47 protein-coding genes and 1 tRNA gene are annotated in these 52,070 nt (G+C 49.2%); 16 read left to right on the top strand and 32 right to left on the bottom strand.

Annotated features, from left to right (window positions below; all coding sequences use genetic code 11):
* Positions 1 to 125: 125 nt before the first annotated feature.
* From C4S60_RS19970 to flgB, 14 genes are all read right to left on the bottom strand, one after another.
* Positions 126 to 920 carry a hypothetical protein gene (locus C4S60_RS19970; protein WP_103881398.1) on the bottom strand — a complete coding sequence of 265 codons (795 nt, stop codon included), beginning with the start codon at positions 918 to 920 and terminating at the stop codon, positions 126 to 128.
* Between the two features lie 22 nt (positions 921 to 942).
* Entirely contained in the window at positions 943 to 1,245 is a 303-nt protein-coding gene (locus C4S60_RS19965; RefSeq protein ID WP_103881399.1) for a hypothetical protein, read from the bottom strand.
* Between the two features lie 275 nt (positions 1,246 to 1,520).
* Positions 1,521 to 2,555, bottom strand: a complete 1,035-nt coding sequence (locus C4S60_RS19960; RefSeq protein ID WP_103881400.1) for a flagellin — start codon at positions 2,553 to 2,555, stop codon at positions 1,521 to 1,523.
* 32 nt (positions 2,556 to 2,587) lie between these two features.
* Positions 2,588 to 3,487 (bottom strand): flagellar hook-associated protein FlgL, encoded by a 900-nt coding sequence (gene flgL, locus C4S60_RS19955; RefSeq protein WP_103881401.1) that lies wholly within the window; start codon positions 3,485 to 3,487, stop codon positions 2,588 to 2,590.
* A 9-nt stretch (positions 3,488 to 3,496) separates the two neighbouring features.
* Complete coding sequence (gene flgK / locus C4S60_RS19950) at positions 3,497 to 4,870, bottom strand: flagellar hook-associated protein FlgK (protein WP_103881402.1); 1,374 nt, start codon at positions 4,868 to 4,870, stop codon at positions 3,497 to 3,499.
* A gap of 5 nt (positions 4,871 to 4,875) precedes the next feature.
* Complete coding sequence (locus tag C4S60_RS19945) at positions 4,876 to 5,430, bottom strand: rod-binding protein (protein ID WP_103881403.1); 555 nt, start codon at positions 5,428 to 5,430, stop codon at positions 4,876 to 4,878.
* Positions 5,431 to 5,439: 9 nt separating this feature from the next.
* Complete coding sequence (locus C4S60_RS19940; protein ID WP_167390990.1) at positions 5,440 to 6,561, bottom strand: flagellar basal body P-ring protein FlgI; 1,122 nt, start codon at positions 6,559 to 6,561, stop codon at positions 5,440 to 5,442.
* Positions 6,561 to 7,235: a flagellar basal body L-ring protein FlgH gene (gene flgH / locus C4S60_RS19935; RefSeq protein WP_103881405.1), complete on the bottom strand. Its 675-nt coding sequence runs from the start codon at positions 7,233 to 7,235 to the stop codon at positions 6,561 to 6,563. Before flgH ends, C4S60_RS19940 begins: the two co-directional genes overlap by 1 nt.
* A gap of 45 nt (positions 7,236 to 7,280) precedes the next feature.
* Positions 7,281 to 8,066, bottom strand: a complete 786-nt coding sequence (gene flgG, locus C4S60_RS19930) for a flagellar basal-body rod protein FlgG (protein WP_103881406.1) — start codon at positions 8,064 to 8,066, stop codon at positions 7,281 to 7,283.
* Positions 8,067 to 8,088: 22 nt separating this feature from the next.
* Positions 8,089 to 8,820, bottom strand: a complete 732-nt coding sequence (locus C4S60_RS19925) for a flagellar basal body rod protein FlgF (protein WP_103881407.1) — start codon at positions 8,818 to 8,820, stop codon at positions 8,089 to 8,091.
* Positions 8,821 to 8,831: 11 nt separating this feature from the next.
* Positions 8,832 to 10,028: a flagellar hook protein FlgE gene (gene flgE, locus C4S60_RS19920; protein WP_103881408.1), complete on the bottom strand. Its 1,197-nt coding sequence runs from the start codon at positions 10,026 to 10,028 to the stop codon at positions 8,832 to 8,834.
* Positions 10,029 to 10,072: 44 nt separating this feature from the next.
* Positions 10,073 to 10,750, bottom strand: coding sequence for a flagellar hook assembly protein FlgD (gene flgD / locus C4S60_RS19915; protein ID WP_103881409.1), 678 nt, complete (start codon positions 10,748 to 10,750; stop codon positions 10,073 to 10,075).
* Entirely contained in the window at positions 10,750 to 11,184 is a 435-nt protein-coding gene (flgC, locus tag C4S60_RS19910; protein ID WP_103881410.1) for a flagellar basal body rod protein FlgC, read from the bottom strand. Before flgC ends, flgD begins: the two co-directional genes overlap by 1 nt.
* A gap of 2 nt (positions 11,185 to 11,186) precedes the next feature.
* Positions 11,187 to 11,549, bottom strand: coding sequence for a flagellar basal body rod protein FlgB (gene flgB, locus C4S60_RS19905; protein ID WP_103881411.1), 363 nt, complete (start codon positions 11,547 to 11,549; stop codon positions 11,187 to 11,189).
* A gap of 75 nt (positions 11,550 to 11,624) precedes the next feature.
* Between flgB and flgA the strand changes: the two genes are divergently transcribed.
* The 7 genes from flgA (at position 11,625) to C4S60_RS19870 (ending at position 21,869) form a co-directional block, all read left to right on the top strand.
* Positions 11,625 to 12,404 (top strand): flagellar basal body P-ring formation chaperone FlgA, encoded by a 780-nt coding sequence (flgA, locus tag C4S60_RS19900; protein WP_167390991.1) that lies wholly within the window; start codon positions 11,625 to 11,627, stop codon positions 12,402 to 12,404.
* 172 nt (positions 12,405 to 12,576) lie between these two features.
* The gene (locus C4S60_RS19895; protein WP_103881413.1) at positions 12,577 to 17,724 is read left to right on the top strand and encodes a polysaccharide lyase family 8 super-sandwich domain-containing protein; all 5,148 of its coding nucleotides are present in this window, start codon (positions 12,577 to 12,579) and stop codon (positions 17,722 to 17,724) included.
* Between the two features lie 92 nt (positions 17,725 to 17,816).
* Positions 17,817 to 18,104, top strand: a complete 288-nt coding sequence (gene flgM / locus C4S60_RS19890) for a flagellar biosynthesis anti-sigma factor FlgM (protein WP_103881414.1) — start codon at positions 17,817 to 17,819, stop codon at positions 18,102 to 18,104.
* Between the two features lie 53 nt (positions 18,105 to 18,157).
* The gene (gene flgN / locus C4S60_RS19885; protein WP_103881415.1) at positions 18,158 to 18,595 is read left to right on the top strand and encodes a flagellar export chaperone FlgN; all 438 of its coding nucleotides are present in this window, start codon (positions 18,158 to 18,160) and stop codon (positions 18,593 to 18,595) included.
* A gap of 52 nt (positions 18,596 to 18,647) precedes the next feature.
* The gene (locus C4S60_RS19880; RefSeq protein WP_425275143.1) at positions 18,648 to 19,307 is read left to right on the top strand and encodes a lytic transglycosylase domain-containing protein; all 660 of its coding nucleotides are present in this window, start codon (positions 18,648 to 18,650) and stop codon (positions 19,305 to 19,307) included.
* A gap of 92 nt (positions 19,308 to 19,399) precedes the next feature.
* Entirely contained in the window at positions 19,400 to 20,284 is an 885-nt protein-coding gene (locus C4S60_RS19875) for a DMT family transporter (RefSeq protein WP_103881417.1), read from the top strand.
* Positions 20,285 to 20,597: 313 nt separating this feature from the next.
* The gene (locus C4S60_RS19870) at positions 20,598 to 21,869 is read left to right on the top strand and encodes an NRAMP family divalent metal transporter (protein ID WP_103881418.1); all 1,272 of its coding nucleotides are present in this window, start codon (positions 20,598 to 20,600) and stop codon (positions 21,867 to 21,869) included.
* Positions 21,870 to 21,921: 52 nt separating this feature from the next.
* Here C4S60_RS19870 and C4S60_RS19865 read toward each other — a convergent pair whose 3' ends face one another.
* The 3 genes from C4S60_RS19865 to ftnA form a co-directional block, all read right to left on the bottom strand.
* Positions 21,922 to 23,109, bottom strand: a complete 1,188-nt coding sequence (locus C4S60_RS19865) for a BaiN/RdsA family NAD(P)/FAD-dependent oxidoreductase (RefSeq protein WP_103881419.1) — start codon at positions 23,107 to 23,109, stop codon at positions 21,922 to 21,924.
* A gap of 154 nt (positions 23,110 to 23,263) precedes the next feature.
* On the bottom strand, positions 23,264 to 23,587 hold the full coding sequence (uspB, locus tag C4S60_RS19860; protein WP_103881420.1) for a universal stress protein UspB: 324 nt from the start codon (positions 23,585 to 23,587) through the stop codon (positions 23,264 to 23,266).
* A gap of 69 nt (positions 23,588 to 23,656) precedes the next feature.
* Positions 23,657 to 24,184 (bottom strand): non-heme ferritin, encoded by a 528-nt coding sequence (gene ftnA / locus C4S60_RS19855; RefSeq protein WP_103881421.1) that lies wholly within the window; start codon positions 24,182 to 24,184, stop codon positions 23,657 to 23,659.
* Positions 24,185 to 24,517: 333 nt separating this feature from the next.
* On the opposite strand from ftnA, the gene C4S60_RS19850 reads away from it, so the two are divergent.
* Both C4S60_RS19850 and C4S60_RS19845 read left to right on the top strand, forming a co-directional pair.
* Complete coding sequence (locus C4S60_RS19850) at positions 24,518 to 24,943, top strand: universal stress protein (protein WP_103881422.1); 426 nt, start codon at positions 24,518 to 24,520, stop codon at positions 24,941 to 24,943.
* 116 nt (positions 24,944 to 25,059) lie between these two features.
* On the top strand, positions 25,060 to 25,938 hold the full coding sequence (locus C4S60_RS19845; RefSeq protein ID WP_103881423.1) for a carboxylate/amino acid/amine transporter: 879 nt from the start codon (positions 25,060 to 25,062) through the stop codon (positions 25,936 to 25,938).
* A 23-nt stretch (positions 25,939 to 25,961) separates the two neighbouring features.
* On the opposite strand, the gene C4S60_RS19840 is transcribed toward C4S60_RS19845, so the two are convergent.
* Positions 25,962 to 26,462 carry a hypothetical protein gene (locus C4S60_RS19840; RefSeq protein WP_103881424.1) on the bottom strand — a complete coding sequence of 167 codons (501 nt, stop codon included), beginning with the start codon at positions 26,460 to 26,462 and terminating at the stop codon, positions 25,962 to 25,964.
* Positions 26,463 to 26,592: 130 nt separating this feature from the next.
* Complete coding sequence (locus tag C4S60_RS19835; RefSeq protein ID WP_103881425.1) at positions 26,593 to 27,372, bottom strand: class I SAM-dependent methyltransferase; 780 nt, start codon at positions 27,370 to 27,372, stop codon at positions 26,593 to 26,595.
* Between the two features lie 161 nt (positions 27,373 to 27,533).
* Here C4S60_RS19835 and asnC point away from each other — a divergent pair, with 161 nt between their 5' ends.
* Positions 27,534 to 27,995, top strand: coding sequence for a transcriptional regulator AsnC (gene asnC, locus C4S60_RS19830; protein ID WP_103881426.1), 462 nt, complete (start codon positions 27,534 to 27,536; stop codon positions 27,993 to 27,995).
* 66 nt (positions 27,996 to 28,061) lie between these two features.
* Here the strand turns inward: asnC and C4S60_RS19825 are convergent, their stop codons facing one another.
* A complete protein-coding gene (locus tag C4S60_RS19825; protein WP_103881427.1) occupies positions 28,062 to 30,815 on the bottom strand; it encodes a cation-translocating P-type ATPase in 2,754 nt (917 codons plus the stop codon).
* A gap of 492 nt (positions 30,816 to 31,307) precedes the next feature.
* Positions 31,308 to 33,350 carry an oligopeptidase A gene (gene prlC, locus C4S60_RS19820; protein ID WP_103881428.1) on the bottom strand — a complete coding sequence of 681 codons (2,043 nt, stop codon included), beginning with the start codon at positions 33,348 to 33,350 and terminating at the stop codon, positions 31,308 to 31,310.
* Positions 33,351 to 33,549: 199 nt separating this feature from the next.
* On the opposite strand from prlC, the gene C4S60_RS19815 reads away from it, so the two are divergent.
* From C4S60_RS19815 to C4S60_RS19800, 4 genes are all read left to right on the top strand, one after another.
* The gene (locus tag C4S60_RS19815; RefSeq protein WP_103881429.1) at positions 33,550 to 34,389 is read left to right on the top strand and encodes a 23S rRNA (adenine(2030)-N(6))-methyltransferase RlmJ; all 840 of its coding nucleotides are present in this window, start codon (positions 33,550 to 33,552) and stop codon (positions 34,387 to 34,389) included.
* Between the two features lie 235 nt (positions 34,390 to 34,624).
* Positions 34,625 to 35,980, top strand: a complete 1,356-nt coding sequence (gene gorA / locus C4S60_RS19810; RefSeq protein ID WP_103881430.1) for a glutathione-disulfide reductase — start codon at positions 34,625 to 34,627, stop codon at positions 35,978 to 35,980.
* 271 nt (positions 35,981 to 36,251) lie between these two features.
* Entirely contained in the window at positions 36,252 to 37,739 is a 1,488-nt protein-coding gene (locus C4S60_RS19805) for a glycoside hydrolase family 19 protein (protein ID WP_103881431.1), read from the top strand.
* Positions 37,740 to 37,847: 108 nt separating this feature from the next.
* Positions 37,848 to 38,864: an acyltransferase gene (locus C4S60_RS19800; protein WP_103881432.1), complete on the top strand. Its 1,017-nt coding sequence runs from the start codon at positions 37,848 to 37,850 to the stop codon at positions 38,862 to 38,864.
* Between the two features lie 6 nt (positions 38,865 to 38,870).
* Here the strand turns inward: C4S60_RS19800 and C4S60_RS19795 are convergent, their stop codons facing one another.
* The 10 genes from C4S60_RS19795 to C4S60_RS19750 form a co-directional block, all read right to left on the bottom strand.
* Complete coding sequence (locus C4S60_RS19795) at positions 38,871 to 39,779, bottom strand: SPOR domain-containing protein (RefSeq protein WP_103881433.1); 909 nt, start codon at positions 39,777 to 39,779, stop codon at positions 38,871 to 38,873.
* A gap of 110 nt (positions 39,780 to 39,889) precedes the next feature.
* On the bottom strand, positions 39,890 to 40,834 hold the full coding sequence (locus C4S60_RS19790; RefSeq protein WP_103881434.1) for an ABC transporter permease: 945 nt from the start codon (positions 40,832 to 40,834) through the stop codon (positions 39,890 to 39,892).
* Positions 40,835 to 40,836: 2 nt separating this feature from the next.
* Positions 40,837 to 41,814, bottom strand: coding sequence for an ABC transporter permease (locus C4S60_RS19785; protein ID WP_103881435.1), 978 nt, complete (start codon positions 41,812 to 41,814; stop codon positions 40,837 to 40,839).
* A gap of 135 nt (positions 41,815 to 41,949) precedes the next feature.
* On the bottom strand, positions 41,950 to 43,503 hold the full coding sequence (locus tag C4S60_RS19780; RefSeq protein ID WP_103881436.1) for an ABC transporter substrate-binding protein: 1,554 nt from the start codon (positions 43,501 to 43,503) through the stop codon (positions 41,950 to 41,952).
* A gap of 85 nt (positions 43,504 to 43,588) precedes the next feature.
* Complete coding sequence (locus tag C4S60_RS19775) at positions 43,589 to 45,307, bottom strand: dipeptide ABC transporter ATP-binding protein (RefSeq protein ID WP_103881437.1); 1,719 nt, start codon at positions 45,305 to 45,307, stop codon at positions 43,589 to 43,591.
* Between the two features lie 650 nt (positions 45,308 to 45,957).
* The gene (locus C4S60_RS19770; protein ID WP_146060879.1) at positions 45,958 to 46,479 is read right to left on the bottom strand and encodes a hypothetical protein; all 522 of its coding nucleotides are present in this window, start codon (positions 46,477 to 46,479) and stop codon (positions 45,958 to 45,960) included.
* A gap of 50 nt (positions 46,480 to 46,529) precedes the next feature.
* On the bottom strand, positions 46,530 to 47,555 hold the full coding sequence (locus C4S60_RS19765; protein WP_103881439.1) for a dimethylarginine dimethylaminohydrolase family protein: 1,026 nt from the start codon (positions 47,553 to 47,555) through the stop codon (positions 46,530 to 46,532).
* A 104-nt stretch (positions 47,556 to 47,659) separates the two neighbouring features.
* The gene (locus tag C4S60_RS19760; RefSeq protein WP_103881440.1) at positions 47,660 to 48,046 is read right to left on the bottom strand and encodes a hypothetical protein; all 387 of its coding nucleotides are present in this window, start codon (positions 48,044 to 48,046) and stop codon (positions 47,660 to 47,662) included.
* Positions 48,047 to 48,142: 96 nt separating this feature from the next.
* Positions 48,143 to 48,970 carry a LysR family transcriptional regulator gene (locus C4S60_RS19755; RefSeq protein WP_103881441.1) on the bottom strand — a complete coding sequence of 276 codons (828 nt, stop codon included), beginning with the start codon at positions 48,968 to 48,970 and terminating at the stop codon, positions 48,143 to 48,145.
* Positions 48,960 to 49,850 carry a LysR family transcriptional regulator gene (locus C4S60_RS19750; protein WP_103881442.1) on the bottom strand — a complete coding sequence of 297 codons (891 nt, stop codon included), beginning with the start codon at positions 49,848 to 49,850 and terminating at the stop codon, positions 48,960 to 48,962. Before C4S60_RS19750 ends, C4S60_RS19755 begins: the two co-directional genes overlap by 11 nt.
* 159 nt (positions 49,851 to 50,009) lie before the next feature.
* Here C4S60_RS19750 and C4S60_RS19745 point away from each other — a divergent pair, with 159 nt between their 5' ends.
* Entirely contained in the window at positions 50,010 to 50,867 is an 858-nt protein-coding gene (locus C4S60_RS19745; RefSeq protein ID WP_103881443.1) for a LysR family transcriptional regulator, read from the top strand.
* 116 nt (positions 50,868 to 50,983) lie between these two features.
* Positions 50,984 to 51,550 carry a porin family protein gene (locus tag C4S60_RS19740; RefSeq protein WP_103881444.1) on the top strand — a complete coding sequence of 189 codons (567 nt, stop codon included), beginning with the start codon at positions 50,984 to 50,986 and terminating at the stop codon, positions 51,548 to 51,550.
* A gap of 441 nt (positions 51,551 to 51,991) precedes the next feature.
* On the opposite strand, the gene C4S60_RS19730 is transcribed toward C4S60_RS19740, so the two are convergent.
* Positions 51,992 to 52,068, bottom strand: a tRNA-Pro gene (locus C4S60_RS19730).
* Positions 52,069 to 52,070: the final 2 nt, after the last annotated feature.

Genomic DNA, 52,070 nt, shown 5'->3' with positions numbered 1-52,070 from the left:
AGGTGCTAGGTGCTAGGTGCTAGGTGCTAGAAAACTACGTATCGGCCTGCGGCATCAAGCTCAATGAGCCTTTGAACTGACGAAAACGAATAAAAAAGAGCAGGCCTGGCCTGCTCATTTCAGTGCTATTTTTGCTTTAGCTTGGAGAAGAATTTAAGCGTTGCAGAACGGTCACGTTTTGCAGAAGTTGACGTTGACTGGGTCGCTACCTGAGCCCCAGTAAGAGGCTGGAAGCTTTCGAGCACATAGCTGTCGTCGTAAACCACCGTACCAAATTCCTTACAGCGGATTTCCGCATTGGCACCCACGAGACAGTCAGAAATTTGTGTACCATCTTCAAGGGTAAATGACGCCATTTTGCCGCCGTACGCATATTCACTGGTATAAACATCCGTATTACCAACCTCTTCGCTGTAGGAAGAATCAATTACCTCTGATTCAAACGCTTTAACCAACAGGCTGCCGATTTGATAGCTTGCGGCTGGCTGTGTTAGCTCTGTTTCTCTGATAGTGCTGCTGTACTCTACATTGTCAGAAGGGTAATCTTGCCACGTAGTGGTATAAGTCCCGTCACCATTATCTAGCCAGGCGCCCTCTGCAACTATAACGTATTCACCACTTTGCGGGTCCGCGTAGTACGATACGAATGATTCACTATTACCGGAAACGGTATAGACATCTTTCCAACCGTTGTCACTCACAAAAGTATAAACCCCGTCGCGAGACAGATAATAATCTGAGATCGTAACCTGATTCTGCTGGGCAAATTCCAGCCCGACAAAATTACCGCTATTATCAATCACGGTTTGACCGTTAATTTGAATTTCGCCTTCCACATTCAGAATCGCGTTGCCCGCTGCAAAAGCCGAGGAAACACCTAACACTGATGACAGTGCGACCACTACTAGTTTTTTATTCATTGTTACATCCATATATTTATTGTTATTTGATGGTGAGTTTGCCAGAGACAACCAGCTTTTCGGCGGGTAAGTCACTGTCGCTATTTGAAACTAAAGCAAAGACCCCTTGTTGACCATTATTGGTGGATACCTCGATCACCACGTCCTCAGACTCGGACACTTCGATCTGGCTGTACTCCTTGCCATCTTGGTCAACCACTAGTGTTGCACTCTGCTTAAGTTCATCAACAGTTTTAAAGACCGTTCCACTCCCTGAGTCTTCACTGTCTCCCCCACCACAACCAGCTAACAGTAAGATAGCGCTGGATAGAAGTAGATATTTCATAATGTTCCTTATATATGCATCGCCTTTAATGCAAAAACTTTCATATCAAAGACATTCATACATTTCTGATCGAAATATCATTCCCGTGATGCAACTCAATCTATTTAACACAATGTAAACACCTGATTTATATAAATATATTATTCATTCATGGTAATTATTAATATGACATACAGCGGCAGTTTTCCAAATGAACGCGCGACGCAACCGCTACACTTGGTAACAAATCTGGGAGTAACTTGAGGGGGGTAATAACTGGAAACAGCTCCGAAGAGCTATTTCAGCAAGGCAACAACCGTATGGCGGCGAACGTTCGCCTGGGCATTCAGCGCTTTGAAGGTGGTGGTGAAATCTTGAGAAAGGCGATTAAACTGGGTCAGTTGCTCACTGACTTGTTCAGCAGAAGGGACATTAGACTGACTTTGGATGCGCGTCATCTGCGTGTTCAGTTGTGACTGAAACTGTCTAGCTTCGTTCAGACTGATCTGAGCTTGCTGCAGGTGCTGATTGACCTTGGCAATAGATTGTTTGATACCGTCACGAGAGCCTAAGTCAAACTTAAGTTCGGCCGTGCCATCCGGTTCTGCCTGAATGTTAAAGGTATTAGCCTGACCGGCTGGAAAACGGTGGCCCTGCCCTGTGACATTGACCTGTTGCTTCATCGCAGCGTAGGCTGACTCGTGAACCTCAAACAAAATACTGCCGTCGTGGGATAATGAGGCTCGCATCCCCATTGGGATCAGACTGCGATCGAGCTGCTTTACTGTACGGACACCATCCGACTGGCCGTCAAATTGCAGCACTACGGAACCGCCACCAGGAAAGTCCAGACGCACCTGCTCCGCTCTTTCACTCATGCGGTGCACGTTCAGTCCGGGGATAGAAAATCGCCTCACATCCGCGCTGTCGAGTTTGAGTTGCAGTTCATTATCAACTACACGCTTACCATCAAACCGGGCCTGGTTCAGCGTTGCGTCAATGGTGGTTTTCGAGCGGGTGAGCGCATCTGACGTGGCACTGGTGACCCCGTGTGAGAGCGAATGGGTCAACTGCCGTTTCACCTGCGTCAGCTCTTTACCGACCCCTTGCAGTGCTTTGGTGGCAATTTGCACCGACGTCGCGTGCTGCTGACCCTGAGTCAGTAACACCCCCGATAATGAGTAGGCAGACGTGATGTCTGCCTGAGGTCTTAAAAGGCGTTTGGACAGCGAACTGCTGGTATCCGAAGCCTGAGACGGAGCAATAGTTGCCGCCTCCTGCCCCGTCAGCTTAATACTATGCGGTCTGACTTCAACCGTACTAACTGCCATAACACCTTTCCTTGTTGCTCAAATTGGTCGACCTAAATACGGTCAAAAAGAGATAAATCGTTGATTTTCACATAGCTGGCCTGAGTTGCCTGCAGGGCAGCCATATAATTACTTAAGCGCACCGATGCCTCGCCATAGTCCAGAGCGGAAATGTCACTGGTCACCTTATCTACAAACAGCTTATTTTCACCATGAGCGCCGTCCATGAGATCAAGGTTATTATGACGGCCACCAATCTCGGTCATCGCACCCAGTACGTTGCCCAGCGTATCATCAATGGCATCCAGGCTGGCTGCAACTTCGTTTTGAAAATTTGGACTCGGGTTCTTAAATTCAACAATAAGCGCATCAATCTGATTGAGGACGTTATTACCGCCGCCCAGATCCAGAATATCCTGAGCCGTCATATTCGACTCCATCGTCACCCCTTTGGCGACAGTCACTACACGCTTATCATTATTACCCTCAATCACGTAACTGCCGCCTGCATTAGACACCGCAGCGGTATCTGTCTTAGTGCCAGAGAACAGGTAATGACCTTCTTCATCCTGAGCATTAAACGCAGCGGCAACGGAATCCCTCAGGCTTTCTAACTCAGTCACCATGACCGCACGGTCATCATCACTAATCGTACCATTGGCACCCCACAACACCAGCTCACGCATGCTTTTCAGGCCCTCATTCACTGAGTCAAGATAGGTCTCCTGGCTTGATAACGTGGTTTTCACATTAGCAATATTGCGCTGATACTGATTGATAGCACTGCCTTCGCGATCCAGGTTAAGCAATTGAATCGAGGCCATTGGGTCATCAGACAACTTGGTTAATCGATCCCCGGTGGCCATCTGTTGCAGCACCTTGCCCAGACCGGCATTATTGAGCTGCAAACTTTGCAGCATCATCTGGCTAAATTGAGTATCACTGACTCTCATACTAACTCCTTAAAATAGCTGCAACACAGAATCGAACAGTTGGTTGGCAGTGCTAATGACTTTCATGTTGGCATTATGTGCATTGGCAAACGTCATCAGGTTAGCGGCTTCTTCATCACTGCTTACCGCGCTGACGTTGTCGCGTGCGGCGACCGATTGCTCAAACATCGACTGTTTGGCCTGATAGTCCGAATCTGCCTGTCTGGCTTTGATCGCCGTTTGACCGACCATCGCAGTAAATGCATCATTAAGAGACAACGAACCAAGCCCTGAAATAGCAACCGGTTTGTTACTGATAGCGATCAGATCTTTCAAATTATCACTGTTACCCGGGTTACCATCCGCAGAGAAAGCCAGTTCATCCGCTTTGATATCGGTGATGTTGAGACTGGCTGCTGGGTTGGCAGGGTCATAAGTAAACAGGGGCGGCCCCGGATTACCATTCAGATCCACACCAGCCGCAAGTACAGCATTGAACTCGTCCGCTAAGTTACGAGCCATATCGTCGATGGCCTGCTGATAAGGCTTAAGCACATCTACCTGATAGTCATTGAGAGCACCTAGCTTGCCTCCCACATCCCCTTTGGCAGCAAAAGTTTGATTACCAAATTCGATTTGGATGTCGGCTAAATATGGGTCGCTTGGATCGGGTACCGCTGTGATCTTACTGGCATCCGCCCCCATCACCAGTGGTTGACCCGATACAAGCGCCAACTGAATGCTGCCATCTGCCTGATCGGTGGTTTTCACTTCCATGATTTTTGACAGCTCACCGACGAGTGCATCGCGGGTATCCATCAGTTGTGCTGGATTGCCACCAGTCCCCTGCATCTCCACTATCTGCTTATTCACATCAGCAATATTGCTCATCAGGCTGTTGGCCTGAGCAATAGCGGCATTGCGTTGGTCATGCACGTCTTTGTGCTGGTTGTGCAAAGATTCAGTTAGAGTATTGAAGCGGCGAGCCAAGGCTTCTGATTCATTAATCACCTGCTGGCGTAATGGGTTCGACTCTGGTTTAGTGGTCGCATCATTGAGAGACGCAAACAGCGAATCCAAACCTGCCGACAGACTGAATCCGTCTGCCCCCAGCATGTTTTCTAACTGGCTCATGGCACTGGTGTACCCGGACGCGTAATTGGCAGCACTGGCGGTTGACCAGGTCTGCTTCACCAGATATTGATCGGTCACGCGGCGAATGCTGGTCACCTCGACCCCCATACCCGCACTGTGTTTGTCGTATTTCCCCCCCGATAACGAAGCCATCATAGCTTGCTGTCGGCTGTAACCCGGAGTATTGATGTTGGCAACGTTCTGCGCAGTGACATCCAGTGCCACCCGGTTCGCATTCAGGCCAGAGAGCGCAATATTGACGAGATTCATGATAACTAGAGCTCCGTTGTTCTAATCAGAGACTGGGAAAATGCCATGGTAGTGGCGACTTCTTTAGGGGATTGCCTATAAAAGGCGACCGACTGTGTCTGGGAATTAACTGACTCAAGGGGTTCCGCGATCGCTTGCGTACCAACTTGTGACAATGGTTCCATATCGTTGGCAGGTTGCATCACGTTTGTTATCGCCGGGTCGAACTGCACTTCAAGATTAGACGAGGTTGACTGAGCCGGGCCGAGCTGTTTAACCAACATATCCGCAATGCCTGAGCTCTGTTTCTTGGCCATTTCAATCGCTAACTGACCATCATGCATATCACGGAATACCCCATGCTGCTGAGAGGAAAACGGACTGTCTTCATCGGCCAGCACATCGCTACTGCTGCGCATTTGTCTTAGCACCATTTGCAGAAACATGGCTTCGAACTGTCCCGCCACCTCTTGCAGAGCCCCCTGTTGGTCGCTGCTGTGTTTGATATTGGTCAGAGCCGCGTTGTCGTGATAAAGCACGCTGTTCATCTGCGTAGTGTCGTTCATCGCATCTATATTCATACTCAGCTCCTAAATCACGACCAGTTCAGCATTGAGGGCACCGGCCTCATGCAGCGCTTGCAAAATAGACATCAAATCCGTCGGAGTTGCGCCCAAACTGTTGACAGCATTGACGATGGTATTGAGTTCGGTTCCTTCCGGCCAAATCACCATCTGTGCCTGATCTTCGTTGATGTTTATCTTCGATTGATCCACCACCACAGTATCACCATCAGCAAAGGCATTAGGCTGACTCACTTTCTGCGATTCGGTTATCGAAACGGTCAGGTTTCCGTGGCTCACTGCAGCCTCGGTCACTTTGACGTTCTTACCGACCACCACAGTTCCTGTGCGCGAGTTGAAGACAATACGCGCAGGTTTGCGCCCTTCAACCACACTCATCTCTTCCAGCATGGACATCATGGTCACTCGTTGCTGACTGTCTTTAGGCGCGCGCATGTCCACGCGCACTTTATTGACGGCAATCGCCACATCCGGACCAAAGGTACTGTTGATCTCCCGGGCAATGTTCTTCGCCGTGGTGAAGCTGGCCTTGCGCAGGTTCAGAGTGATCTGCGAACGCGAGTTGAAATCCGACGGGATCTCACGCTCCAGTGTCGCACCGTTCGGTACACGCCCCGCTGTTGGGGTGTTTACCGCGACCTTAGAGCCACTGCGCCCTTCCGCTGATACACCACCAACCACGACGTTGCCCTGAGCTACGGCATACACCTCGCCATCCACGCCGCGCAACGGAGTAAGCAACAGCGTGCCGCCTCTAAGACTTTTGGCGTCACCGATAGAGGACACCACAACATCCAGCATTTGCCCCGGGCCTGCCATAGGATCGACGGTAGCGGTAACACTCACAGAAGCCACATTACGCAACTTAGGATTGGCATCGTCACCAATCTGCACCCCGAATTGGCGTAGCATATTGGTGATGGACTGAGCGGTGAACTTCACCTGATTTCGGTCCCCTTGACCATCAAGGCCCACGACCAGTCCATAGCCCACTAACTGGTTACTACGAACCCCCTGAACATCGACCAAATCCATAATGGGAATTTCCACTTCCGCTTTCGCGACGGGCATCATGCCCAATGCAAAAGCCAGAAAAATCGACGTGAAAAAATAGCGTTGTTTTGTCATTAGAACGGCATCCATGGGCTGGTGAAGAATTGAGTGAGCCAGCCAGCAGAGTTACTGTCTGCCAGAGCACCACGGCCAGAGTAGGTAATACGGGCATCACCGATTCGGTGCGAGTAAACCTGGTTGTAACGATCGACATCATCGACACGGACGATGCCTGTTACACGAATAAATTCATCGCCCTGATTGAGACGAATCCATTTTTCGCCGCTGATACGCAGCACTCCGTTGGGCAGCACTTCATGTACCGTCACCGTAATGGCGCCTTCCAGTTTATTGCCCTGCGAACTGGCAGCACTGCCATCAAAGGCGCGTGAACCATTCAAACCCACGGCAGTTTCATTCAGCGTAGTACCACCAATGGTTGCGGCGCTGAAATCGACATTGGAAGACTTGCCAAACTTGGTGTCAGCTTTTTTACTCGACTGCGTTTCTTCCACCAGCAAAACAGTCAGCACATCACCGATACGGTACGCACGGCGATCCTGGAATAACGTGAGGTTATACTGGTGGCGATACAGACTGCCCCCCGTGGCCTCCGGTAACGCATAATTCAGCTCTGGTGGTGCATACTTCTGCTCATCCGGCTCAGGCGGTACAAACTCGGGACGAGCTGCACATCCGGTCAACACCAGTAACCCTATTACCATCCACCATCGAGAAAGCCATTTCATGCCACTATTTCCTTTCACGTTAACTCCCAGTACTGCTGTTGATGGTTAGATTGATTGTGCAACGAACTTGAGCATGTCATCAGCCGCTGAAACTACTTTGGCATTCATTTCGTAAGCACGTTGAGTGGTGATCATATCCACCATCTCTTCTACCACTTGTACGTTCGAGCCTTCCAGAGCCCCTTGCTTGATGCTCCCAGCCCCCTCTTCGCCGGCAATCAGTTCTTCAGCCTGACCACTGGCTTCAGTTTCTTTGAACAGGTTGCCTCCGATGGCTTCAAGACCCGCTGGGTTAACGAATTTCGCCAGGGTGATTTGCCCAAGATTCTGCGGCGCCGGCCCGTCTGCTGTGGTGGTGGTCACCGTGCCATCGACACCGACCGACAGGGTTAACGCATTGTCCGGAATCTGAATTTGCGGCTCCAATGGCAGACCCTGGCTATTCACCATCAGACCTTCGGAGTTGACATGAAACTGACCATTTCGGGTATACATGATCTGACCGTCAGAGTTTTCAATCTGGAAAAAGCCTTGCCCCATCACGGCTAAATCCAGCTCTTGCCCGGTATTTTGCGCGCTACCCTGAGTGAACACTTTCTGAGTGCCCACCACACGTACACCGCTACCCAACTGCATGCCCGTTGGCAATTGGTTGACCTGATCTACCTGAGCACCTGGCTGGCGCTGAATGCTGTAAAACAGATCTTCAAACACCACACGGTCGCGCTTGAAGCCTACCGTATTCACGTTTGCCAGGTTGTTTGAGATCGCCGTCATCTTGGTATCTTGGGCGGCCATCCCTGTTTTACTGACCCATAATGCTGAATGCATGATTACTCCTTTGCGCGCGAGATTAACTCGCGCTCATTAATTTGTTTCCAGATTGCGCAAGTGTTTCCGCTGTTTTCATCATGCGGATTTGCATCTCAAAGTTGCGGGTAAGTGACATCACACTGAGCAATTCATCAATGGCTGACACGTTACTGCCTTCAATGTGCTCAGGAGCCAGATTTACGGTGGCATCCGCAGCAAAAGGCTGGCCATCAAGGCTGTGCAGCAAACTGTCACTCTCTTTTTGCAGTTGATTTCTCTCCGGCTTTACCAGCTTCAGAGTGCCGACTTCCACTTCCGCGCCGCCTCCCGGTGGAATAACGCTGACCCGGCCACGCTCACTGATTTCTACCTTCTGGAATTCCGGTAGAACCATCGGACCGTTATCACCGATGACAGGGAAACCATTGATACTCATCGCACCCAGTTCATTCACTTTGATATTACCGGCACGGGTATAGGCTTCGTTGCCTGCAGGTGTCTGAACACTGATGTAACCTTCACCCATAATGGCGATATCCAGTGCCCGACCCGTTTTCACTACATCGCCAGAATCAAAGCGCGTCGCAGCAGAGTTGGTGACAACCATGGTGCGTCCATCAAAGCCTGAACCTTGCAGCGGAATGCTTTTCACGCGTTCCATATCGGCGCGAAAACCGGCCGTATCGGCATTCGATAAGTTATTGGAGCGAACGTGCTGCGCCTTGAGTACGCGACTCGCTCCGGTTGTGGCTGTGAATAACAAGCTATCCATGCGCTAACTTCCTATACCGCGTTGAACAGGGCTTGAGTCAGCTTGTCAGACGTCGAAATCGTCTTCGCATTCGCTTGGTAGTTGCGCTGAGCCGTCATCAGGTTCACCAGTTCAGAGGTCAGATCGACGTTAGAGCCTTCCAGCGCTCCCGGCGTCAGATCACCTAACACGCCTGTACCTGGCGTCCCCATCACTGGTGCGCCTGAGCTGTAGCTCTGAGTCCAGGCCGTTCCATTGGTCTTCGCCAGACCTTGAGGGTTGGCAAAGTTTGCTAAAATGACTTGTCCTTGCAATTGAGACTGGCCGTTGGTGTAAGTCGCAAACAGCATGCCGTTGTCTTCCACTCGAACCCCTGCCAGTTCACCCGAGGTATAACCGTTAGGATTGTTGGTGCTCACGCCAAATGCGGCGCCAAATTGTGTGCTGCCAGCCAGACTGATATCGATGCTCATGGCATTGGCACCCGGAGCCGGGAAAGCGACGTTGAAGGAACCGGCTGGTGACGCCAAGGTACCATCGGTATTAAAAGTCACAGGTACGGTTTGTACTGGCGTGCTGCCACCATCCACCTGCACATTGACTTCCCAGGTGTTATCAGCCGTTTTGGTGAAGTACTGAGTCACCGTGTGTGAGTTGCCCAGTGAGTCATACACTTTCGAGGTGTAAGAAGAGTTAAATGAGTTGGGATCAGCAGGGTCAAACGGATTGACCGCCTGATCTATCACATCGGAGCTGGCATCAAAATTGGCCACAAAATCCAGCTTGTCCGTCGCTTTCGCCGCCAGTGAGGAAGTGCTGATCTGCAGATCGCCGACCGAACCTGTCAGCAGGTTATTGTTGCTGTCGACGCTGTAGCCCTGAAGTTTTGCCCCTGTGTTACCGACAACATAGTTGTTTTTATCGGTACCGAATACGCCCGCGCGGGTATACAAAGTCTGGCCCATATGGTCTTTGGTCACGAAAAAGCCGTTGCCATTGATCGCCATATCCATAGAGCGACCCGTGCCCGACACTGAACCATTCTTGTCGAAATTCTGAGAAATCGCCGCGACTTCCACCCCACCAGGTTGCATGCCGTTGTAGACTGCGGAGAATTCAGTACGTGACTGTTTAAAACCATACGTGGAAGCGTTGGCAATGTTATGGCTGATTGTATTTAGCTGAGTATTGGTGGCGTCCAGGCCACTTAATGCAATATTAAAGCTCATAATGTCCTCTGATTCTGATTATTTTTCTCGTTAGAATGTGAGCGCTATGCGCCGAACTGACTGATTTTGTAGAACGGTACGCTGCCTACTCCGGCAACATTCACCATGGCAGCGCCGCCGGTACTAGGAATACGCACTTGCTGGACTTCCCCTGCCAATAACAGGTTCGGACTCGCTTGCCCTTCCTGTACTTCGACAGACACGGTGTAATTACCCGGTTTCAAGCCCAGCTCTTCCGGGTCAATGTTGAAATCCACATCACCCGCGGGGTGTGCACCAAGAGGCACTTTGGTTTTCTGGCCAAACTCATCTTCCACCACTAAAGTGACCTGATTAGAAGGATGCTCCAGCTCGATTCGTCCCTTTTGAGTCCCTTCAGCCAGTTCAAATTCATTGCCGCTGACGTACACGGTCTGACCCACCAGCCCCGCTGTCGATAACACTTGCATGTTGTCGAGCAGAACCATGCTGTTTTGCATCAGCATGGACATATTTTCAGTACTTTGTACCTGAGAGAATTGCGCCAGTTGGCTGACATACTCAGTACCATCCAGTGGATTCAAAGGGTCCTGATTCTGGATTTGTGCCACCATCAAGGTGATGAATTCGTTTTGCAGCGAGCTTGCACTGTTCATATCTTGCGGGTTAGCCGCGATCCCCGGATTACTCTGGGTTGTCGTTGGCGTATCCGTGTCCAGCGCAGTAAATTGAGCAATACTCATTAGCGTCCTTCTCCTAATCTCAGCAGCCCTTGCTGCATGCTTTTCACATTCGCCAGCACTTCCACATTGGTCTCGAAACTGCGCGTCGCCGACATCATGTCTGCCATTTCCGCCACCACATCGACACCAGGGTAATAGACGTAACCCTCTTCGTTGGCTAGCGGGTTATTGGGTTCAAATCTTTGTTCAGCCTTGGCGTCACTTTGCACCACATCGACAATTCGCACTTCCGCATTGGGGTAGACATTTTGGCCTGCGGCCAGCTGAGTCTGGCTATACACCGTGGCAAACACAGGTTTTAGTGCTTTGTAGGCATCGTCCGGGTTCGCTGACACTGCATCAGCATTCGCCAGGTTACTGGCTACCGTGTTGAGACGAACGGTTTGCGCTGTCATTGCCGAGCCCGCGATGGAATAGATATCAGTGAATGACATGATTAACGTCCCTCTATCGCTTTAGCCAGACCACTGAATTTCATATTCATAAACGTCAGGCTGGTTTGAAAATCCATGTTGTTTTGCGTGAATTTGGCTTGCTCCACGCCCAGTTCTACCGTGTTGCCATCTTTACTGTTCTGATATGGCACAGAATACTTGGTTGAAACGTCCAGCTTCGGTGTTGTCGCGTGCACACCATTTGGATTGGCCTGCTTCATAACCGTGGTAAAACTCAAGTCTTTGGCCAGGTATCCAGGCGTATCGACATTTGCTAAGTTACTAGCAAGCACCTTGGTACGCTGAACCCGAAAGTTGAGTGCCTCTGGGTGAACCCCTAATGCACTGTCAAAACTGATTGCCATGTCTCTGTCCTTAAATGGGCGAAGTACTAAGGGGTATAACAAGATACATGCCAATTTTTTTATAAAGCAAAAACAATGACTTATACAAAAAACAGGAAGCGAAACTTCCGTTTCACGGAAGCCAGAACAGGGATGAGGAAGTGGGTCGGAAGCATTGTGATATTGCTCGCAACGTGGTCTGGATACGCTGCCGAAGAAGCCAAAATGACCACCCAAGCGCTCGAGACTGCGGTCCATCTTTCGCTGCAAGAAGAAATTCAACGAGTCGCCCAGCAGCAAAACTGGCAGCACCATCAGATGCATCTCGTGATATTCGTTCCAGAGTCTGCAAAACATCTGGCACGGTGTCAGGGGCCGCTAATTGTTTCCAGCCGTGACAACCAGACCTTGCCCGTTGGCAACTTAAAGCGAAGTGTAAGCTGTCAGGATGGATTCAATGATTGGCGCATCAACACCAGCGCAAAAGTAACCCTTTCCGTGCCAGTTGCTGTTGCGACCACCACACTGAATCGCAACAGTCAAATCAATGCCAACTCCGTTAAACTGGAAACCCGAACCCTCACCCGGGCTATCCATTTTGTGCCAGAGCTCTCCCAGTTGATCGGTAAACAGGTATCAAGACGCATGCGCTCTGGCCAGATCATTGATGCCAGTTTTGTCTCTAACCCACCACTGGTCGAGAAAGGCAACGAGGTAGTGATTATTGCTGCCAAAGGCAAGCTCAATGCCAGCACCAAGGGCATTGCTCTGGAAAACGGTGGAGCAGGAGAACAGATAGATGTGCAGAATAGTCAATCAAAGCAGGTGATTCGTGCCGTAGTGACTGGCTTGAATCAAGTTCATACGCAATTCTGAGCACAGGTCAACACACCCAATTCAGCCAAACCCATAACCGACACCAATGGTTACCGTTTGTCATATTGTTAAATTTGAACACGGGTTCCAAAAGTCACGCCAGTCGTTTTATTGCAGCAAGTTATCGTAGAAGAAAAACAACGCTTATTTCAATAAAACAAAAGTGGTGGTTATGTATAAATCAACCTTCCCCAGGTGCAAAACAATAGGGTTCCTGACCCTGGTTGCGCCGTTTTCACTTGCTGCAAGCACTCTAAATATCGAGTTTGAAGATTACGACACAGGTGGCCAGAATGTTAGCTACTTTGACAGCTCTCCGGGCAACGATGGCGGCAAATATCGTGACGACGATGTCGATATCAGAAGCAACGGTTCTGGCGGTTATGCCGTGGGCTGGGCCAAAGATGGCGAGTACCTGAACTACACGGTGAATCTGGCTCAGGCAGGAAAATATCGCCTCGACGCTCAGGTCGCAGGCAGCAATACAGAACCGATGTCACTGAGCTTCCACCTCACCGATGGCAGCCACTTGGGAACGTTAACTTACTCGCCTCTGGTTGCCGATGTGCGCAGTTTTCAAACCGAAACTCTATCCGATATCTGGCTACCACAAGGGGAAATCACCGTTCAGGTTCGCTTGCACAGCGGTGCCTTATCCCTCGACAGCTTTGCCTTCATCTTAGATCAGGCCGCTTCCGCCGCCGATACTCAATATGGTGCGGGCTCAAGCCTGGTCAATTACGCCCGATTACCTGGAGACTTCATGGCGGCCGATTACAGTGGCTATTTTGATACCACCACAGGCAATGCTGGCGGCGGATATCGTCAGGACGATGTCGACATTCGAGTCAGTAATCAAACCCCTTTGGTTGGCTGGACTCAACCTGGAGAATATTTAAAGTTTGAAACATCCGTAGCACAGAGCGGTGCTTACGATGCTGTTTTCAACCTCGCGTCAGATAGTACAAGCGATAAAACGTTGGAGCTTAGAGACGAAACTGGCAACCTGCTAAGTCAGTTAACTTTTAATACTCAAGGCGCTGGTGCCTATAACCTCGAGCCGTTTACCATGACAGGGATAACACTGCTTGAGGGCCGCCAACAACTGGAGGTTCGCTTTACCAGTAGTGGCTTCCGCATTCGAAACATTGATATTGTCTCCTCGCCCGATCGCGACGGTGACTGGGTCGGCGACAACGCCGATGCGTTCCCTGATGATCCTGCCGCCAGTATCGATACCGATAAAGATGGCTACCCCAATGCTTGGAACGAAGGCAAGACTCAACAAGACTCTACGACTCCTTTAACACTGGACGCCTTCCCCGATGACCCAAATGAGCAGATCGACTCCGATAAGGATGGCGTCGGTGACAATGCCGATATTTACCCGTTGCTGCCAGATCTTTGGGTCGCACCGGTAATGTCAGTACCGGGTAGCATGCAAGCTGAACACTTTCAATATGGAGAAAATGGCGAAGCTTACTTTGACTTATCCACAGGCAACGCTAAAGAACAACATCGTTTAGACGTAGATGTGGACATTCACAATAATAACCAACCTGATAGCTCTGGTAACCCGACCTACGGCATCGCCTATATCGAGGATAGTGAGTGGTTGATGTATGATCTTGATGTAAAACAAGCGGGACTGTATCAGCTCACTCTGACCGCTGGCAGTGGCCAAATCAGCAAACCAGTTGAACTCTCCGTCCACATTAATGGCGACAGCTACCCACTTGAATATACGGCGAATGTCGCCGATCCTCGCCAATATCAAACGGTCATGCTGGATGCCGATATTCCATTGTCGACTGGCAAACAGCAATTAATGATACGTTTTGATGACGCCAACGGTGCCTCACTGGATGCTTTCTCACTGACAACTCTCGTCGATAGCGATAACGACGGTGTTTCTGACGGTCGCGATGCCTTCCCTAACGATCCGAACGAATGGTTAGATAGCGATGGCGACGGCGTGGGTAATAATGAGGATGCCTTTCCCTATAACGCCGCTGCCAGTATCGACTCTGATAGCGATGGTTACCCTGATGAGTGGAACGAAACGTGTGACTATTCATGCCAGTTAAACTCTGGTTTGAGGCATGATGAACTACCGAACGATCCTAATAACTATCGTGACAGCGATAAGGACGGCGTGGGTGATAACGATGACCAAGACGATCAGCGCTTCCATCACACCGCTTTTGCCAGCGACACGCTGCTTTTCGAACGATTTGAAATTCAGACTCGCTCTCAGAGCGGCACAGAAGTGATCGGTCGAATCCAGCCTGTCAGCAATCGCTTCGCGCCAGAATCGGCACCCGATTCCGATCTCGCCTTTGCTCTTACTCGCGATGACAGTGATCTGTTCACACTCACTAACATTCGAGATCAGGACGGCCGATTGTTCGGGGTACTGACACTGAAAACGGATGACAGCGTAGATTGGGATAACAACCATCTGGTTGAAATTGAGCTCCGGCAAGCAGGCAGCGCCATTGCCCGGGTGGAAACCTTAGTCGAAGCACTTAATACCACAGCATGGAAACAGTTCTTTGACCAGTTCTATCTCTATGCCACAGACGAAGCCTATCGCCTACACAGCGGCAGAGACTATGATTATGCTTTGGTGAGCGACCAGGTAAACACTCTGGCCAGCAACAACTATCAAGTCCGCTATGGATTTAAGAGCACCAGCTCTGGCTGGGCAGAAGACAGCAGCCTCACCATTAACTTCTATGATTATCCGAATGAAGATGATCTCGCTTATTACGGTCAGCAAGTCGTCAGCAAATCGATTTTGGCCGATGAACTTGAGCAAAGTGCGCTGCATCTTGCGGCTCTGGCTCGTGCCTATACTCACCTGCCCGAGTATCAGTCAGGCTCAGAGCGTAGCGCGTTAAAAACGACCTTGTTACATACGTTAGAGGCATGGCTTGACGCTTTCCCGAGTTCCGACTTTGGTAACTACGCCGGCGTTGAATACAACGACACCACCCATGCCTGGCGCTTCACCGACCCAATATCTGGCGTCATCATGGCGCTAGCCGACGACATCCATGAAGGCCGGGCGCAAGACAAGAGCCTGTACACGCGGGTATTTGATAAGACCAGCCAGTTCCTGTCTGAGGTGGCTTTTGACTTGCCTGTCGGTGAGGCCTCCATCGATTACCATCGCTACTACAATGCTAAGGATCTCGCCTCCTCTCCAGGAGCCTGGGCCGACGCTAACCGTGCACACCGACTCAGAACATGGGCAGCCATGGTAGCCTTCTATAAAGACTACAACCGCCCGATTACTTACAACGCATTATGGTACCCAGACTACGAGGGCAATCAGCCCGGACTTGGCTGGCAATCACAAGGAACAACAATATTACCTGGGTGGAGTCCTCAAGGCAGCTTTGGCGACCTAAAGCACTGGATCGACACCAATGGCATCAGTGCACAAAGCTATGGCCGCTCCGGTTTGTTACCAGACGGTACCATGAGTCACCACGTTGGATTAAGACAAGACTTAGCCATGTACGCCTATGGCTATGAATGGTTGACCGAGGAACCTTATGTGTTTGCCTCTTACCTGAAGGGCACCGCCTTTGAAGCCTCTCACACACCTTATGAGTTTTCACTGGATGTTCTGAACTACATCATGCCCTGGCTCATTTACGGTCAGTCGACCGACTTCCAGGCCGTCGGACGCAGTCACTATGGTAATCATATCGATGACTTTGGTAGTTATATCTTGAGTCGGGATGCAGAACTGCTCACCCACTCCGCACCATACTCTACCGATCAGGGTGCTATTACTCGATTGACGGAGTTGACCTCAAACATTAACCAAAACACCCATCAGCAACTGGGCAGCAACGCCTTTTGGGCTAATGATTATCTGATTCACCGCCGGGAGAAGTTTGATTCTAACAGCTCGGAGTACAAAGAATGGTTTAGCTCAGTAAAGCTTGAATCTCAGCGCACCCGTGGCGCAGAAAGCTTCTCTGACAGCGCATTCGGCTTTATGAACGGGCGTGGCGTACTGCAAGTCAAAACCAATGTTCAGGATTACAGTAACATTCGTTATGACTGGGACTGGCATTTGCTTCCGGGAGTCACCGAGTCATGGCGACAGGATAGCCTGCCGTTGCAATCGAGTGAAAACGCTGGCAACCCTTCAGCATTCTCGTCGGTACTCACTAATGATGCTCAGGATCCGGCTGATGCCTATGCCATGGCGGCATTCGACTACGCCAGCGATCACAGTTACTCCACAGTCACAGCCAATAAGTCCTATTTCTTCCTGGATGAAATGGTTGTCGCCATGGGCAATAACATTCAGCGAGTGAGAGACGATCTATCAACCAATGGAGGCAACTCGCCAATCTTGACCGTTATCGATCAACTGGAATGGTCCACGCCATTTACCTATAACCCGGGACAAGGGTCGAGTGTCGGTACTGACGGCGTGAAAGTGGCGCAACTGCAAACCAACTGGTCTTCCAACCCAGCCAATGATCCAACGCTGACTGAATCAGAACAGGTGATGTGGTTCCATCAGGGCAACAAAGGTTATGTCATTCTGCCGCAAAATGGGCAGAAAGTGAGAACCTACCTACGAGGAGGGGACGCCATTCCGGATTCGGATGACAGCACACAAGGTGGTGAAAATGGTGAGCGTCTGACGCCGCTTCTGATTGCCATCAATCACGGAACGGATACATCAGGAGCGGGTGAGCAGAGTCACTACACCTACCTGACTCTGCCATTCGTTAGTGCTGATGATATGCCGGCTAAGGTACAGCAGATATTGACTCAGTTGGAAGTCCATCAACTTCCGGACTCGGGCATTGAAGCTATTTATTATCAACACCCGGAAACCGACAAAGAAGTGGTTCAGATAGTCTTCAGGCAAAGCGGGGAAGTGACATTTGACAATGGCCTCAAGGTCTCTGTCAATAAGCCAGCACTAGTGCAGATGAATGAAGTCAGCTCGGGTGAATGGGATATTACTGTCACCGATCCAAACGCTCATGACGATCCTGATATCGAGGCTCCGACTAAGAGTTTCAAACATATCGCTCTTACAACCAACAATGAAATTGTTTTGAACGTAAGTCTCAACTTTTCGCCAGGCACATACTCTTATCTGACTCAAGGTATCAAAAAGGAGGCGCTGACCTCGCAACAGGTAGGGGTTTCAAGTATCAATAACGGTACCGAACTGACTTTCCAGCTGCCCGATATTAATGATAGTGAAGACTATCAGGGGAGAGAAAATCTTTACCTTGGCATGCCGGCAAGTATTCGCATCAACGAAATCAACTGATGTAGCCTAATCACAGGCAAACAAATTGTTTAATACTTTTTGTTTGCCTGTCGCCCTATACTGTTAACAACAATGCAGACAGGAATTTTGTGATGAAAATCGATAAGGTGGCAGGGGGTCATGTCCCGCAAACCAACTTCAGTCAATCGAAAACACAGGCCACAGCAGAAGCACCGACTCGAACGTCCACGACCGAGACGGCATTCAATGCGAATACTGCCGCATTAGACAAAGCGCAGGCTGAACTGTCAGCCATGCCGAATGTCGATATGGCGAAAGTCGAAGCGGTGCGCAACGCACTTGCGAAAGGTGAACTCGGGCTGGATGTTAAAGCGTTGTCTCAGGCAGTGATGCGTTTTCATACCGGACACGAGTCTTAATGATATTAACGCATTAGACATTGGGGCAGCGCCCCGGTAAGGGAGCAACACTCATGGCCGCAACAAGGACAGAGCTAGTCCAGCAATTTGTGCTATCGATAACCGAAGACATTCGGTTGTATCGCAAACTGCTCGCATTGCTACAGCATCAAAAAGCACTCTACCTTAAATTTGATGGTGAGGCGCTAAGCAACAATATCCACGGCCAGCTTCCAATACTTAAGCAACTCAGCCACAATGCCAGCAAACGCAGTCAGGCGTTATTACAACTGCAACTACCTAGCTCTGAACTGGGCGTCAAAAAGCTGATTCGTGCACTGCCAACCAAACTGGCTGACAACATTAGCAAACAGTGGCAGATGCTGGCGTCACTGATTAAAGAATGCCAAAAATACAATCACGATAACGGCCAAAGCTCCGCCGCTTTCCATGAATTGCTGGGCGAACTCACGGGCAAAGAGCGACATTCCTATGAGGAACATATCGGTTAACGTTTCGGTTTGCCGTCTCTGGCTGCACTTAGCCATTTGGTTAGTGGCGGGAATGGTTTGCTTATGGCCACCAGCTGTAAGCGCGGGCTCTGCCCCGCCAGATAGCGCCATCCAACCTCACTTAGCCAAGCTTCAGCCCTATCAGAGACAAATTCTCAACAAGTTTGAAGAGTTCAATCCGTTGGTGAGTGAAATCTTTAGTCAGCTATCCAAACGATCTCTGCCAGAGAGTTTGGTGCTAGTGCCCATGTTAGAATCATCCTATAACCCTAGCGCAATTTCGCCCGCAAAGGCGGCCGGACTGTGGCAATTAATGCCCGCTACAGCAAAACGCTTTGGTCTGACCGTTAATGAGCAGCAGGACCAACGATTTGACATCGCCCCCAGTACTCAGGCCGCGATGCAATACCTCGACTTTCTGTACCGAAAATTCAACGGTGACATCAACCTGACTCTGGCCGCCTACAACGCAGGGGAAGGGCGTGTGCAAAGGGCGATCAAAAGGGCTGGCAGCCATCAATTTGCCGATCTGCACCTCCCCGAAGAAACCATCCACTATGTGCATCGATTTCACGCTCTGCTGACTCTGGTCGACCTGTCGACGCTGAAACACGATCGCGTCAGCACCCTATGGCTTTTTGCCAGCGAAACACAATGGCAACAGACACCACTCATTGATCTGACCCCGTTACCACCTCTGATTTCGTTGTAACCCTATTATAAAAACGAAAAATTGGCTGTTTTCAGCCCACTATTCACTGGTAAGATGCTGACATTCTAATCCATTCATCCTTACTGACTTTCATGCAAAACGAACGCAAGGCCCTCCTGTTTGGCCTGTCCGCAGTACTCCTGTGGTCGACCGTTGCCACAGCCTTTAAGCTGACATTGGCAGAATTCACCCCAGCACAAATGGTGGCAGCAGCTTCTCTAGCCTCGACCGTTGCTCTGATTGTCATCTGCGCGGCTCAGGGGACACTTGCTCAGGTTAAAACAACCTTTTTATCCAACCCATTTTATTATCTGTTGCTGGGCCTGATTAACCCTCTGGCTTACTACCTGATCTTATTTAAGGCCTATGATCTGCTGCCCGCCTCTCAAGCACAGCCCATCAACTACAGCTGGGCCATTACTCTGACTCTGATGGCGGCCGTCTTCCTGAAGCAAAAAATCCGACCACAGGACTGGTTTGCCTGTGCGCTGGGTTATCTGGGGGTCGTGGTGATTGCAACCAAAGGCGACGTACTGGGGCTTCAGTTCGACAGCCCGCTGGGCGTGGGTCTGGCCCTGCTGTCTACATTACTCTGGGCAGGTTATTGGATCTTGAACACCAAAAACACAGCCGATCCGGTTGTTGGTGTACTGCTTGGATTCCTTGTCGCCCTACCCTTCGCCTTTGCCGTCGCTCTATACGAAGGGGCAGCGTGGTCTGCCATTAGCCTCAAAGGCTGGCTGGCGGTTTCTTATGTCGGACTCTTTGAAATGGGCATTACGTTTGTGCTGTGGCTCAGCGCTCTGAAATCGACACAAAATACGGCTCGAATCAGCAATCTGATTTTTGCCTCTCCTTTTATTTCCCTGATGCTACTGGCATCGGTGATTGGCGAAGAGATCCATCCTTCAACGCTGGTTGGCCTGGTACTCATTATCGTAGGACTGGTCGTGCAACAGTTTAAACGCAAAACTTAACACCCCGTCGCGGTTGCAGCGCGACATCATGTGCGCTGCAACCACCTGCGATTTTTTTCCTACTTTTTTTAACTGGTTCTCAAAAACTTAGCATCAAAAGCCACTGCCATTAACGGAACAAACCACTACTTTCATTCTTCCTGCCGCTATTTCACTCCAAAACCACAAACCCAGCCACCTTGATGGCATTGCATCACTCTGAAAAACCTGTAGAAATAATAGGGTTATTAAATAATTTCAATTCAAAGTGTAAATTTTTTATTACAGCCCAATCATTCTCATCTACGGATAATAATTACAAAGGATTTCTGCCATGGAGAATTCGATCTCTTCTTCGCCACCGGCCCGTTCCGGTTTGTCTCAGTTACTACGCTCACTTGGCCCGGGTATTATGATGGCCGCCGCCGCTGTCGGCGGCTCACACTTAGTGGCTTCTACTAAAGCCGGGGCCATCTATGGTTGGCAACTGGCTGCGCTTATTCTGCTTGTAAACCTGTTTAAATACCCGTTTTTTAGAGCAGGTGTCCAATACACCATGGGAACGGGAGACAGCTTAATTCAAGGTTATGCCAATCTGGGACGTGGATATCTGTGGGTATTCACCATACTCAATGTCATTTCTGCCATCATAAACACTGCCGCACTGTTGCTGTTCAGTGCCAGTCTTCTGGGCTATTTCCTGCCCTTTGAACTGTCTTCGCTTGTGCTGTGTGGCATAGTTCTGGTGACCTGTGTAGCGATTTTATTTGCCGGACACTACAAAGCGCTGGACGGCCTGTCGAAAGCCATTATGGCAACCCTGACGATTGCCACTGTGACAGCGGTCATCATCGCAGCCTCAAATGGCAGCGTAGCACCGGCCGACTATCAGGCTCCCTCACCATGGACCATTGCCGCGATCGGCTTCATTGTGGTCACCATGGGCTGGATGCCTGCACCGATTGAGATCTCCAGTATCACTTCAATGTGGCTTAAGAGCCAATGTAAGAAGCAGCAGGTCACCGCAGAGTCCGCTCTGTTTGATTTCAATGTAGGCTACATCGGGACTGCAATACTGGCTATCGTGTTTGTGGCTTTAGGTGCCCTGGTCATTCACGGCTCGGGGACGGAACTGTCTGCCTCTGGCGTTGGCTTCTCTCACCAGTTAGTCAGTATGTATGCCAGCACCATCGGTGAGTGGTCGCGCTACCTGATTGCAGTGATCGCTTTTTTCTGTATTTTTGGCAGCACCATTACCGTCATTGACGGCTACTCACGAGCTATCGCTGAATCACAACGCTTGATACAGAAACAAACTGAGGAGAACCCCAAGACCTATCAGGCCTGGGTCATCGTAGTCTCTGTCGCAGCTATCTCGATCGTGGCATTCTTTGCACAAGCACTGATGCCCATGCTCAACTTCGCGATGATCATGGCGTTTGTCACCACTCCCGTATTCGCGCTGCTGAACTACCTTCTGGTCTCCAGAACCGAGCTGCCACCTGCGCTCAAGATGGGCAGCAAGCTCAAAATTCTTTCCATTCTGGGTCTGATTTACCTGTTTGGGTTTTTGGCCGTCTTTGTATGGTGGAAATGGATGATGTAATAAAAACGCCGAGCATCTGCTCGGCGTTTTTCTGTTTTACCATCAGAGGGGACTAGACATGCTGACCCGCCACGAACCCTGACGACCAGCACCACTGGAAGTTATATCCACCAAGCCAACCTGTCACGTCCATTACCTCACCGATAAAGTACAAGCCCGGGATCGATTTACACTCCATGGTCTTCGACGACAGATGGTCGGTATTCACCCCGCCTAATGTTACCTCTGCAGTGCGGTAACCCTCGGTACCATTGGGCGCAATCGTCCAGTTCTCAAGTGACTCCCGAATGGACAGCAACTCTTTGTGGTTATATTGTTTTAAAGGCTTGTCCGCAAACACCTTACGCTCAATAAGCACCTCTACCAAACGCTTTGGCAGCACTCGTGCCAGAGTGTTCTTCAGGCTTTGGTTTGGGTGTTTCTCAAGCGATCGAGTCAGCAACTCATCAATATCTGCTTCGGGTACCAAATTCACTGACACATTTTGCCCAGGTTTCCAGAACGAAGAGATCTGCAAAACCGACGGGCCGGACAGTCCGCGATGAGTGAACAACAAAGCCTCTTTGAAAAGCGTGCCATCATTCGCTGTGATCTCGGCAGGAATGGCGATGCCAGACAGTTCAGCAAAATCTTCCTTGTCTTCTTTATGCAAGGTAAACGGCACCAGTCCTGCTGTAGTCGAGACCACCTCAAGACCGAACTGCTCGGCGATTTTGTATCCAAAGGGCGTCGCGCCCAGCTTTGGCATCGATAGTCCACCTGTCGCTACCACTAATGATGCACATTCAATCACATCAGTATCGGCGTGCAGAGAAAAGCCCGTCTCGGTTTTCTCAATGCTGTGCACATCCGCCTGATAACGGAACTGTATATTCGGTGACTCACACTCAGAGAGCAGCATCTTAACGATGTCTTTTGCCGACTCGAGGCAGAACAGCTGCCCATGATCGCGCTCTTCAAACTCAATGCCGTATTTACTGACAAGCGAGATAAAGTCCCAGTTGCTGTACTGCGACAACGCCGACTTCACAAAATGTGGATTCTGACACAGGTAGTTGTTAGCCGAGACATCGTAGTTAGTAAAATTGCACTTACCGCCACCAGAGATGAGGATTTTTCGGCCCGGTTTCTTGGCATGATCCAGCACCAGCACGGAGCGCCCACGCCTGCCTGCCTCTGCTGCACACATAAGACCCGCAGCACCAGCACCAATTACTACTACATCAATTTTCTGACTCATCACGATGTTCCGACTCGACATTCAATAAAAAAAGGATGTGCGTATTGCACATCCCTTCAACAATCTGGCGCTATTCTAACGACTTCGCAGAACAAAGCCAACTCTCCGACACACAGCTATCGGATATCAAGTACTTTTGCGCTCAAGCTTGCGGCTACAACAAGAAGCCCGCAAACAAGGTAACCCCTATCAAGGCGACACAGAGTACGAACAACTCTCTCACTCGGTCACATTTTCCAATAAACACCGGATCGTGGTGGTGATGGTATTCTTTGCTTTTGAGGTAGTGAAACAGCCTCACCTGCTTGGCCATGTTACCGTGAGTGGTGAAAAAACCGCGACCATCTACTTGTTGGTACAAGAGCGGATGCGCCTCACGCATGATGAAAATAAGTGAGCGTAGAGCTGTAAGATACCGGGCCATATTGACCGAGGTAATGAGCATCAATGCTAATAGAATAGTGTCTCCACTGATCATCTTTTCCTCCCTACATCTTCCCAGATGCCCAAGAGAAAAAGACGACCAGTCGACTTTTAAACGCTGATGTTACTCAGCAGGGGCATCCATAATGGAAGACGAACCTTCTTTCGCTAACGTTGCTAAGTCCTTATCGATGAAGAACAGCGCCTGTCCGTTCTCACCTACGAGTTCTAGCTTATCTAAGATCCCTTTAAATAATTTTTCTTCTTCATGTTGCTCGGCAACGTACCACTGAAGAAAATTAAACGTTGAGTAGTCTTGAGCTGTAAACGCAACATGAGCCAGTTTGTTGATTTTTTCCGTAATCATCTGCTCATGTTTGTAGGTTTCGCGGAACACATCACCCAAGCTGTCAAAGTCATGTCGAGGCGCTTCAATACTGCCCAGAATCGGCAGGGCACCCGTCTCGCTGACATACGTAAACAGTCTTTGCATGTGTTGCATTTCTTCGTCCGCATGCTTACGAAGAAATTCAGCCGCACCTTCGAATCCTTTGTCTTCACACCAAGCACTCATTTGTAAGTATAGATTGGATGAGAAAAATTCGAGGTTAATTTGCTCGTTCAGATGCTGAACCATTGCTGGAGAAAGCATTTACGACTCCTAATTTCGTAACTGGAATTAACGCTACTATAACATAACTTACTGAGGAGTCTCTGATCTCACACCCAAACTTACAATGCGCTAAGCACACTACCCTTACTTTGAGTCTAGAAAACTTTTAAGACTTTGCTCACCAATTCCAGTCTTGTTGTTGAGAAAAAACACAGTCAAACTGAATTGCAATAACGGCCTCAATCACCAAGGTGTCATTAAAGCAGCCTGGCTCTATTTGTACTCCTGATGACGATTTGAGATCACATCAGCATAAATGTCGAACGATAAGTGCTATGTTTTCTATAGAATAAACGTCAGGAGGATTGCGTTATGAGTTATAAACATATCTTGGTCGCATTGGATCTCTCAGAAGAAAGTAAAATGCTGATCGACAAAGCGGTCTCTCTCGCCAAGCCGCTGGATGCAGAGGTCTCATTCATTCACATCGATGTGAATTACGCTGAACTGTATACTGGTCTTATTGATCTCAATATGGCTGAGACACAGCACCAGGCAATGGAAGCCTCTATGACCCAACTAAAACTGTTCGCTGAGTACGCGGATTTCCCCATCAAGCACTCTTTAGTGGGAAGCGGCGATCTGAGCAACGAACTGCGTGATACCATCGGAGAATACAACGTTGATCTCGTAGTGTGCGGTCACCATCAGGATTTCTGGAGCAAAATCCTCTCCTCGACTCGTCAACTGATCAACACCTCTCCAGTTGATATGCTCGTCGTTCCTATCAAGGATTAATGCAACAAAACGCAATCTAACAGGCTTCTTCGGAAGCCTTTTTGCACTCATGCCTGCGAAGTTTCACAAAGGTGTTACAATAGCCCCATCTTTCACTCCATAGATAATAATGTACGATGGGTTATCTCTATTCTGTCACTCTGCTTTGGGCGTTTTCATTTAGCCTTATCGGTGTGTATCTGGCGGGTCAGGTCGACTCGTGGTTCTCAGTATTAATACGCGTAGTACTCGCGGCATTGGTGTTTTTGCCTTTTACCAAGTTCAAACAGGTTCCGGGCAAACTTAAGGCAAAACTGATGGCCATTGGTGGCATTCAGTTAGGGCTGATGTACTGCTTCTACTATCAGTCTTTTTTGCTGCTCTCAGTACCTGAAGTATTGCTGTTTACGGTGTTTACCCCTATTTATGTCACGCTATTTTATGACTTTTTGAAAGGGCGTTTCTCACCCTGGTACTTCGTCACCGCCGCCATTGCGGTAGCTGGTGCCGCCTTTATCAAATTTGCGGGTATCAACGACAACTTCGTCACCGGATTTCTCGTCGTTCAGGGCGCGAACCTGTGTTTTGCCATTGGTCAGGTTGGCTACAAATTCGTCATGGAACAAGAGCAGAGCGAATTACCTCAACACAGTGTTTTCGGTTATTTCTATTTCGGTGCAACTGTCGTGGCGACCATCGCTTTCACCCTGTTTGGTAATCTGGAAAAAATGCCAACTACTGGTGTTCAATGGGGCGTGCTGCTCTACCTTGGTACCATCGCATCAGGTCTGGGCTATTTCATCTGGAATAAAGGCGCGTGTATGGTCAACGCGGGTGCATTGGCGGTCATGAATAACCTGCTGGTGCCTGCCGGATTGATTGTGAATATCGTGATTTGGAATCGTGATGTGGACTTATTGAAGCTGTCCATTGGCGGAGGCATTATCTTGCTGTCACTGGTGGTGAATGAGCTTTGGGTTAAGCCCAGAGCGGAAGCCCAGTTTAATAACGCCTAAACTTCCCTCTATACCGTCACTCGTTAGTGCAGCTGTTCTGGCTGCACTTTTATCATCTGTTCGTCTACCACTGCAGCGGCCAAATGATACTTTTGCTCCAACTTGCTCTGCTTTCGTGCCAGTTTTTGACTCTTTTTCAGCAACTTGTGCAGCTTCTTCTGTGCTTTTTCCTGTAGCTTTAACGCTTTTTTCGCACGTTTTGCCGCTTTTTTATCGATCGTATCGAGGTTAGACGCATCCGCCGCTTTTGCCTTGCGCTGCGATTTTGAGTTCGACGTAGCGGACACACTATCGGACCGGGCTGGCAATGCTTCTGCTAACACACCGCACTGTTGCTGTTGTTCGAGCGGCTTGTTCTGACAAGAAGCTGGCGGGATTGCAGCAGGTTTACAAAGGGTAGATTTGTCGGCAGACGAGCGCGAGCAGGAGCGACACAAATACTTAGGCTCCGCCACCAAACGGTGAATGTCCCCCAGATTGGCGCTAATATCGCGACGATTTAACTTACACAGACGTTTCGTCATACCACTCTCCAACTCACCAAAACGAAAACAGGAATGATTCTTAGTTAGATATAAGGTCTATTGGCTTGGGTTTCAAGTAACTCGCTCCAGTTACAGTAAGCAATTTACTCAAAAAATGAATACAAGGCTACTAACTCATTGATGCGTTGACATAAACGTCGAAGCGATTTTTTTTGGTTTCAATGGCCATGGTGGGTTTCTTGTCATCCAGCCAATTCGCATAGTCCGGGCGTTTGACCACGACACGCTTAGTCGCCAGCTTCAGTGCTGGCACCAGAAGACCATCGGCGTCCGTGTCAGCACCAACCAAAGACTGAAATACGCGCATCTCCTTTTTAACCAGAGCCGATTTTTTCTTGTTCTCTGGGTGTGGGTACATAGGATCCAGGTACACCACGTCAGGCTTGATGAATGCGTTATCATCGGCAAGCTGTCCCAGTGCGTCCAGGCTGGAGGCATGCAGTAGCGACAGTCGCTCACTGACCCACTCACCAATCTCGGCATCTTGCTTAGCACGCTCCAGACCGTCATCTAATAGCGCGGCAACCACGGGGTGGCGCTCGACCATTTGCACTTTACAGCCCAATGATGCCAGAACAAAGGCATCCCGTCCCAGGCCCGCCGTGCCATCCAGGACTGTCGGCGTGGCGCCTTTGTTTAACCCTGCAGCTTTGGCTATCGCCTGCCCCTTGCCACCGCCAAATTTGCGTCGGTGCGCGACAGCGCCACCGGCAAGGTCGACATAAATCGCCCCCAACTTAGGTTCATCCAGTTTGCGAAGTTCCAGCCTTTCTTCGGTCAGTACCAGCGCAAATTCAGAGTCTTCCGATGCTGTAAGCCCCCAACGTTTAGCCAGTGCCATAAGCTGTGGCTGACGTGACTCTTGTTCGCAGATAAGTTGAATGTGCAAGATAGACTCCGAAAAAGGGATGGCGGTTTGGCGCCAGTGTACCTCAAGTCGATACCTTGACCAATAAGCGTGATCGACACAGAGACGACAACACAAAAATAGTGATAAGCTTTAGCCACAATCTTGTCACTAGACACTCCGTCAACAACCAAGGATTCAATATGCATGGCACCCATGGTCTTGATGATCTAGACAAAGCAATCCTGAAAACTCTCATGGAAGATGCCCGTCGTCCTTATGCTGAGATGGCAAAACAATTCGACGTCAGCCCGGCCACTATCCACGTCCGAATTGAGAAGATGAAAGCGGCAGGCATCATCGAAGGAACGGAAGTGGTCGTGAACACGAAAAAACTCGGCTACGACGTATGCTGCTTTATTGGTATCAATTTATACGCAGCGCGAGACTATCACTCTGCTCTTGAAAAGCTGAATGCGCTGGATGAAGTGGTTGAAGCCTACTACACCACTGGCGCTTACAATATTTTCGTGAAGCTGATGTGCCGATCGATTGAAGAGCTGCAACATGTCTTGATTGATAAATTGCAGGCGATTGAAGAAGTGCAATCGACGGAGACTCTGATTTCGCTGCAAAACCCGATCAGTCGTAATGTGAATCCCTAAAACGACAGAGAAAGAACAACAAAAAGGCGCTCAAATGAGCGCCTTTTGATTTTCATCGTTCCAGTGTTAAACCCACTTCGTCTTAGTGGCTTCTTTCACTGCTGACATCACCAGCGTCGGTAGCGATGCAGCCATGATGACACCAAACAAGTGACCTGCTGCCAACGCCTCCGTGTTAAAGATAAGCTGACCCAGACCTGTATAGATAACCCCGAGCGATAGGATCGCAGACACCGCGACCGCACCCAGTAGGTACGGGTTGGTGAATGGATTTCGGCGGTACAGCGACGTAAACGTGCGCGAGTCAAACAGGTGCCATAGCTGTGCAAAGACTAACATCGCAAACGCCATGGTTTGTGCGTAGTTTGCGGAGAAACCATTGGTCAGTGCCCAGTTAAATGCCATGTAACTCATACCACCCAGTGCCAGACCGCGAGTCAGGATACGAGTTCCCAAATGGTCACTGAAGAAGCTCTCGTTACGTTTGCGAGGCTTACGCTCCATCAGATCTTTCTCTTCTGGCTCTACACCCAGAGCAAGTGCTGGCAGACCATCAGAGACCAGGTTGATCCATAGAATCATCAGTGGCGTCAGCGGCAAGATCGCTTCCGGGCCCATCATTAGAAACGCAAACAGAATGACTGAAACTTCACCCACATTGGCAGTCAGCGCCTGACGGATAAACTTACGCAGGTTATCGAAGATCTGACGACCCTGACGCACCGCTTTCACTATGGTGCTGAAGTTATCATCCAATAAAATCAGGTCGCCTGAGTCTTTCGCAACCGAGGTACCGGTAATACCCATCGCCACACCAATATCAGCGCGACGCAGCGCAGGTGCATCGTTCACACCATCCCCAGTCATCGCCGCCACTTCGTTGTTGTACTGTTGAGCCTGTACGATGCGCAGCTTGTGCTCAGGAGTGACACGAGCAAATACAGCAACCTGAGGACAGATTTCACGCAGCTTATCATCGTCCATCTCATCGAGCTGCGCGCCAGTCACAACAAGGTCTTGCTCATTGCGGATAATGCCGATATCACGAGCAATCGCAGCAGCTGTGAGTGCGTGGTCACCCGTGATCATCACCGTTCTTACCCCTGCCTGATAACAGCTCTCTATCGCACCGCGAACTTCCGGGCGTGGCGGATCCATGATGCCGTATAGACCGAGGACAGTAATGTCTTTCTCAAGCTCTGTATGATCACGATCTAGATCGGCTTCTGTCAGCTCTTTAAAGCCAACCGCCAGGGTACGCAGTGCATCTTGAGCAAAGTTCTCAATCGCAGCTTCGTAGTTAGCCACAATCTCTTCGCTTGGACTCGCCGCCAGCGCAAGGTTACCGTCGGTTGCCATTGGCGTATGATCAACGGGCATGCCATCAACCATAAAGCCGGCAGCATTTCTAAGAATCACATCTGGCGCACCCTTAATAGCCAGGAAGTGCTTACCTTCCGGATCTCTCACAATTACCGAGGCCATCTTACGAGATGAGTCGAACGGAAATTTCTCAACAATCGAGTAGCCCCCAGAAGCGAGCATTTCAGACTGATTCAGGCCCGCTTTGGCTGCAGCGACAATCAGCGCCCCCTCCGTTGGGTTACCACGAACGGTCGAGCTGTCGCCATCCATGATGTACTCCGAATCGTTACATAGCGTTGCCACGACAAGACCCTTCATCATCTCTGGGCTGTGCTTGGCATCTGTACTGTGTGATAGCGGCTTAAACTGCCCTTCAGGGCTAAAGCCTTTACCGCTCACTTCCCAATAACGACCGCTCGCATCGTATGCTTTCATCACCTGCATTTGGTTTTGGGTCAGCGTCCCGGTTTTATCTGAGCAGATAACCGTAGTTGAACCGAGCGTTTCGATCGCAGCAAGCTGCTTAGCCAGTGCGTTGTTCTTCACCATGCGAGTAGAGCCCATGGTCAGGACGATAGTAATAACGGTAGGAAGTCCTTCAGGAATCGCCGCTACCGACAATGAGATACCCGTATTGAGGATCTCCAGCCAAGGCATGCCATAGTAAAGACCGATCGCACATACAACGGCGACCACACCCAATGCCACCAGCATCAGTGTTTTGGCGATGGTATCCATACGCTCTTGCATTGGCGTTTTGGTTTCTTCGGTATTTGCCATCAGGTCAGCGATGTGGCCCACTTCGGTCTGCATACCTGTCGCCACCACCAATCCCAAACCCGTGCCCGATGTCACCATCGTCGTCATAAAGCCCATATTCAGCTGGTCACCAAGACCTACGGACTCATCGTCGATGACTTTGGCCGTTTTATCCACGGGCTCCGATTCACCCGTCAATGCCGCTTCGTCGATGGACAGACGATTGGCTTCCAAGATACGAACATCGGCCGCCAGAATGTCGCCGGTGCTGATTTTCAGGATGTCACCCGGCACGATGTCGCTGGCGGGAATATCGATCCATTCGCCATCACGCTTAACTTGTGCCGAGGGTGCCGCCATTTGGCGCAGCGCTTCCATACCTTTCTGAGCTTTAAACTCTTGCCAGAAAGCGATGAGCGCGTTGATAAAGATGATCGCCGTAATCGCGATCGCATCCACCAGATGGCCGGTAAAATAGGAGACAACCGCGCCAACACCAAGGATAAAGATCAGTGGGTTTTTGAATTGATGGGCAAACAGCTCAAGTGCCGACTTGCCAGCTTTTTCTTGAAGCTCATTTTTGCCGTATTGTGATTGACGCTCGGTGACGTCCTTTGAAGTCAGGCCTTGTTCCGCCGAAACGCCCATCATCTGCTGGGTATTCTCGACAGTCTCTGTAAACCACTTTTTAGTCATGGGGTAACTCTCCAGGTAAATTCAGTCGACATCGGTAGAATGAAAAACCGATAAAAAGCAATCGCTGAATCAAATTATGAAATGCCCGCCCTGCATGTTTATTAACATTTAGTGCGTAAGCAAAAATCCAAATTAAGTTACCTGAAAGCCGATATCCTTGTAATTAAGTTTCGACGCGCTGACATGCACTCTAGGACGCTTCTTTGACTTAAGACAAACTTAGATTCCATTCCAAAACCAAACCAATAAAGGCTTTGTAAGCAAGTTTTAATGACACCTAATTTTGGCGGAAATAACACTTCTGTTTTTTCGAATAATGAAAACGGGCTACATTAATGAGGACTTCATTGAAGATTACATTTTTATAACCAATCTAATATCACGCCAACTTATTCAATAAATATTCACTTGCAAGATATATCGTTTAAACTTGGTTTTATCTCAATAAAAAAGCCTCTAGCTAGAGGCTTTACAATGTGAAGGTTTATAAGGTTAGGCGCTGATACCAGAGTGGCGTAACAACGCATCTATCTCAGGCTCACGTCCACGGAAGCGTTTGAATAACTCCATTGGCTCTTCGCTGCCCCCCATTTCGAGAATATGGTTCAGGAAGCTCTGACCCGTCTCTTTATTAAAGATCCCCTCTTCTTCAAAGCGCGAGTACGCATCTGAAGACAGGACCTCTGCCCAAAGGTAGCTGTAGTAGCCTGCACTGTAGCCACCAGCAAAGATATGACTGAAGCTATGTGAGAATCGGTTCCATTCGAGGCTTGGCAAAACCGCTACTTTGGATTTCACCTCTGCCAGAGTTTCCAGAACGCGAGCACCGATGTCCGGATCGTATTCCGTGTGCAGCGTGAAATCGAACAGACCAAATTCGAGCTGACGCAGGATAAACATAGCCGACTGGAAGTTCTTCGCCGCCAGCATCTTGTCGAGCATCTCTTTCGGCAACGGTTCACCGGTTTCATAATGGCCAGAAATAAAGGCCAGCGCTTCTTCTTCCCAACACCAGTTTTCCAGGAACTGACTTGGCAGTTCAACCGCATCCCAAGGTACACCATTGATACCGGAAACGGCTCCGGTATCGATCTTAGTTAGCATGTGGTGAATACCATGACCCGTTTCGTGAAATAGCGTCACCACCTCATCATGGGTGAACATCGCAGGCTTATCACCGACCGGTTTATTGAAGTTACAAGTCAGGTAAGCCACAGGCGTTTGCAGCTCACCATCGATACCGGTGCGACGCACACGACACTCATCCATCCAAGCACCACCACGCTTATGTTCACGTGCATACAAGTCAAGATAGAAGCTGCCACGTAAAGTGCCTTCTGCATCAAAAATATCGAAAAAACGTACCGACTCATGCCAGGTATCCACACCTTCACGTTCCTCGATGCGCATGCCAAAAACGCGATCCAGAACTTCAAACAGGCCACTTACCACTTTTGATTCTGGGAAGTATGGACGCAACTCCTCGTTCGAGAACTGGAACAGGTGTTGCTTTTGTTTCTCACTGTAATAAGCGATGTCCCAAAGGTTAAGCTCAGTGACGCCAAATTCTTTTTCAGCAAACTGGCGCAACTCTTCGACTTCACGCTCACCTTGTGGCTTGGCTTTTTTGGCCAGATCATTGAGGAACCCCAATACCTGTGCCGGAGTTTCGGCCATTTTCGTCGCCAGTGATTTTTCACTGAAGGTACCAAAGCCTAACAAACGTGCTATTTCATGGCGCAGCTTCAGTTGCTCCGCAATGATTTCCGTGTTGTCCCACTTTCCGGCATTCGGTCCGCGATCCGAGGCACGTGTCACGTACGCTTCATACAGCTCCTTGCGCAGTTCCTGATTATCGCAGTAGGTCAATACCGGCAGGTAAGAGGGAATATCCAGTGTCAGCAGGTAACCGTCGAGCTCTTTTGCTTCGGCGGCGGCTTGTGCGGCTGCGAGCGCCGACTCCGGCATCCCCGCCAACTCTTTTTCATCAGTAATGTGCTTTGTCCAACCCATGGTGGCATCAAGTACATTGTTGGAGAACTGCGAGCCCAGCTCAGACATACGTTTGCTGATCTCCCCGTAACGGTGCTGCTCATCGGCAGGCAAGCCGATGCCTGACAGCTCGAAGTCACGCAGGGAATCTTTGATGGTTTTCTTTTGAGCTTGCGACAGCACATCGAACGTGTCGCTGGCTTTGATTGCCTTATAAGCTTCATACAGCCCTTTATGCTGACCCACCCAGGTACCGTACTCCGACAGAATCGGCAGGCAGCTTTCATAGGCTTCTCGCAATTCGTCGCTATTCACCACAGAATTCATATGACTCACGGGTGACCAAAGACGGCTAAGCTTGTCATCAATGTCTTCAATCGGAGCAATGACATTGTCCCACGTTGGATGGTCATTGCCCTCGAGCACTTCACCAATTTTCGCCCTACATGCTTCAATCGCTTGTTCGACCGCTGGCTTTACGTGTTCCGGTTTGATTTGTGAAAAAGGAGGTAAGTCGGTAAACGTCATTAATGGATTTGACATGCAGCATCCCTTTTTAATTATTGGATTCCCTCACTCAATCAGAAGGCAAGTGAGCGTAATTAATAGATAAATGTAGACTCGAACAGCCGTTTTCAATCCTTTGTATGCCAATTACGTCAATTCAAAGCGGCAAGATCTCTGCCGCTTAGGGCTAGAAGAGGTTATAATCCGTCCATTCTTGTCCAACTGAGTCTTTATTTTGCTGAGCTATCGACACAGCTTTCACGCCGGTAACCATGCCGATGTTGTGAAGCACATAGTACAAAGTCTTATCCTTAATTCACTAAAAAACAAGGAAAAGCCGTTCGTTTATCACGACACCCATTCGGGCGTGGGTCGCTATGACCTGACTCATGAATGGTCGGAGAAAACGGGCGAATATAAGCAAGGTATCGGTCGTATTTGGGGCAACCCAGACATTCCCGAAGATATCGCCAGCTATATTGAGTCTATCGATACGCTGAATAACGGTGAAGCTCTGCGTTACTATCCCGGCTCTCCACGTGTGGCACGTGCGCATTTGCGTCCGCAAGACCGTATGGTGTTGACCGAGCTGCATCCAAGCGACTTTCCGCTGCTAGAGCAGGAGTTCCATCGCGATCGTCAGGTAAAAATCTTTAAAGAAGATGGTTTTAAACGTCTAAAAGCCAGCCTACCTCCAGCAGAGCGTCGTGGTCTGGTGTTAATCGACCCTCCGTATGAACTCGCAAAAGAGTATCGCGATGTGGTGACCGCGATTGCGCAAAGCTACAAGCGCTGGGCAACCGGTATCTACGCCATTTGGTATCCAGTAGTGAATCGCTACGACATTGACGACATGATCGAAGGCCTCGAAGGTCTTGGTATTCGTAAAATTCTGCAAATTGAATTGGGTGTCTCCCCCGACACCAACGAACGAGGCATGACCGCATCAGGCATGATTGTCATCAATCCGCCGTGGATGCTCGAGCAGCAGATGAACGCGATTCTCCCTTATCTGAAAGAAAAAATTGCCCCAGCCACCGGCCACTTTAAAGTGGAATGGATTGTGCCTGAATAGCAAACCTCTCAGGTTCACATGTCGCGGGGTGAGACGCCCTGCGACCTCCTCTCTTATTAATCGTTATTAGTCATAATCAACACAACTTTTTCCCATTGGATAAAGTTGCTAGACTCGATTTACTATAAAGACAGAGACTGTAAACAGAGAGTCGGGATCGTTGAGTTATCTTAACTGCGCCCCAATATGCTTTGTTATCAGCAATCAAAATATCTATAAGCTTCTGGAGAACGTAATGGCAACGCATTTTGACTATATCTGTATTGGTGGCGGCAGTGGCGGCATCGCATCGGCAAACCGCGCAGCAATGTATGGCGCTAAAGTCGCACTAATTGAAGCACAAGACCTGGGCGGTACCTGCGTAAACGTTGGGTGTGTACCAAAGAAAGTGATGTGGCATGGTGCGCAAGTTGCTGAAGCGATGAACCTGTATGCCGAAGATTATGGTTTTGATGTCGACGTTAAAAGCTTCGACTGGAGCAAATTGGTTGAGAGTCGCCAAGCATACATTGGCCGAATTCACCAGTCTTACGACCGCGTACTTGGCAACAACAAAGTCAACGTAATTCGTGGTTTTGCTAAGTTTGTTGATGCTAAAACCGTAGAAGTGAATGGTGAGCACTATACTGCTGATCATATCCTTATCGCGGTAGGCGGTCGTCCAACGATTCCAAACATTCCCGGCGCAGAATACGGTATCGATTCCAATGGCTTCTTTGAGCTAAGCGAGCAACCAAAACGCGTTGCGGTTATCGGTGCTGGCTACATTGCCGTTGAGATCGCGGGGGTGCTACATGCACTAGGCACGGAAACCCACCTGTTCTGCCGTAAAGAATCACCACTACGCAGCTTTGATCCTATGATCATCGACACTCTGGTTGAAGTGATGAACACCGAAGGTCCAACGCTACATACTCACTCGGTTCCTAAAGAAGTGGTCAAAGAAGCGGATGGTAGCCTGACGCTACATCTGGAAAATGGTGAGAGCCAAAATGTTGATACCTTGATTTGGGCGATCGGTCGTCACCCAGCGACAGATGCGATTAATCTTGGTGCCACAGGCGTGGCAACCAACGATCGTGGCTACATCAAAGTCGATGAGTATCAAGCAACCAACATAGCAGGCATTTACTGTGTGGGCGATATCATGGAAGGCGGCATCGAGCTTACCCCAGTTGCCGTTAAAGCAGGCCGTCAGCTTTCTGAGCGCCTGTTTAACAACAAGCCTGACGCCAAAATGGACTACGACCTGGTCCCAACAGTTGTCTTCAGTCATCCACCTATCGGCACCATCGGTCTGACAACCCAGGAAGCTGAGGAAAAATACGGCAAAGACAATATCAAGGTTTACACCTCTGGCTTTACCGCCATGTACACTGCGGTAACGAAACATCGTCAACCATGTAAGATGAAGCTGGTTTGTGCCGGTCCAGAAGAAACCGTTGTCGGCTTGCACGGCATCGGTTTCACCGTTGATGAAATGATTCAAGGTTTTGGCGTGGCGATGAAGATGGGCGCGACCAAAGCAGATTTTGATTCCGTTGTCGCCATTCACCCTACGGGTTCTGAAGAATTCGTTACCATGCGTTAATGCGAATTTCCTGACGATTCAAAGCCCAGCCGATGCTGGGCTTTTTCAGTCTTAGCGTTAGCTCTCACACCCTGAAGTAACTTTGCTGTTTATCATTCATATTGCGCTTGAAATGCGTCGCAATGAGCAACATTGTGCTTCGGAAATAATGGTTTTAACAGTTACCAGAACATAGCCTTTTCTAAAGTTTTTTCTGCTGACGAACAGAGCACCATCAGCATGATGGCTTTGCATTTCAGCGTAATCCAATAAAATAGAAAAGGAACGTCAGATGAACATCCCTCAATGGCTGCTGGCAGCCAGTGCAGCAAGCATCACTCTCCCGGCACTTGCGGTTAATCCCCAGCCCGACCCAGACAATCCAACCGGATATATACTGCTTCGCACTGAAGTGCAGGTTAGTGAAGCGGCCCAAACACATGATCCGATGTACTCAGCGTGGGCCAATGCTTTGGCGACAGCCCCTAACAGTATGGTGGAGCAGATTGATGAAGGCCTGGTCGCAAATCCCGACAATGTGAAACGTGCTGAACGTGTCTTTTCGCGGGGAGATTGGGACTTTCTCACCCAGATGGCCGCCCCGGAATACACCTACCAGCGATTTTTACAGGCGATAGGGAAATTCCCGGCATTCTGCGGTGATTATGGTGATGGTCGTGATGCCGATGCGATTTGCAAACGCTCCATCATTACCGCTTTCGCCCATTTTGCTCAGGAGACTGGTGGTCACGTGGCCAAAGACAACGCCTGGGACAACCCACTCGCTCTTGAGGAGTGGCAGCAAGCGCTGGTGCATGTCAGGGAAATGGGTTGGTCCGAAGGTCAGGAAGGATACACCACCGGGTGTGGACAAAATGACTGGCAGAACCGGCGCTGGCCATGTGCGGCCAATCAAGGCTATTTTGGCCGCGGCGCCAAGCAGCTTTCCTACCATTTTAACTACGGTCCTTTTTCCGAAGTGATGTTTGCAGGAGATGCCACTGTGCTGCTCAATAATCCGGCATTGGTGGCAGACTCATGGCTCAATCTAGCTTCAGCCATCTGGTTTTTTCTGACGCCACAAGCGCCCAAACCGGCTATGCTGCACGTGATTGACCGTACCTGGGTCCCTTCACAGCGTGAGATTGATGCTGGCATTGGCTATGGCTTTGGTACCACCATCAATATCATCAACGGCGGCATTGAGTGTGGCGAGCAAAACAAAACCAAAGGTCAGCCCGTCAATCGTATTCGCTATTGGGAAGGACTCGCGGCCCATTACCAAATCCCCATTGAAGCCGATGAAGCCAACACCTGCTGGCAACAAACACCTTATGGCAGCCTTAACCTCAATGGTGCGACCGATGTGCTTTATACCAACTGGGAAGCAAGCTGGAAGTATCATGCCGATCGCCCAGGAGGCGTCTCATTTGAATGTAACTTAGTCGGTTATCAAACTGCCTACTCGGCACTGGTTCCTGGCGACTACGAAAAGTGTGTCACCAACTTCTACGGCTCTCATGCCAACTGGCCAGAAGTGCGCATTGTCGATACATTGCCAACGGATGGTGGCGCTGGTGGCGGCACTGGTGGTGGCGACACAGGTTCAGGCACACCGTCTGGGATCATTGTTTGGGAGGCTGGCGTCACACAAGCCAATGTCGGTGATACCGTTATCCACCAAGGAAAATGTTTCACCGCCCAAAATCCTCCCGGCGTCTGGGAAACGCCAACCCAATCAAACTGGTTCTGGAAAGAGGTATCCTGCCCGGTAGGCTAAAACTTAAGCCACTGCCCCTCGGGGCAGTTTTTACACAACTTTTAAGTTCGTTCCCTTTTCAAATTGTAAATATCCCTTATAGTTTGCGCAGACTGTAAGGAGTGGTTAATGGACAAAAAACACATCTTTTTCTTTGACGGGATGCGCTGTGTGGCGGCGCTTGCTGTCATCGTTATTCATGCACTGGGACCTTACCGTCATGAACTGGGGCAAATACCCATGGGGGAGTGGATCACCGCCATCACCTTCAATGGATTCAGTCGCTGGGCCGTGCCAGTCTTCATACTGATTACCGGTGCCCTGATGTTAAGCGATAAGCGACCGTTCGATATGAAGTATTATCTTTCCCGCAGATTGGGCAAAGTCCTTATCCCTTTTGTCGTCTGGTCGCTGTTCTATGCCTATCTATCAGGCTGGACTATCGAAGGGTTTAGTGGGGATACGGTTAAAGAGGCTCTGGCGCAAAGCTACCATCATCAAACCTATTACCATCTGGGATTCTTCTACTATTTTATTCCGCTGTATGTGGCGATTCCGTTTCTGCAGTTATTGGTGCGTAAGTTTGATGATTCTGCCCTCTACGCACTGACTGGTGTCTGGCTGTTAACCACATTACTGTTCTTGCTCCGCATTGATGGTCCATGGAGTGAACAGTTCTGGCTTTACATGGGGTTGCTGCCACTTGGTTATATCCTGTATCAGAAACTGCCAGTGACTCAAGGGGTAGTTATCACCGCCGTCATCCTTGGGGTAGGCGCGATGATATTAAGCAGCTATATGGTGGTACAGGGCAGCGTTGAGGAAGGGCGTTATTATGTCGGGCGCTGGTTTTCATACAAAACACTGAATACCGCTCTCGCTGCCAGTATGATCTTTATTGTATGCAAAGCCTACGCCGAAAATCTGGCGCCTTCGGCCAAGCGCGTGGTCCGCTTTATCAGCAAATACAGCCTGGGCGTATATCTTCTGCACCCTCTGTTTTTGTGGCCAATGAATGAGCTTGGACTTCATGTGGGACACCCGGCGTATATGGTCCCTTTCTGGGTGATAGTGAGTGGCAGTCTGGCGCTCGCAACCAGTTGGCTGCTGTCCTTGAGCAGCAAAACACGCTGGCTACTCCCCTGACTAACTTCACCGACCAACGCAAACAACATTCAACAAGGTGTTTCCCTTTAACGGGGACACCTTTCCGTTGGTAAACAACCCCTTTTGACCATCTCCCCAATATGGCATTTGCAATGGCCATCGCTCCGTCTGCATCTTGCCTGACGCGACCAATGTCTGCCACTCGTCATTACTGGCCAAATGCATATCCATATCACTGCATACTTTAATGGCCGTGCGGTAATTGAGTCGATTCCAGGCTTTATCATGCTCCATATAGAACTGATGATCGTTATTTGCTATGTAAGGAATGATGTAGCGCTTGCCTTTTACCTGCGTGGTCAAGCGCACCGTTATAGGGGCTGGTGCGGATTGAGCGAGTGGCTGAATGGTTGTCGCTTTTTGGTTTGACATCACCTTCGGGGTCGTTAAGGCATCGGCTTTAACCGATGCTGACGCAGACAACTTAGCGGGTTTGGCCTTAGGGGCAGACGATGAAGTGTCCGGCTCGACATGTCGGATAAAGGCATCGTGATAGCCAGACAGCGACTTCACTTGGGTTAGTTCCTGCTGTGCCAGCGTGGCATCCTCATAGGGGCCGATCAGACAACGATAGCTGCGACTTTGCGGCAACATCCAGATATCGGTAGTGATTTGGCTATAGAGTTTTTTGGCCTGCTTCAATGGCATTGGCTTTTCGAGAATACCGCACTGAATCCAGTACAGCGAAGTAGGACTCATCGGAATCTGCTTACCCCAAACCCCTTCTCCGATAGGGCAATGCTTATCCAGAATGGGCAGTTCGTTCATTGAGGGTTGTGAGGCATCACACAACACTTCGTTTTCTGCGGAGGCAGGTAGGGCGTGCAACAAAGCCGCAACCACAGCAACCAAAGACCAGCCACCAAATCTCTCTACCCGATAAAAAGAGCCCATATACATCCTCTGAACACTCACTTGTTATTTGCAGCACAAATAAAAAGAGCCGCATTTATGTGCGACTCTTAGTGTAGTGAGGATTGGGCTTAAAAATCAATCACTCTGGATCACCCTTTGTAGATTTTCGGGTTAAATACATCACGTAGCCAGTCGCCCAACAGGTTAATAACCAGTACAAGCGTAATCAACACGATACCCGGGAAGACAGTAATCCACCATGAACCGGAGAAGATGTAGTTAAAGCCGATGCTGATCAGAGAACCCAGTGAAGGCTGGTCTACCGGAAGACCCAGACCCAGGAATGACAGCGCGGCCTCTGACATAATGGCATTCGCCACCTGTACCGTTGAAATAACCAGAATCGGTGACAGACAGTTAGGAAGAATATGACGGAACATGATACGCGGTGATTTAAAGCCCATGACTCGCGCTGCTTCGACGTACTCTTTCTTCTTCTCAGCCAGCACTGACGCACGAATCGTTCGAGCGTACTGTGGCCACTCAGCAACACCGATGATCACCACCAGCATGGTCACCGCGTATTGGCTGTAGAATTCGCTACCAAAGCTCGCCTTAAAAATTGCCGAGACGATAATGGCAACCATCATAGTAGAGAATGACAACTGAACATCAGCAAAACGCATCAGGAAGCTATCAATTCGGCCACCGAAGTAACCTGCAGACAGGCCGATCACTATGCCCAAAAACAGTTGCAAACCCACCGCCAGGAAACCAATGGTCAGCGACAGACGTGAACCATAGAGAATGGTCGACAGAATATCACGACCCTGATCGTCGGTACCCAGCACAAAGCTCTCATCACCCTCTTCCATCCAAGATGGCGGCAACTCAGAGTCCATGATATCGATCGACGACAAGTCGTAAGGGTCAGTTGGGGCGATCAAAGGCGCGGCTAATGCCATCACCAGGAATAACATAAATACGGTAAAACTCGCCATCGCGACTTTATCGCGCTTGAAATAGTACAAGAAGTCCGAGTTTTTAAAGCGCTCCCATGCCGAAGGAGCAGCGGCTGTATTGGTTTGACTCATGATTATGCTCCTTTTCCAGTCAAGTTCACGGTTGGGTTTATCAATCCGTACAACAAGTCAACGATAGTGTTGGTTACAACGAAAATCAGACCAACAAAAATAACGTAAGCGGTAATAAGCGGTGTATCTACACGGTTAATCGCTTCTAGGAAAAGGAAACCAGTACCCGGCCACTGGAACACAGTCTCGGTAAGGATGGTGTACGCCACCATGGTACCAATCTGCACCCCACCGACGGTCAGTACAGGAAGCATGGTATTTTTCAGGGCGTGTTGATAATAGATTTTGTTAAGAGGTAGCCCTTTTGCTTTGGCAAACTTGATGTACTCCGAGCTGAGCACTTCGAGCATTTCAGAACGAACCAGACGGATAAACAGTGGCAACATGATAGACGCCAGTGCGATACACGGCAGAATCAGGTGCTTAATCCCATCGATGGTAAAGAATCCAGACTCCCAACCCAGAACATTCGCGGTTTCTCCCCGCCCATATGACGGCAGCCAACCCAATTCAATCGAAAACACGTACATCAGCATGATTGCTGTCAGGAATACCGGGATAGAGATACCGACGCTACTTCCTGCCATCACTAGCTTGGTAAAAAAGCTTTTAGGGTGGATGGCCGAGTACACGCCCAGCGGTATCGATAAGAAAATAATGATTAATGTCGCGCCGAAAACAAGCTCCAGTGTCGCCACCAGCTTGTCGAGAATCACCTCAACGGCAGGACGCTTAAAAAAGTATGAAGTGCCAAGATCGCCTTGCAGCGCTGCACCAATAAAACGAGTGTATTTAGTAATGAAAGGATCGTTGAGGCCTAACTCATCACGCAGTGCCTGACGCTCCGCTTCCGAAACCGACTGACCTACAAGCTCACGTAGCGGGTCACCCAGGTTATCCTGAATGGCAAACGCCACCAAACTGATCACAAACATCACTATCAGTGCCTGAAACAGGCGCTTGACCAGAAACGAAAACATTCCTTGCCCCTTAACTATCCATTAATCTCATACGAGAGAGAAATTCAGTCTTAACAACCACCCAATCCGACTGAAATAAAATTGAGCTGAATTGAGGAGGGGAAGACTCCCCTCCTACATCACAGTATATTGTGATTACTCAACCACTAGGTCGCCAAAGTAAGGCATAACCATTGGGTTAACAATGTCGGCAGCTTTCACGTTAGACTTCGCGCCCCACGCTTCACTTTGCCAGTGTAGCGGAACAAATGCTGCGTCGTTGTATAGCGTCGCTTCAACGCCTTTCAGCATTTCAGCACGCTTAGCAGGATCCGTTTCTACGTTCGCCGCTTCAACAATGGCATCCATTTCTGGGTTAGAGTAGTGACCACAGTTATACTGACCACGACCTGTTTCTTCGTTACGAGTCATTGTCAGGAACTCGTTGAAGTTCGCTGAATCTTCCGTATCTGAGTGCCAGCCGATCATCATCATGTCTGCTGCACACACGTCAAACTCTGGCCAGTATTGCGCTTTAGGCATTGTCTTCAGATCAACTTTGATGCCGATCTTAGACAGCATCGCTGCCGCTGCCTGCGCTACTTTCGCGTCGTTCACATAACGGTTGTTTGGCGCCATCATAGTTAGCGTGAAGCCGTCAGCGTAACCCGCTTCTTTCATCAGCTCCTTCGCTTTCTTAAGATCGTAGCGTGGCACTAGTGTTTCGTTGTGACCAACGTAACCTTCAGGGCTTTGCTGACCTGCCGCCGTTGCGAAGCCTTTCATGATCTTCTTAACGATACCTTCGTTGTTGATTGCGTGAACAATCGCCTGACGAACACGAACGTCTTTCAGCGCTTCGTTGCTGTTTTGGTTCATTTGGAACGTGATGATACGTGTACCTGGAAGTGTCACCAGATCCACACCTTTTGCTTCTGATACACGCTTGTGATCGTTTGGAGCAACCGGGTGAATCATATCAACACCACCAGAAAGAAGTGCCGCTACACGGGTCGCGTCTTCTTTGATTGGTACTAGTGTCAGCTTGTCAACGTTACCTTTAGACTCCTTGTCCCAGTAGTCTGCGAAACGCACAAAATCAACCTTAACGCCTTGCTCACGAGCCGTCACGATAAATGGACCTGTACCCGACACGTTGGTAGACGCAAAAGAGTTACCGTGCTTCACTAGCTCAGATTTATCTTTGCCATCTGATGTCTTACCAGAATAGAACTTGCTGTCCATTGGGAAGATATACGTGGCTGTTTGCAGTACAAGTGGGTATGGGCCTTTTGTAACAAGATCAAACGTGTTGTCGTCAACTTTAACGATCTTCTCATATGGGTCGAAGATAGCTTTAAAGTCAGGAGAGCTTTGTAGACGCTTAAATGTCCATACAACGTCGTCCGCTGTTAGCGTGTTACCAGAGTGGAACTTAACGCCTTCACGCAGTTTAAAACGAACTGTCGTGTCGTTTACGCGCTCCCAGCTTTCTGCCAGGCGAGGCTCAAAGTCCATTTCTTGAGTGAAACGAACTAGTGGGTCAAATACCATGTGTGACATCTGCAGTGTGCCACCAGACAGTTGCTCATGCGGGTCAAGAGATACTGGGTCAGCTGCGTAGCCAACTTTGATATCTGCTGCCAAAGCATTGAAGCTCAGACCTGCCGCCATTAGCGCCACTGCTAATTTGCTTTTCATGGTTCTCATTTGCATAACTCCTTCATGCGGGGATCCGGATCCCTTGTTGTTGTGTTTGCTTCTGTTTTCGAGTCCCAATAGGGAATTGTTTGGCTTACGCCGTTTTTACTACGTCTTCTCTCAACCCTGTAAATTCAGGCATCAAGGAAATCAGTTGTTTGCTGTACTCATGCTGTGGGTCAGTGAACAGTTGTTCTGTTGGAGCCACTTCCAAAAGTGTTCCCATTTGCATCACACCCACTCGGTCACACATTTGACGAATAACCGGCAAATCGTGACTGATAAACAGCATAGTTAGGTTCAGTTCTTGTTGTAAGTCTTTTAGCAGGTTCAGAATTTGTGCCTGAACCGATACATCCAGTGCCGATGTCGGCTCATCACAAATCAGCAGACGTGGACGCGTTGCCAATGCACGAGCGATAGAAATACGCTGGCGCTGACCACCAGAGAACTCATGCGGATACTTCACACCCGCCATCTTGCCCAGACCCACGTGCTCAAGCAGATCTTCAACAATCTGTTTGGTTTCTGACTCATTGGCAGTCAATTTGTGGAAACGAATTGGCTCGGCGATGATGTCGTAAATCTTCATCCGTGGGTTCATTGAAGTATATGGGTTTTGGAACACCATCTGCATCTGACGACGCATTGGACGACGCTCTTTCTCCGATTTGAGAGAAGTCAGGTCGATACCTTCAAAGGTCACCTTGCCTGAGTTAGGCGTGTACAGACCAGCAATAACCCGAGCAATCGTCGACTTACCGGAGCCTGACTCACCCACCAGACCAAAGGTCTCACCTTCGTGTACTTGAAAACTTACGTTGTTGGACGCTTGCACGTACTCGCGTCGGCTTTCAAATAGCGAATCTTTAGTAATAAAACGCAGGTTGACGTTCTCAACATTAAGAAGTGGACCTGTATAGGCACGATGGTCCTGACTTTGACCTAACCAGTGGTTTTTCACGTCCAACGGTTCCATCTCATGAGCTTCTTCGATGTAGCTCACAAGAGGGAAACGGTCCAGCTTCATATCTGAACGCGGAACCGCCGAAATCAGGCTGCGAGTATACGAGTGATCAGGTTCACCCAATACTTTCGCGGTTGGGCCAAACTCAACCAAATCACCACGGTACATAACCGCGACACGGTCTGTCACGTTAGACACCACACCCATATCATGGGTTACCAACATACAACCGACATTATTCTTGATACACAAATCGCGGATCAAACCCAGAATTTGGTCCTGAATGGACACATCAAGAGCGGTCGTTGGTTCATCGGCAATGATGAGATCAGGCTCACCGGCCAGTGCAATAGCAATGACCACACGCTGACGCATTCCCCCAGAGAACTGGTGCGGGTACTGCTTCAGGCGGTTCTCAGGTTGTGGAATGCCCACTTGGTTCATCAGGTTAAGAGCGCGTTGATACGCCTCTTCATCCGACACCTTCATATTGGCGTGAATGGTTTCTTTTAATTGCTGCTCAACCGTGAACAATGGATTTAGAGAGGTCATTGGGTCTTGGAAAATAAACCCGATTTTTGAGCCACGAACTTTGCGCATCGCTTCTGGAGACAGGCCGGACACCTTTTCTCCATCGAGGAAAACCTCACCGTTAGCGATGACGCCAGGAGGAGACAGCAAATCAATAACCGCGTTACCGACGGTAGACTTACCAGCTCCGGATTCACCGACCACACCAACTATTTCACCGCGCTCAATATTGAACGACAAAGATTTAACCGCGGCATGTACCCCATGGCGTGATGGGTATTCGATACGAAGATTCTTAACTTCTAATAGTGACATTACCAGACCTCTACTGCTTTGGCAGTTTTCTGCCCCTGTCTGAAAAATTGATTCCGTTCCTAATCAGCATTTTGTGCTGACTATTTATAAGGGCATCAATTTGGCAAATCTTTCACAGAAAAGCAACAAAAATAGGATAAAAATTCGAAATTGAGCAAATCTAAAGCAGTATAAATAAATATATATGCACGATAATTACATATAGTAGTGGCAACAATGATTGAAAAAGTTGATATCTACTGAAAAAACCGCACTCAATAACGATGACAAAACGCTACCGTTCACGTTATTAGCAATATTTATGACTAATTCACCACGAATATTTATGCTGCAATCAATTTAACACTATAGAAACATAAATTTTGTGATAATGCCGGTAACAGCACTAAAGTCTAGATCTTAATCACATTTACTGACCATAATGCTTTTGATGCTTGAATGAACCAAATTTTCCGCTACCCCGGTTTGCAACATCTTGTCTTCAGGTTTTTTAGAGAAAACTCTACATTAATTATTAAATACAGAGTTTTTCTCCATTTCTTGCTCAAAGAGAATCGTAGAAATGTTATTCATGGTGGTGGATATTGGACAATTCACCCTGATTTTTCACTTTTGACACCGCCAGCACAAGCCTCGATTCTGCTTCATATTTAGCCTTGAACGGGCGACACTTCATCAAACCTAAAGATCGCCTCTATCTTTCCCCATAACTGCTCGCCGGCAATGAACAGAGCAACCACAAAGATGACGTCACAGCTGATCCCCAGCCACTGCCTGTAACCGATCCATTCAGGAAAGTAACCCGGCAGATAAAACAAGATGACATTCATTATCGGTCCGACCAACATCATTAAGCCAAGTCCGGTATAGTAAAGTCGCCTTGTAGAGCGTCGACTGGGTTTCAGTTTGAATAGGGTTTCAAGCAACCAGATTTTAAACCGCTGTAACCGCTCCCGCCCCAGCAGGAATATCGCAGCAATCGTCGCAACCTCGGGCACACCAAATATCATCGCACCACTGAGTAGTGCTTTCTTACTGCCACAAATGTCCAGTGTCGTTATCACCGGAATCAAAAGAGGACTCATCAATGCCATTGCAAACGCTGAAATTCCAAGGATAAAACGCAAATTGTGGCTTACTGTTGACCAAATGGTCTGTATACATCGCTTCATATCGTGTTTCCAGACAGCCCCTTTAGCAGCAAGAGGGCATGATTTTCGTATCAACATATCTCTCGACGAATCACCGAAGTTTTACAGCGTATACCACCGCTGAGTTTGGCATGATACTCAAAAGGTACTGTCACAGGCGTCACGCCTTTCTCTGCCAGCAACTGGTTAAGTCGCGGTGTCGACTCCGGCATCAGAATATGTTGATGGTCCAGCATGACAGCACAGGGACCGGTTGCCCGTGTCTCAGCACGATTAGCCCAAATGACATCGAAATCACTCATACACTCAGGGAGCCCTGCTGGAAACGCATCTTCATAGGCAATAACCAGTTTGGGTCCAGCTACGCACATGACCGCAAACAGATGGTGGATCCCCACCTCAGGCAGTTCTAGGATGGTGACCTGATAACCATCATGTTCTAGCATGCGTTTCACCCACTGTGCCCCTCTCTGATTAGTGGAAGATGGCCCTGTTGCCACCAGCACACGCCCATCACCAAGATTCAGTACGTCGCCACCTTCATAGATATAGTCTCTTTGCGTTGTCGGACGAGGTGCTGTGTAATGCAATATGTTGTGGTCATCATCGATAAACGGCTGGTGTCGCTCTCGCACTGGCTCAATACTGGCCCAGGCAACGTCACTGGCCCAGACATTTTCCAACACATTTCGACCTACGACCCACAGCGGCTCTGCCGCAAATACTTGTGTAAAATCTGCCGTCGGTTGACAGGCTAAGATCTCAGACTCTGACATTTCGCGTGCGAAATGGACCTTGACACCAAATTGCTCATAAGCCTTGGCCAGCGCCTGTGTTTCTTTTTGCAATCCAGCCAGAAACTCAGGGTAACTTTCCGACAGTAACTGCCCGCCGGCCTTATCACACATGTCAAATAACTCGTGTTGCATCACACTGTGATACGTCGCTCTAATATCTTCAGAGAGCTGCGGTAAACGCATATTCTGACTGCTGCCAAGAATCACTTCCCGCAACTTCCCATACAGGTTGAATTCTCCGTAGCTTTCTTTGGTAATTGCTGGCATAAACACGCGGTTGAACTGTTTCGCTATCGACATATTGCCTCTCTACTTTGTGGAAAAATAGAGACTCCCTTCTCTAATGAACCCACTCAGGATATCGCCACCTGCCGGTTCCAAAAAGTCAGTGTATGTCGTAACTATCATTCGCTCTCAGAGGGCAAATCAGTGGTCGTAACTCTCGCTCGATAAAACACATCATGATTTAGCGAGACGCTGGCAAATTCATTGATAGGGGTTGTCAGGCTAGGTAGGGTCAGCTGGTTGTGGTTCTCAGGCAAGCTGATCTGTCGCTCCATAAAGGTATAGCGCAAGGTCGCGACGTTATCTTGTACAGAAGAATCACTGATAAGCCATAGTTCCGTGTCACCGACTTGTTTGAGGAGCCGGTGCTCTTGTAAGCCCATAACCAGATTACCTTGATACTTTTGGTTAACGTGAATCGTAAGCTCTGCCACGTAGTGGGCCTGACAGCCAAAAGGCGCTATCAAAGCCCCCATTACCCACATTCGGTAAATACCGTTGAACATCGGTCCGCTCTTGTTTTACAAAACCATCAGGCTGAAGGAAAGGACTTCAGAAACCAACACGGACTCTGCATAACATTGCTGACACAGCGAGCTAAGTTACAGCTGAAAAGAGCGGCTCAGCTGAGCCAGCTTTGTGAGTAAGCGTCGTTCACGTTGCAGAGTGTGGTGCCAGATAAGGCGGTACTCCATGCTGACACTCCCGCGCCCCGTTGTGACGAGCTGACAGGCATCAATCGCACTTGCAACCTGCGCCTTGGGCAACCAACCCTTACCGTGAAACGTCAGTATTGCCCGCAGCATCTGAGCAGGCTGGTTGAAAGAAAGGGCATTGGTCGGTATCTCCTCAGCGAAATGCCACAGCGGCTGTCCTTTTGGTCCATGAACGAACATCTCTCTGTGGGCTTGACCCTGAGTTATTGGGGAACACACTTCAATAAACTCGCGCTGGCCAACCGACTCAGAATGAAGGTGTGGAGCAAGATGTTGAAACGGAAGAGTGATGGCCATATCGATCTCTTGTTTGACCAAAAGGCGCTGAATTTCGTTATTCTCTGCTGAAAACAAATCCAGGCTGCGTAGAGGGCACTCTCGCAACAACAACATAGATAGCGCACTGATCTCCTGTTCAGACACTCCTTGCTCGAAACAAACCCGTAAGGTTTCAGCCGTCTGACACTGCGAAAATGTCTCTGTGAGATGGAGCAAATTCTCCAGTTCTGTTGCCTGTCGATAAAACCGCTGCCCAAATTCGCTCAGTCTGACTGGCCGGGTTCCTTTAATAAACACATCAGCGCCCAAACTGGCTTCCAAACGGTGGATAGCCGAGGTGATCGCTGGCTGGGACTTACCTAACGCCCGAGCCGCCTTACGCATACTGCCGCTGTGTGCAATGGCGACAAAGGTTATTATTTGATCAAGCGTCACGGTTGTTCCTCCCTTGTCTGGATTTATCTATGGCCCAATGTTCCAGTCTTTCAAGTACAGAGGTTCCAGACAGATGTTCACTCCAGAACACCAGCACGCCCCATGTCGCTGTCAGATGTGGTTCACCACGGGTCGTGATCGTCGGAGAATCTACGATATTGGCAGCAATGGCCGACGTATGACTGGGGATGGCATTGAGAATGGCAGAGACCTGTGAATAGTCGGAAACACGAACTTGCCATGGGCATGGAAAATCGAAACGCTTATAAATGGGTGCGTTATCGCGACCGGGATGGGCAAGACTCAATTGCGGCAGGGTCATAAGTTGACCCGTGTCGAAAGTGGATGCCTGATTAGCCGCCGCTTTTGACGAAGGTTCATGACTGGTGAACAGTTGGCTTTCAACCTGACCCACTGCAAAAAAATGGCGGGTTTCTGGCCAGGGGAGATCGGCCAGCGTGACGATCCAGTCCAATCGCTGCTGATTGAACGCCGAAATCAGTTCGTCACTGGGCATGGTGTTGATACTGAGGCGGATATCGAGGTCCCACAGAATGGCGATAATCTCTTCGAGCCAGGTATTGGGGAGGTGACTGTCAATGCCCACGGCAACTTCTGTGATAACACCTGAGCCCAGAGAGTTCTTTAACTCATAATAACCACCAACGACAGCTTTAGCCCAAGGCAGTAATGCTTGCCCTCTCTTTGATAACTGCCGTTTACCATTACCTGTCACAAACAGCTCACCCCATCGATCTTCCAGACTTTGAATGGCCAGACTGACCGGGCCATGAGTCTTCCCCAACCGCTCTGCAGCCGCGACGATAGATCCTGACTGTGCAACAGCGACAAAGCTTTCCAGCTGTTCAATTGATGCCAAGTGATAACCTTTTTAAACCATTTATAGTGAATATTAGTTTATCAGGGATATTTATCATAACCCCACTTTTCAGGGAACGAGCAAAGTACGGCGACTTAATCAGTGCCCGGATGGCATGAACTCAACGTCTTATTAATGAATTTTTGAAAAGAGGTCATCATGAATATTCACGCCATTAAAGCCTTTGTCCTGACCACTGAGTTAGGCTCCATTTCTGCAGCGGCCAAAGCGATGAACAAAGGGCGCGTTCAGGTCAGTCAGTGGATTGCAAACCTGGAACTCGACTGGGGGTTAGAACTGTTTGACCGAACAGGCCATAAACCCATTCTCACTGAGCCAGGACATGCGCTGCTTGAAAAAGCCACTTCGATGATAAACCTGTCAGAAAAACTGGCGTCTCAAATCGAGACGATTAACGGCACTGGTTGCCCCCGAATACGTCTTGGGATCACCAGTTACATTGACCCTCAACTGGTTTCGCGCTTAGTGCTACAACTAAGAGAAATTGAACCCGCCACCGAACTGTTGATTGAATTTGCGCCCTGTGACGATCTGATCGCCTCAGACCAATACGATTTTATTATCAGTCACTACCCGCACTCTGGGATAGGCCAATGGGAGTTTCTCAATATCAGCCAGCGCCAGTTTGTCTCGGTCTGCTCGCCCGAGCACCCCATTGCCTTAGTGGATGATGTCACCACTGAACAGCTCGGCCAGCACCTGGCGATCAGCGTCACTCAACAACAAAGTGAATCTCTATGGAGCAGCATTAAATTCGACACACTGGCCGTTAATAACCTGACCACCGCTATTCAACTGGCAAAGGATGGAGTCGGCTGGCTCTGCCTCGATCAGGCCTCTGTCGCGGATGAACTCAGTAACAACCAACTCATGATCATCAATCACAGAGAAGCGATTCAGCGCTGCAAATTTGGACTTGGCTACAAAGACGCTCACACCATGATTGACGTCAGAGAAGCGCTTTATCACACCCTGCACCAGTACATTCGACGTTAAACATATCTGTGTAGATAAACCCCAACGGAGTCTGATTTTTTTAAATCAGGTACAGCCAATACTATGCGATTCGAAACAAAGACCAGGCCCTTTGGCCAATTTTTAGTGAGGAAACGATGAAAAAAGCAACTTTGAAAACAGCCACTATCCTAGCGCTTGCCACTGCCGTAGCCGCGCCCGCACTCGCGTCCAACGACTCTGGGTTTTATGTCGGCTCGTACATTGGGGCAATGTCCGCCTCCAATAGCGATACTGCGACAAAAGGGGAGAAAGACCAGAAAATCAAAGGTAACTTTCGCTCTCTTGGAGTAAAAGCCGGTTACGACTTCAACTCCATATTTGGAGCCGAACTTCGCTATAGCCGAGACAATGGCAAAGTACAAAAAAAATCAGGTCAAAGCCTGGCTGTCGACCATCAAACAGGACTCTACGGTAAAGCAAAGTTCAATGTCACGAACAACATTGAGTTATATGGTCTTGCCGGTGTGAACAATATTCGCCTCAAGCAAGCCGGGTTTGCCAGTAACGACAATAAGAAAACCATTAACTCGTTTTCTTATGGGGTCGGAGCTCAGTACAATTTCAGCGATTCACTGGGTGCTAACGTTGAGCTGATGAAACTGTCTAACCACAAGCAGTTTGATGCTCAATCTATTAACCTAGGCCTCAACTACCGATTCTAACCTTCAACCCCAACCAAGTTTGCAGGGATGCAACTTGTTCCTTTCTGCCAGCAGATCCAAGCACTTACCCTCCGACACAAACACCGAGTTAAAGCTACCTCTCTCCCCAAGACACATAAAATAATCGTTCAAGATGACCGATTCATACTAATCAATGAACAGGGTCTCGATAGGAGTAAACATGGTGATTGGGCTTCCAAGAGACAGGCCACCGACCCGAATGCGGTTTCCTCAAACCTTTTTAATACACATACGAAAAAAGCCCCGACTTTCGACGAGGCTTTAAATAGTGGTCGGTGAAAAGGGATTCGATTGGTTCGACACTCGAGGACTGGGCTTCCATGGGACTGGCCACCCAGCCCCCGACTAGCATGGGCTTTCCCTAAAACCTATAAAACCATATACGAAAAAGGCCTTGTCTTTCGACAAGGCCTTGAATGGTGGTCGGTGAAGAGGGATTCGAACCCCCGACCCTCTGGTCCCAAACCAGATGCGCTACCAAGCTGCGCTATTCACCGAC

It is taken from the genome of Vibrio hangzhouensis (assembly GCF_900107935.1).
Taxonomy (GTDB): Bacteria; Pseudomonadota; Gammaproteobacteria; order Enterobacterales; family Vibrionaceae; genus Vibrio; species Vibrio hangzhouensis.
The sequence above is the reverse complement of the archived record's forward strand: the minus strand, read 5'-3'. Positions and strand labels throughout refer to the sequence as shown.

What these genes read in the sequence shown, in the direction of transcription:
- C4S60_RS19970 (WP_103881398.1), bottom strand. Translation starts at nt 920, where the DNA reads ATGAATAAAAAACTAGTAGTGGTCGCACTGTCATCAGTGTTAGGTGTT.
- C4S60_RS19965 (WP_103881399.1), bottom strand. Translation starts at nt 1,245, where the DNA reads ATGAAATATCTACTTCTATCCAGCGCTATCTTACTGTTAGCTGGTTGT.
- C4S60_RS19960 (WP_103881400.1), bottom strand. Translation starts at nt 2,555, where the DNA reads ATGGCAGTTAGTACGGTTGAAGTCAGACCGCATAGTATTAAGCTGACG.
- flgL (WP_103881401.1), bottom strand. Translation starts at nt 3,487, where the DNA reads ATGAGAGTCAGTGATACTCAATTTAGCCAGATGATGCTGCAAAGTTTG.
- flgK (WP_103881402.1), bottom strand. Translation starts at nt 4,870, where the DNA reads ATGAATCTCGTCAATATTGCGCTCTCTGGCCTGAATGCGAACCGGGTG.
- C4S60_RS19945 (WP_103881403.1), bottom strand. Translation starts at nt 5,430, where the DNA reads ATGAATATAGATGCGATGAACGACACTACGCAGATGAACAGCGTGCTT.
- C4S60_RS19940 (WP_167390990.1), bottom strand. Translation starts at nt 6,561, where the DNA reads ATGACAAAACAACGCTATTTTTTCACGTCGATTTTTCTGGCTTTTGCA.
- flgH (WP_103881405.1), bottom strand. Translation starts at nt 7,235, where the DNA reads ATGAAATGGCTTTCTCGATGGTGGATGGTAATAGGGTTACTGGTGTTG.
- flgG (WP_103881406.1), bottom strand. Translation starts at nt 8,066, where the DNA reads ATGCATTCAGCATTATGGGTCAGTAAAACAGGGATGGCCGCCCAAGAT.
- C4S60_RS19925 (WP_103881407.1), bottom strand. Translation starts at nt 8,820, where the DNA reads ATGGATAGCTTGTTATTCACAGCCACAACCGGAGCGAGTCGCGTACTC.
- flgE (WP_103881408.1), bottom strand. Translation starts at nt 10,028, where the DNA reads ATGAGCTTTAATATTGCATTAAGTGGCCTGGACGCCACCAATACTCAG.
- flgD (WP_103881409.1), bottom strand. Translation starts at nt 10,750, where the DNA reads ATGAGTATTGCTCAATTTACTGCGCTGGACACGGATACGCCAACGACA.
- flgC (WP_103881410.1), bottom strand. Translation starts at nt 11,184, where the DNA reads ATGTCATTCACTGATATCTATTCCATCGCGGGCTCGGCAATGACAGCG.
- flgB (WP_103881411.1), bottom strand. Translation starts at nt 11,549, where the DNA reads ATGGCAATCAGTTTTGACAGTGCATTAGGGGTTCACCCAGAGGCACTC.
- flgA (WP_167390991.1), top strand. Translation starts at nt 11,625, where the DNA reads ATGACTTATACAAAAAACAGGAAGCGAAACTTCCGTTTCACGGAAGCC.
- C4S60_RS19895 (WP_103881413.1), top strand. Translation starts at nt 12,577, where the DNA reads ATGTATAAATCAACCTTCCCCAGGTGCAAAACAATAGGGTTCCTGACC.
- flgM (WP_103881414.1), top strand. Translation starts at nt 17,817, where the DNA reads ATGAAAATCGATAAGGTGGCAGGGGGTCATGTCCCGCAAACCAACTTC.
- flgN (WP_103881415.1), top strand. Translation starts at nt 18,158, where the DNA reads ATGGCCGCAACAAGGACAGAGCTAGTCCAGCAATTTGTGCTATCGATA.
- C4S60_RS19880 (WP_425275143.1), top strand. Translation starts at nt 18,648, where the DNA reads ATGGTTTGCTTATGGCCACCAGCTGTAAGCGCGGGCTCTGCCCCGCCA.
- C4S60_RS19875 (WP_103881417.1), top strand. Translation starts at nt 19,400, where the DNA reads ATGCAAAACGAACGCAAGGCCCTCCTGTTTGGCCTGTCCGCAGTACTC.
- C4S60_RS19870 (WP_103881418.1), top strand. Translation starts at nt 20,598, where the DNA reads ATGGAGAATTCGATCTCTTCTTCGCCACCGGCCCGTTCCGGTTTGTCT.
- C4S60_RS19865 (WP_103881419.1), bottom strand. Translation starts at nt 23,109, where the DNA reads ATGAGTCAGAAAATTGATGTAGTAGTAATTGGTGCTGGTGCTGCGGGT.
- uspB (WP_103881420.1), bottom strand. Translation starts at nt 23,587, where the DNA reads ATGATCAGTGGAGACACTATTCTATTAGCATTGATGCTCATTACCTCG.
- ftnA (WP_103881421.1), bottom strand. Translation starts at nt 24,184, where the DNA reads ATGCTTTCTCCAGCAATGGTTCAGCATCTGAACGAGCAAATTAACCTC.
- C4S60_RS19850 (WP_103881422.1), top strand. Translation starts at nt 24,518, where the DNA reads ATGAGTTATAAACATATCTTGGTCGCATTGGATCTCTCAGAAGAAAGT.
- C4S60_RS19845 (WP_103881423.1), top strand. Translation starts at nt 25,060, where the DNA reads ATGGGTTATCTCTATTCTGTCACTCTGCTTTGGGCGTTTTCATTTAGC.
- C4S60_RS19840 (WP_103881424.1), bottom strand. Translation starts at nt 26,462, where the DNA reads ATGACGAAACGTCTGTGTAAGTTAAATCGTCGCGATATTAGCGCCAAT.
- asnC (WP_103881426.1), top strand. Translation starts at nt 27,534, where the DNA reads ATGCATGGCACCCATGGTCTTGATGATCTAGACAAAGCAATCCTGAAA.
- C4S60_RS19825 (WP_103881427.1), bottom strand. Translation starts at nt 30,815, where the DNA reads ATGACTAAAAAGTGGTTTACAGAGACTGTCGAGAATACCCAGCAGATG.
- prlC (WP_103881428.1), bottom strand. Translation starts at nt 33,350, where the DNA reads ATGTCAAATCCATTAATGACGTTTACCGACTTACCTCCTTTTTCACAA.
- gorA (WP_103881430.1), top strand. Translation starts at nt 34,625, where the DNA reads ATGGCAACGCATTTTGACTATATCTGTATTGGTGGCGGCAGTGGCGGC.
- C4S60_RS19805 (WP_103881431.1), top strand. Translation starts at nt 36,252, where the DNA reads ATGAACATCCCTCAATGGCTGCTGGCAGCCAGTGCAGCAAGCATCACT.
- C4S60_RS19800 (WP_103881432.1), top strand. Translation starts at nt 37,848, where the DNA reads ATGGACAAAAAACACATCTTTTTCTTTGACGGGATGCGCTGTGTGGCG.
- C4S60_RS19795 (WP_103881433.1), bottom strand. Translation starts at nt 39,779, where the DNA reads ATGGGCTCTTTTTATCGGGTAGAGAGATTTGGTGGCTGGTCTTTGGTT.
- C4S60_RS19790 (WP_103881434.1), bottom strand. Translation starts at nt 40,834, where the DNA reads ATGAGTCAAACCAATACAGCCGCTGCTCCTTCGGCATGGGAGCGCTTT.
- C4S60_RS19785 (WP_103881435.1), bottom strand. Translation starts at nt 41,814, where the DNA reads ATGTTTTCGTTTCTGGTCAAGCGCCTGTTTCAGGCACTGATAGTGATG.
- C4S60_RS19780 (WP_103881436.1), bottom strand. Translation starts at nt 43,503, where the DNA reads ATGAGAACCATGAAAAGCAAATTAGCAGTGGCGCTAATGGCGGCAGGT.
- C4S60_RS19775 (WP_103881437.1), bottom strand. Translation starts at nt 45,307, where the DNA reads ATGTCACTATTAGAAGTTAAGAATCTTCGTATCGAATACCCATCACGC.
- C4S60_RS19770 (WP_146060879.1), bottom strand. Translation starts at nt 46,479, where the DNA reads ATGAAGCGATGTATACAGACCATTTGGTCAACAGTAAGCCACAATTTG.
- C4S60_RS19765 (WP_103881439.1), bottom strand. Translation starts at nt 47,555, where the DNA reads ATGTCGATAGCGAAACAGTTCAACCGCGTGTTTATGCCAGCAATTACC.
- C4S60_RS19760 (WP_103881440.1), bottom strand. Translation starts at nt 48,046, where the DNA reads ATGTTCAACGGTATTTACCGAATGTGGGTAATGGGGGCTTTGATAGCG.
- C4S60_RS19745 (WP_103881443.1), top strand. Translation starts at nt 50,010, where the DNA reads ATGAATATTCACGCCATTAAAGCCTTTGTCCTGACCACTGAGTTAGGC.
- C4S60_RS19740 (WP_103881444.1), top strand. Translation starts at nt 50,984, where the DNA reads ATGAAAAAAGCAACTTTGAAAACAGCCACTATCCTAGCGCTTGCCACT.